The sequence below is a fragment of the Faecalibacillus sp. genome, assembly GCF_047023275.1.
GTDB lineage: Bacteria > Bacillota_I > Bacilli_A > Erysipelotrichales > Coprobacillaceae > Faecalibacillus.
The window spans coordinates 1-57,671 of the sequence record NZ_JBKYAR010000013.1; the positions used below are offsets into that span (position 1 = coordinate 1).

At 28.3% G+C, this 57,671-nt stretch carries 61 protein-coding genes, 3 tRNA genes and 1 other annotated feature; of the genes, 7 read left to right on the forward strand and 57 right to left on the reverse strand.

All coding sequences use genetic code 11. The features are described from left to right. The 7 genes from ACLVEP_RS05760 to pnp form a co-directional block, all read right to left on the reverse strand. On the reverse strand, positions 1-741 hold a 741-nt coding region (locus ACLVEP_RS05760; protein WP_412583471.1), incomplete at its 3' end, for an NTF2-like N-terminal transpeptidase domain-containing protein. Between the two features lie 2 nt (positions 742-743). Then, complete coding sequence (locus ACLVEP_RS05765; protein ID WP_412583472.1) at positions 744-2,765, reverse strand: helix-turn-helix domain-containing protein; 2,022 nt, start codon at positions 2,763-2,765, stop codon at positions 744-746. Positions 2,766-3,150: 385 nt separating this feature from the next. Continuing rightward, on the reverse strand, positions 3,151-4,797 hold the full coding sequence (locus ACLVEP_RS05770) for an AAA family ATPase (protein ID WP_412583473.1): 1,647 nt from the start codon (positions 4,795-4,797) through the stop codon (positions 3,151-3,153). Positions 4,798-4,861: 64 nt separating this feature from the next. After that, the gene (locus ACLVEP_RS05775) at positions 4,862-6,190 is read right to left on the reverse strand and encodes an ABC transporter ATP-binding protein (RefSeq protein ID WP_412583475.1); all 1,329 of its coding nucleotides are present in this window, start codon (positions 6,188-6,190) and stop codon (positions 4,862-4,864) included. Then, positions 6,162-7,463: a hypothetical protein gene (locus tag ACLVEP_RS05780; protein ID WP_412583477.1), complete on the reverse strand. Its 1,302-nt coding sequence runs from the start codon at positions 7,461-7,463 to the stop codon at positions 6,162-6,164. The genes ACLVEP_RS05775 and ACLVEP_RS05780 overlap by 29 nt, the downstream gene beginning before the upstream one ends. A 367-nt stretch (positions 7,464-7,830) precedes the next feature. Beyond that, positions 7,831-8,385, reverse strand: coding sequence for a Maf family protein (locus ACLVEP_RS05785; RefSeq protein ID WP_412583479.1), 555 nt, complete (start codon positions 8,383-8,385; stop codon positions 7,831-7,833). Further along, positions 8,375-10,516: a polyribonucleotide nucleotidyltransferase gene (gene pnp / locus ACLVEP_RS05790; protein ID WP_412583480.1), complete on the reverse strand. Its 2,142-nt coding sequence runs from the start codon at positions 10,514-10,516 to the stop codon at positions 8,375-8,377. Before pnp ends, ACLVEP_RS05785 begins: the two co-directional genes overlap by 11 nt. A 111-nt stretch (positions 10,517-10,627) precedes the next feature. Here pnp and ACLVEP_RS05795 point away from each other — a divergent pair, with 111 nt between their 5' ends. Together ACLVEP_RS05795 and ACLVEP_RS05800 are read left to right on the forward strand one after the other, a co-directional pair. After that, positions 10,628-11,881: a hypothetical protein gene (locus ACLVEP_RS05795; RefSeq protein WP_412583482.1), complete on the forward strand. Its 1,254-nt coding sequence runs from the start codon at positions 10,628-10,630 to the stop codon at positions 11,879-11,881. Between the two features lie 48 nt (positions 11,882-11,929). Continuing rightward, complete coding sequence (locus ACLVEP_RS05800) at positions 11,930-12,709, forward strand: ZIP family metal transporter (protein ID WP_412583484.1); 780 nt, start codon at positions 11,930-11,932, stop codon at positions 12,707-12,709. Here the strand turns inward: ACLVEP_RS05800 and ACLVEP_RS05805 are convergent, their stop codons facing one another. Further along, positions 12,710-13,336, reverse strand: a complete 627-nt coding sequence (locus ACLVEP_RS05805) for a DUF421 domain-containing protein (RefSeq protein ID WP_412583486.1) — start codon at positions 13,334-13,336, stop codon at positions 12,710-12,712. A 55-nt stretch (positions 13,337-13,391) separates the two neighbouring features. Between ACLVEP_RS05805 and ACLVEP_RS05810 the strand changes: the two genes are divergently transcribed. Beyond that, on the forward strand, positions 13,392-13,742 hold the full coding sequence (locus tag ACLVEP_RS05810) for a hypothetical protein (protein WP_412583488.1): 351 nt from the start codon (positions 13,392-13,394) through the stop codon (positions 13,740-13,742). A gap of 9 nt (positions 13,743-13,751) precedes the next feature. Here the strand turns inward: ACLVEP_RS05810 and greA are convergent, their stop codons facing one another. From greA to ACLVEP_RS05890, 16 genes are all read right to left on the reverse strand, one after another. Further along, entirely contained in the window at positions 13,752-14,237 is a 486-nt protein-coding gene (greA, locus tag ACLVEP_RS05815) for a transcription elongation factor GreA (RefSeq protein ID WP_412583490.1), read from the reverse strand. A gap of 59 nt (positions 14,238-14,296) precedes the next feature. Continuing rightward, complete coding sequence (locus tag ACLVEP_RS05820; protein ID WP_412583492.1) at positions 14,297-14,758, reverse strand: DUF4234 domain-containing protein; 462 nt, start codon at positions 14,756-14,758, stop codon at positions 14,297-14,299. A 3-nt stretch (positions 14,759-14,761) separates the two neighbouring features. Next, positions 14,762-15,391, reverse strand: a complete 630-nt coding sequence (gene udk, locus ACLVEP_RS05825) for a uridine kinase (RefSeq protein WP_318000221.1) — start codon at positions 15,389-15,391, stop codon at positions 14,762-14,764. Next, positions 15,381-16,634 (reverse strand): peptidase U32 family protein, encoded by a 1,254-nt coding sequence (locus tag ACLVEP_RS05830; RefSeq protein WP_412583494.1) that lies wholly within the window; start codon positions 16,632-16,634, stop codon positions 15,381-15,383. The genes udk and ACLVEP_RS05830 overlap by 11 nt, the downstream gene beginning before the upstream one ends. Beyond that, positions 16,621-17,553, reverse strand: a complete 933-nt coding sequence (locus ACLVEP_RS05835; protein WP_412583496.1) for a peptidase U32 family protein — start codon at positions 17,551-17,553, stop codon at positions 16,621-16,623. The genes ACLVEP_RS05830 and ACLVEP_RS05835 overlap by 14 nt, the downstream gene beginning before the upstream one ends. A 5-nt stretch (positions 17,554-17,558) precedes the next feature. Then, on the reverse strand, positions 17,559-18,149 hold the full coding sequence (locus ACLVEP_RS05840; RefSeq protein WP_412583498.1) for an O-methyltransferase: 591 nt from the start codon (positions 18,147-18,149) through the stop codon (positions 17,559-17,561). Position 18,150: 1 nt separating this feature from the next. Next, positions 18,151-19,224 (reverse strand): endolytic transglycosylase MltG, encoded by a 1,074-nt coding sequence (gene mltG, locus ACLVEP_RS05845; protein WP_412583500.1) that lies wholly within the window; start codon positions 19,222-19,224, stop codon positions 18,151-18,153. Between the two features lie 78 nt (positions 19,225-19,302). Beyond that, a complete protein-coding gene (locus ACLVEP_RS05850; RefSeq protein ID WP_412583502.1) occupies positions 19,303-20,406 on the reverse strand; it encodes a beta-propeller fold lactonase family protein in 1,104 nt (367 codons plus the stop codon). Between the two features lie 82 nt (positions 20,407-20,488). Further along, entirely contained in the window at positions 20,489-20,779 is a 291-nt protein-coding gene (locus ACLVEP_RS05855; protein ID WP_318000227.1) for a DUF1292 domain-containing protein, read from the reverse strand. Positions 20,780-20,782: 3 nt separating this feature from the next. Next, on the reverse strand, positions 20,783-21,202 hold the full coding sequence (gene ruvX, locus ACLVEP_RS05860; protein ID WP_412583504.1) for a Holliday junction resolvase RuvX: 420 nt from the start codon (positions 21,200-21,202) through the stop codon (positions 20,783-20,785). Next, positions 21,202-21,456 carry an IreB family regulatory phosphoprotein gene (locus tag ACLVEP_RS05865; protein ID WP_022001134.1) on the reverse strand — a complete coding sequence of 85 codons (255 nt, stop codon included), beginning with the start codon at positions 21,454-21,456 and terminating at the stop codon, positions 21,202-21,204. Before ACLVEP_RS05865 ends, ruvX begins: the two co-directional genes overlap by 1 nt. 53 nt (positions 21,457-21,509) lie before the next feature. Further along, on the reverse strand, positions 21,510-24,116 hold the full coding sequence (alaS, locus tag ACLVEP_RS05870; RefSeq protein WP_412583506.1) for an alanine--tRNA ligase: 2,607 nt from the start codon (positions 24,114-24,116) through the stop codon (positions 21,510-21,512). Positions 24,117-24,156: 40 nt separating this feature from the next. After that, positions 24,157-24,351 (reverse strand) — a binding site (T-box leader). A gap of 186 nt (positions 24,352-24,537) precedes the next feature. Further along, complete coding sequence (locus ACLVEP_RS05875) at positions 24,538-26,787, reverse strand: ATP-dependent RecD-like DNA helicase (protein WP_412583508.1); 2,250 nt, start codon at positions 26,785-26,787, stop codon at positions 24,538-24,540. Next, positions 26,787-27,920 (reverse strand): tRNA 2-thiouridine(34) synthase MnmA, encoded by a 1,134-nt coding sequence (gene mnmA, locus ACLVEP_RS05880; RefSeq protein WP_412583509.1) that lies wholly within the window; start codon positions 27,918-27,920, stop codon positions 26,787-26,789. The genes ACLVEP_RS05875 and mnmA overlap by 1 nt, the downstream gene beginning before the upstream one ends. Before the next feature lie 91 nt (positions 27,921-28,011). Then, positions 28,012-28,929 (reverse strand): ROK family protein, encoded by a 918-nt coding sequence (locus ACLVEP_RS05885; RefSeq protein WP_318001018.1) that lies wholly within the window; start codon positions 28,927-28,929, stop codon positions 28,012-28,014. 48 nt (positions 28,930-28,977) lie between these two features. Continuing rightward, positions 28,978-29,958, reverse strand: a complete 981-nt coding sequence (locus tag ACLVEP_RS05890) for an RluA family pseudouridine synthase (RefSeq protein WP_412583511.1) — start codon at positions 29,956-29,958, stop codon at positions 28,978-28,980. 253 nt (positions 29,959-30,211) lie between these two features. Between ACLVEP_RS05890 and ACLVEP_RS05895 the strand changes: the two genes are divergently transcribed. Next, complete coding sequence (locus ACLVEP_RS05895) at positions 30,212-30,745, forward strand: NUDIX hydrolase (protein WP_412583513.1); 534 nt, start codon at positions 30,212-30,214, stop codon at positions 30,743-30,745. 31 nt (positions 30,746-30,776) lie between these two features. On the opposite strand, the gene ACLVEP_RS05900 is transcribed toward ACLVEP_RS05895, so the two are convergent. The 5 genes from ACLVEP_RS05900 to ACLVEP_RS05920 all read right to left on the reverse strand — a co-directional run bounded on the left by ACLVEP_RS05900 (position 30,777) and on the right by ACLVEP_RS05920 (position 33,092). Further along, positions 30,777-30,853, reverse strand: a tRNA-Asp gene (locus tag ACLVEP_RS05900). Between the two features lie 8 nt (positions 30,854-30,861). Further along, positions 30,862-30,952 (reverse strand) — tRNA-Ser (locus ACLVEP_RS05905). Between the two features lie 76 nt (positions 30,953-31,028). Next, on the reverse strand, positions 31,029-32,501 hold the full coding sequence (locus tag ACLVEP_RS05910; RefSeq protein WP_412583515.1) for an HAD hydrolase-like protein: 1,473 nt from the start codon (positions 32,499-32,501) through the stop codon (positions 31,029-31,031). A 199-nt stretch (positions 32,502-32,700) separates the two neighbouring features. Then, positions 32,701-32,776 (reverse strand) — tRNA-Lys (locus tag ACLVEP_RS05915). 58 nt (positions 32,777-32,834) lie between these two features. After that, on the reverse strand, positions 32,835-33,092 hold the full coding sequence (locus ACLVEP_RS05920; RefSeq protein WP_412583517.1) for a hypothetical protein: 258 nt from the start codon (positions 33,090-33,092) through the stop codon (positions 32,835-32,837). 99 nt (positions 33,093-33,191) lie between these two features. On the opposite strand from ACLVEP_RS05920, the gene ACLVEP_RS05925 reads away from it, so the two are divergent. Together ACLVEP_RS05925 and ACLVEP_RS05930 are read left to right on the forward strand one after the other, a co-directional pair. Then, entirely contained in the window at positions 33,192-33,389 is a 198-nt protein-coding gene (locus ACLVEP_RS05925) for a helix-turn-helix domain-containing protein (RefSeq protein ID WP_318001058.1), read from the forward strand. A gap of 75 nt (positions 33,390-33,464) precedes the next feature. Further along, positions 33,465-34,181, forward strand: coding sequence for an N-acetylmuramoyl-L-alanine amidase (locus tag ACLVEP_RS05930; protein ID WP_412583519.1), 717 nt, complete (start codon positions 33,465-33,467; stop codon positions 34,179-34,181). A 20-nt stretch (positions 34,182-34,201) separates the two neighbouring features. Here the strand turns inward: ACLVEP_RS05930 and ACLVEP_RS05935 are convergent, their stop codons facing one another. Genes ACLVEP_RS05935 through ACLVEP_RS05945 form a run of 3 tightly spaced genes read right to left on the reverse strand, consistent with a single transcriptional unit; the run spans position 34,202 to position 36,217 of the window. Next, positions 34,202-34,933, reverse strand: a complete 732-nt coding sequence (locus ACLVEP_RS05935; RefSeq protein ID WP_412583521.1) for a CPBP family intramembrane glutamic endopeptidase — start codon at positions 34,931-34,933, stop codon at positions 34,202-34,204. Between the two features lie 17 nt (positions 34,934-34,950). Next, complete coding sequence (locus ACLVEP_RS05940) at positions 34,951-35,829, reverse strand: DUF975 family protein (protein ID WP_412583523.1); 879 nt, start codon at positions 35,827-35,829, stop codon at positions 34,951-34,953. Positions 35,830-35,881: 52 nt separating this feature from the next. Beyond that, positions 35,882-36,217, reverse strand: a complete 336-nt coding sequence (locus tag ACLVEP_RS05945) for a type II toxin-antitoxin system PemK/MazF family toxin (RefSeq protein ID WP_412583525.1) — start codon at positions 36,215-36,217, stop codon at positions 35,882-35,884. A gap of 115 nt (positions 36,218-36,332) precedes the next feature. On the opposite strand from ACLVEP_RS05945, the gene ACLVEP_RS05950 reads away from it, so the two are divergent. Beyond that, complete coding sequence (locus tag ACLVEP_RS05950) at positions 36,333-36,983, forward strand: HAD family hydrolase (protein WP_412583527.1); 651 nt, start codon at positions 36,333-36,335, stop codon at positions 36,981-36,983. On the opposite strand, the gene ACLVEP_RS05955 is transcribed toward ACLVEP_RS05950, so the two are convergent. From ACLVEP_RS05955 to ACLVEP_RS06075, 25 genes are all read right to left on the reverse strand, one after another. Beyond that, entirely contained in the window at positions 36,984-38,084 is a 1,101-nt protein-coding gene (locus ACLVEP_RS05955; protein WP_412583528.1) for a CDP-glycerol glycerophosphotransferase family protein, read from the reverse strand. It abuts the gene before it with no gap. Between the two features lie 8 nt (positions 38,085-38,092). Then, positions 38,093-39,271, reverse strand: a complete 1,179-nt coding sequence (locus ACLVEP_RS05960; protein WP_412583530.1) for a CDP-glycerol glycerophosphotransferase family protein — start codon at positions 39,269-39,271, stop codon at positions 38,093-38,095. Between the two features lie 38 nt (positions 39,272-39,309). Continuing rightward, entirely contained in the window at positions 39,310-41,541 is a 2,232-nt protein-coding gene (locus tag ACLVEP_RS05965) for a CDP-glycerol glycerophosphotransferase family protein (RefSeq protein ID WP_412583532.1), read from the reverse strand. Positions 41,542-41,555: 14 nt separating this feature from the next. Continuing rightward, the gene (gene tagD, locus ACLVEP_RS05970; RefSeq protein ID WP_022001153.1) at positions 41,556-41,948 is read right to left on the reverse strand and encodes a glycerol-3-phosphate cytidylyltransferase; all 393 of its coding nucleotides are present in this window, start codon (positions 41,946-41,948) and stop codon (positions 41,556-41,558) included. Between the two features lie 10 nt (positions 41,949-41,958). After that, on the reverse strand, positions 41,959-42,786 hold the full coding sequence (locus ACLVEP_RS05975; RefSeq protein ID WP_412583533.1) for an ABC transporter ATP-binding protein: 828 nt from the start codon (positions 42,784-42,786) through the stop codon (positions 41,959-41,961). Between the two features lie 9 nt (positions 42,787-42,795). After that, positions 42,796-43,614, reverse strand: coding sequence for an ABC transporter permease (locus ACLVEP_RS05980; RefSeq protein WP_318001330.1), 819 nt, complete (start codon positions 43,612-43,614; stop codon positions 42,796-42,798). 114 nt (positions 43,615-43,728) lie between these two features. After that, positions 43,729-44,361 carry an orotate phosphoribosyltransferase gene (gene pyrE, locus ACLVEP_RS05985; protein ID WP_412583535.1) on the reverse strand — a complete coding sequence of 211 codons (633 nt, stop codon included), beginning with the start codon at positions 44,359-44,361 and terminating at the stop codon, positions 43,729-43,731. A gap of 2 nt (positions 44,362-44,363) precedes the next feature. Next, entirely contained in the window at positions 44,364-45,074 is a 711-nt protein-coding gene (gene pyrF, locus ACLVEP_RS05990; RefSeq protein WP_412583537.1) for an orotidine-5'-phosphate decarboxylase, read from the reverse strand. Between the two features lie 61 nt (positions 45,075-45,135). After that, on the reverse strand, positions 45,136-45,486 hold the full coding sequence (locus tag ACLVEP_RS05995; RefSeq protein ID WP_412583539.1) for a DUF3783 domain-containing protein: 351 nt from the start codon (positions 45,484-45,486) through the stop codon (positions 45,136-45,138). A 49-nt stretch (positions 45,487-45,535) separates the two neighbouring features. Then, complete coding sequence (gene rpsD / locus ACLVEP_RS06000; RefSeq protein WP_412583540.1) at positions 45,536-46,141, reverse strand: 30S ribosomal protein S4; 606 nt, start codon at positions 46,139-46,141, stop codon at positions 45,536-45,538. A gap of 220 nt (positions 46,142-46,361) precedes the next feature. Next, positions 46,362-47,003: a GyrI-like domain-containing protein gene (locus ACLVEP_RS06005; RefSeq protein ID WP_412583542.1), complete on the reverse strand. Its 642-nt coding sequence runs from the start codon at positions 47,001-47,003 to the stop codon at positions 46,362-46,364. Between the two features lie 12 nt (positions 47,004-47,015). Beyond that, positions 47,016-47,807 (reverse strand): MerR family transcriptional regulator, encoded by a 792-nt coding sequence (locus ACLVEP_RS06010; RefSeq protein WP_412583544.1) that lies wholly within the window; start codon positions 47,805-47,807, stop codon positions 47,016-47,018. Positions 47,808-47,863: 56 nt separating this feature from the next. After that, entirely contained in the window at positions 47,864-48,427 is a 564-nt protein-coding gene (locus ACLVEP_RS06015; protein WP_412583546.1) for a cyclase family protein, read from the reverse strand. A gap of 94 nt (positions 48,428-48,521) precedes the next feature. Further along, positions 48,522-48,932 (reverse strand): GNAT family N-acetyltransferase, encoded by a 411-nt coding sequence (locus ACLVEP_RS06020; protein ID WP_412583548.1) that lies wholly within the window; start codon positions 48,930-48,932, stop codon positions 48,522-48,524. 8 nt (positions 48,933-48,940) lie between these two features. Then, complete coding sequence (locus ACLVEP_RS06025) at positions 48,941-49,324, reverse strand: winged helix-turn-helix transcriptional regulator (protein WP_412583550.1); 384 nt, start codon at positions 49,322-49,324, stop codon at positions 48,941-48,943. A gap of 88 nt (positions 49,325-49,412) precedes the next feature. Then, positions 49,413-49,808, reverse strand: coding sequence for a pyridoxamine 5'-phosphate oxidase family protein (locus tag ACLVEP_RS06030; protein ID WP_412583552.1), 396 nt, complete (start codon positions 49,806-49,808; stop codon positions 49,413-49,415). Positions 49,809-49,970: 162 nt separating this feature from the next. Further along, entirely contained in the window at positions 49,971-50,900 is a 930-nt protein-coding gene (locus ACLVEP_RS06035; RefSeq protein ID WP_412583554.1) for an acyl-CoA thioester hydrolase/BAAT C-terminal domain-containing protein, read from the reverse strand. Between the two features lie 20 nt (positions 50,901-50,920). Further along, positions 50,921-51,607, reverse strand: a complete 687-nt coding sequence (locus tag ACLVEP_RS06040; protein WP_412583556.1) for an L-2-amino-thiazoline-4-carboxylic acid hydrolase — start codon at positions 51,605-51,607, stop codon at positions 50,921-50,923. Positions 51,608-51,639: 32 nt separating this feature from the next. Next, complete coding sequence (locus ACLVEP_RS06045; protein WP_412583558.1) at positions 51,640-52,419, reverse strand: HAD-IIB family hydrolase; 780 nt, start codon at positions 52,417-52,419, stop codon at positions 51,640-51,642. A gap of 10 nt (positions 52,420-52,429) precedes the next feature. Next, the gene (locus ACLVEP_RS06050; protein ID WP_412583559.1) at positions 52,430-53,710 is read right to left on the reverse strand and encodes an amidohydrolase family protein; all 1,281 of its coding nucleotides are present in this window, start codon (positions 53,708-53,710) and stop codon (positions 52,430-52,432) included. 74 nt (positions 53,711-53,784) lie between these two features. Next, on the reverse strand, positions 53,785-54,585 hold the full coding sequence (locus ACLVEP_RS06055; RefSeq protein WP_032091392.1) for an SDR family NAD(P)-dependent oxidoreductase: 801 nt from the start codon (positions 54,583-54,585) through the stop codon (positions 53,785-53,787). A gap of 93 nt (positions 54,586-54,678) precedes the next feature. Beyond that, on the reverse strand, positions 54,679-54,993 hold the full coding sequence (locus tag ACLVEP_RS06060) for a branched-chain amino acid transporter permease (protein ID WP_412583561.1): 315 nt from the start codon (positions 54,991-54,993) through the stop codon (positions 54,679-54,681). Next, positions 54,986-55,660, reverse strand: a complete 675-nt coding sequence (locus ACLVEP_RS06065; RefSeq protein ID WP_412583562.1) for an AzlC family ABC transporter permease — start codon at positions 55,658-55,660, stop codon at positions 54,986-54,988. Before ACLVEP_RS06065 ends, ACLVEP_RS06060 begins: the two co-directional genes overlap by 8 nt. Next, complete coding sequence (locus ACLVEP_RS06070; protein WP_412583564.1) at positions 55,650-56,474, reverse strand: ATP-binding protein; 825 nt, start codon at positions 56,472-56,474, stop codon at positions 55,650-55,652. The genes ACLVEP_RS06065 and ACLVEP_RS06070 overlap by 11 nt, the downstream gene beginning before the upstream one ends. Continuing rightward, positions 56,461-57,594 (reverse strand): cysteine desulfurase family protein, encoded by a 1,134-nt coding sequence (locus ACLVEP_RS06075; protein ID WP_412583565.1) that lies wholly within the window; start codon positions 57,592-57,594, stop codon positions 56,461-56,463. The genes ACLVEP_RS06070 and ACLVEP_RS06075 overlap by 14 nt, the downstream gene beginning before the upstream one ends. Positions 57,595-57,671 lie beyond the last annotated feature (77 nt).

The window sequence follows — 57,671 nt, forward strand, 5'->3', positions numbered from 1 at the left end:
ATCATAAGGATAAGTTCGAATACTCACGGTTGAAATTTTAACACCATTGATACCTAAAATATTCTTATTGATTAGATCATTTTTAGTTGCTTCAGAAACCGTTTTAATAGGTACAAAAGAATCATCATTGATCCAAGAAGCACTCATTTTCTTTTGAATGGTTTCAACATCTGTTTCTAAATACTGTGCAATTTGTCCATAGTCATTTTCACCATTTAATTTTCCTTTTACAATTCCAACAGAATAACCTTTTCCATCTTCAGCGAGTACTTTTCCATTTCTATCTAAAATACGTCCTCTTTTTTCAGGATTATATGTTGTTATTTTTATTTTACAACCATCAGTGTAACCATCCATGATCAGTTCTTTATTAAACTGAATTTGTTCATCTTTGACACCCACCTTGTTTCGATAAGTAATTCTTCCTGCAAGAGTATCAATATAGATTAAATATTCAATGACATTATCTTGTTCATCTAAAATTTTTATTTGAATATTTTTGGCATCTATTCCTTCATAAAATTCTTTATATTTTTCAACAAAATACTTCTGTGTAGGTGTATAAACTGTTTTTTGATTCAACATTTGATACATTTGTTTATAATCTTTCTTTTTTAAAAGTTCAAAATACTCTGTAACAACTTGTTCATCACTTTTTCCCTGATTAAATATAAAAAACACAGAAACAATTATTAAAACACATGCACTTATTCCTATGATCCATTTCTTTTTATCTCTCATTTCTACTGTCCTCCTACAGAATATGCGTAATCTTGATTTGTCGAAACATCTTTTTCAATCACAGGATCACATTTTACAAGACCGATATCTCCTGGTACGCGATAACCAATAAAGGCTACTAAATAACAATCTTTTCCCTTTTTTATACGATAATGATATGTAATATCCATTGTTTCCGTTTCACCTAAATAAGTAATTGTAGATGTATAAGTCATTTCAGCATAGAAATCATTAATATCTCCCGCTAAAACTTTGATTTGTTTAATTTGTCCAGTTTCTTGTGCTCCATCTTGTTTAAATAATTTTAAAGAATGAAAATAAGCATCTCTTGTGACAACATAAAAATCATTAGAAGTAGATGGAACTTTAAAAAGAGATTCACTATCATCAAAATCAGGCAATGTTGAATCTTTTTTCAAATAGGCATCCATCTTATTGACAAGCTCTTTAGCTTGTTTTCGATCGTCCTTATCAATTTCTTCTTGTTCTTTTTTATCTTCTTTATAAGTCCCACAATAAAGTGTCACACTTGCATCTTTTTGAATATTATAAATTTGAATTGTACCATTTTTATCTAAAAGATTATCTTCATTTAAAATACAGTTTTCATCTAAAGCAATAATATATTGAGCTTCTTCATCCTTAGATAAAGTTAAAGCAATCGTCCCATTTTGTTTTGTTTCATCCGCGTCAAAATATTGGATTTTATTCTTTATTTTTAAAGTTAATTGTCCAGTACTTTCTTTAAGATATGTTTTTGTTTCACCATTATTTTTATTAAACCATTCCCCTTGTAATGTAGGAAAAATATTAAAATAAGAGATTCCATCACCACGGTCACCAAAAGTAGAGACATTCACTTTTCTTTGATTCTCTTCATTACTATAAGTAAAAACATAACAATCATTTGTGAGCCATTTCCCATGATAACCATTTATTTCTGTAGCAACTGTATCACTTTTTCTAGCAAAACATAAATAGGTATAATGATAAATATCTAAGCGATGGTCATTATCATCATATTTTAAAACAGCTCTATTTTTTAAATTCGGTGAGAAAGATGTCACTTCTTCTATCTTTTGAAAAGAATGAAGTCCAAGAATAGAAATAATAACAAACCCTAAACAACCTATTAAAACATATTGAATTTTTATCTCCTTTTTCTTGATTAAACAATAATTAATAATAAGACAACATAAAACAATGAGATTAAATATGATTTGATTCATCGAATGAATATATTCAAATCCATATCTTTTTAAAACTATAAAATAGCCAAGTTGTAAAATCAACAATGAACAACCTAAAACACTTGTAAATAAAGAAATTAAAAATGAACTCTTTAAAATTATTGTTTCTTTTACTTCATTTTCTAATTGATCTAAATCATTGATATCAATGAATAAAATCTTTCGATCTTTCTTTAAAAGTATGAAATCTTTATAATTGATTCTTTGAAATTGTAGAAAACTATAAAAGATTGATTCCCCATTTTCTTGATAGGTCATTCCATTATCCTTTAATGAATAAAAGACTTCATGTTCTTTAAAAAAACTTGTTTTAAAAAAGATTTGTATAAAAGGAAATAATATGAGAATTATTCCTAAAACAATCAAACTTTTACCAAGAATATCAACATAATGATGAATATATTGTTGAAGCGGTAAAAAAGCAAATCCCCCTAAAATAAACATAAGTCCTATCAAATTGAATAACCAATAAACTTTACTTTCAAAATAATGATTCTTTAAATATTGTCTATAATATTTCTTTTTTATTAAAAAAGATTTCTCATATGAAGTACTTTGAACTTCATTTTCTTTTCCTTTTAATAAATCATCTACACTTATATCAAGAACACTTGCGAGATCAACAAGAACTGAAATATCAGGTAACCCTGCCCCTGTTTCCCATTTAGAAATCGTCTTATTAGAAACAGATAATCTTTCTGCCAATTCTCCTTGGGTCATCCCTTTTTCTTTTCTTCTCTTTGCGATTAGTTTTCCAATTTTTTTACTATCCATATAAACAACTCCTTACATCTATCATACTAAAAACTTTCTTTAAAAGATACAACATTCCATCTAGAGAATATGTCTACGAAGCGTGGAATCCTTTGATATTACGTACTTTTTATAAAAAAATGGATCAAGAAAAGAATTTTATATCTTTTCATCTATCCATCCATTTTTAAAGACTTTCTTTTATCTTTTATATAAATTTTAGCATGTGCTACACATCATATAAAACTGTGAAAGTTATTTATTATCATAGTCTCCTTGAAGAATTATTATAAATTATACATGTGTAAATCTTGTGAAAAACGAACTATAAAGACTAATTATTTTTAATGTAATCTAAAAAATACTACAAGATATTAAAAGCTCGTATAAAACGAGCTTTATAAGACTATCTTTTATTTTCCCATTTAATACTTACATCTTTACCATGATGAGCAAGTCCTATATAAATGACTTTACCTTTTAATCCATAATCATATTTATTCTCTTTGATTTGTTGAATTGCTTTATTTGACAGGTCATCTAATGCTTTTTCAAGTTCTTTTTTATCTTCTCTTAGATATTTGAATTCTAAAACAAATGATGTTCTCTTTTCATCTTTTGCTTTTAAGATTAGATCATCTCTGCCTTTTCCTACTTCTCTATTAGAAATAATTTCATAATCTTTATCTAAACATAGACACATTCCTAGCATCATCATATGATAACTGTTTTCTTTTTCTAAATCATGATAACTTGGTATCATTAAAATATCTTTATACTCTTTTATAAACTTATCAGCTTGTTCATATCTTAAATAACGCATTAAGCGATTAAGTTGTCCATCTTCTAAAGAAAGATAATAGTCTGTAATATTCTTAAATTCTTTTTTTACTTCTTCATTTGGTATTCTAATTCGATAATAACTATCCATTAAATCAATGACTTGATCAACTGTAAGATAACCAGCATTGACAAATAATCCCCATAGTGTTGGTGTACTTTCGACTTCATAAAAACTTGTTTGTAAATTCACTTCTGTATCTAAATATCCATTTTCAATTAATTCCTTATATTGTTCCTTAAAATCACGAGATGATTTCTTAATACCATCTTTAATCATCGTATTGGCACTGGTATTGACCCAGTAAGATGTCAATTCTTTTGTATCAACATAATTTAATAATGACCATGGATTATAGATATCTCGATTGCTTATGTGATAGCCATCGTACATCTCTTTGACTTCATCATTTAACTGTAATCCATAGTATTCTAGTAATTTTTTTGTTTCATCACTGTCAAAACCAAAATAAGCAGCATAACGTTGATCAGTTACATCACAAACAACAAGATTATTTAAATCACTGAAGATATTTTCTTTAGCTACTCTTTGTATTCCTGTAATAAAGGCGTATTTTAAAGCTTCTGAATTTTTAAGTGAACTTCTAAGTAAGGTTGCTAGACTTCCCTTGAGCTCTTGATAAAAATTTCCAGTTTTTGCTTCTATAAAAGGTGTATCATATTCATCAATAAACAACATAACATCTTTTCCATAGTATCTCTTTAAACAACGCATTAAAAATATAATGGCGTTATCCACATCATTAAGAATACCATTATTCTTATTCTTTAATCCATCTAGAATATATAAATAATCATTTTGCTCTAATTCATTTAATTGATTAAATATAAAATGATAGCGTATATATTCATTTTGTAATTGTGTTTTTATATACATAACGATTGTTTCTTTATTTTCTTTTGCATCTGCAAAAGAGATAAAGATGGTTGGATATTGGTTTATTTTACTTGCATAAGGTGTGTCCATGATTTTCGTACCTTTAAAGATTTCTTTAGAATCTTTCGTAATATCAAAGAATTCTGACATCATCGACATATTGATTGTTTTACCAAATCTTCTAGGTCTTGTAACAAGTGTTACTTCTGATCCTCTTTCTAAAAAATCTTTAATCATTAATGTTTTATCAACAAAGTAGTAATTTTCTTCCCTAAGCTTACTAAAACTTTTTATTCCTGTTGGTATTTTCTTCATATCCATCACCCTTTCGCTACTATTATAAACTATTTAAGTATTCTTTACTATTTCAATATAAAATTTATTTAAAACCATACATTTTACAAAACTTCTTATAATTTCGTTGAATGTAACGATGTCTATCTAAATCCACTTTATGATTTGCATATATTCCTATGATATCTGCTGGATCATCTATATTAATATTTTCTTTTATAAACATATCAAATAATGGTGAAACATCATCAATATTTTCTAATCTAAGCTCATATTGATCATTTTCTAATATTATATCAATATTGACATAATACATATATTCACTAAAAAAACCTAATTGACGATATGTAGCACTTAAAAATAATTTTATATTTTTAATATCTTTATAATAAATTCTCACATTATGATGAGTTACACTTTCATATTCTAAATATTTATCTTCAAAATTTAATAATCTGCATTTTCTTTGTTCAAGAGTAAGTTTTTTATCTTTGAACACAACATACACATTTTCTCTTGTTTTATTTTTGGAATTATCTACGTTGATTACTTCAACATCATTATCTATTGATTCATTTGAAATTTGACTATCATCTCTTTTTATATCATCTTCTATATTACTTTTTCCTTCAATGTTTGAAAACATACTGAATAAAATATCTTTTTCTGTAATTCTATTAATTTCTTCATAAAAAGATTTTTGATCCGTTTTATTTTTTATAAGTTGTGTTTGCATTTGACCATCTCTTAAATATAAAAACTTATTGGCATAACTTGCTATTGCACTATCATGAGTTACTAAAACAATAGATGTTCCTTCATTATTTAATTCTTTAAATATTTTCAAAACTTCATGAGAATTTTTACTATCTAGATTTCCTGTTGGTTCATCACATATAAGAACTTGCGGTTGACTGACAATTGCTCGTGCAATGGCTGCTCTTTGTCTTTCACCACCAGAACATTCTAATGGCTTTTTCCCTAACAAATGTTCAATTCCTAACTTTTTAGAATACTCATGAACACGTTGATTAATCAAGTCATTATTTTCTTCATTTAGAATAAGTGGTGTCGCAATATTATCATATATCGTTAAGTTTTCAATAAGATTATGATTTTGAAAAACAAAACCAATCTCATGACTCCTTAAATAAGCAATTTCTTCATCATTTATTTCTGTTAAATTCTTTCCAAAGAGTAATACTTTTCCCGTTGTTGGTCTATCAAGTCCAGAAATACAATTTAAAAATGTCGATTTACCACTCCCGCTTGGCCCCATAATTGATACAAAGTCTCCTTTTTGAAGTAAAAAATCAATTTTGTTTAGCACATGATAATTTGTTCCTCTTCTAAAAAATATATCTTCATCATATACTTTTGTAATTTTATTCACTACGATTAAATTGTTGCTCATTTTCTATGATCTCCTTCATTTTATTATTAATCAAAAATCTATTAAAGACATATAAAAGTATTAGCGCTATCACATATATAAATAATAGAAATATTTTCATAGTATTTATATTAGATTTTAAAAACATAAATATAAAAAGAATTATTGGTAAAAAAATTAACATGATTACTAACAATAATAATTCTCTTTTTTGAATTTTATAAATATTTTTAAATGTATATCCTATCGAATTTAAAGTCATTATTTGTTTTTTCTTTCCACTAAAATAGACATAATATTTAAAATAACAACACATAGTAAGTGAAATTATTGTTATAAAGTAACAAAGTATATAAATCATATTTTGTTGACCTTTACTTATAACAATTAAATATACAAAAAGTGAACTAGAAATAATAAACATAGCTATTAAAGAAAACAAGTTTTGATATAAATTTATAAAATCATTATAAACAATCATATTTATTTTACTTTTTAACAAATATCTATGAAATAAATCAAATAATAATGATATTAAAATCTTTGATATTAAAATAAAAGAAAAAAGTATTCCCATTACTCCTATAAAAAAATTTATCTGGTCTATTGATGTTATATAGATTAAATGAAACGCTCCAAAAAATACCATCAATAATAAAATAAGAAGTATTATTTTTATATAAGGAAATCTTTTTGTTTCTTTTTCAACAATAAAAGAACTAAAATATCCCACTTTATTTTCTTTCCTTGATATTTTATTTAAATAATCAATTAATTTATAGCGAATATTTCTTAATTTTCCCATATTTAAAATAAATATATAAATTGATTTAATAATAAAAAATAAACCTACAAAATAAACCGATTTATAAAAATCACTATTATTTATATAAATACAATTTCCTATTTTTCTCTTAAAAAATAAATCAATCACTAAATATCCCATCATACTACCTGCACAAGTAATGATAAACAAAAGCATTAAATAATACTTCATAATTTGTTTTGTCATCGAAAAAGAACTTCTCCCATTAACCATTAAAATAGCAAATTGAAAGTGACTATCTTCAATAAGAAACATATTCATATACACTGCTAAAAATACAAACAAAAATAATGTAATTGCTACAATATATTTTGTTAAAGTAATTGATTCATTGTAAACAGTGTTCGATAAATTATTAAAGAGAATGCAAAGTACATACTCAAATAATGAAATGATAAACAATGTTACAATTAAAATTAAATTTTTTGACTTATCTCGAAATAACACTTTATTTTCTAATACTTTCATACAGCTTACCCTCCTGACATCTTTAATGTAGACTATAGAGCTACTCTATACTCAAGCGTTTTTTATTATTTAAATAAAAAAGATGAGATTTTATTTCTCATCTTCATGCTATTTACTCTTTTTACTAATTTATTAGAAACAACCACCATAAATACTGATTCAAAAAATAAACATCCAACTCCTAAATAATAAAATATTTCTTTAGAAAAGATTCTCTCTAAAATAAGACAAAAAGCAAAAATATTTTTTTTCAAAAAAATTACTCTTACAATCTCTGCAATATTATTCATAATATTTTTACTCTTTTTTAAACCTTTTCTATTTACTTAAATATAACATAATAAAGGAAAAACTTAACGATTTCTCGTTAAGCTTCTAAATATTTAATGACTTTACACATTGGCATTCCAATGACATTTTCTAAATCTCCATCAATTTTATCTACAAACTTTGAAGCAATTCCTTGGATAGCATAAGCACCCGCTTTACCCATCCATTCGTCAGTATCTAAATAGTCTTCTATTTCCTGATTAGATAATTCTTTAAATATAACTGTTGTGTCATCTGTAAATGTTATAATTTGATGATTCTTAATGATACATACTGCCGTAATCACAACTTGTTTATGATTTGATAACATCTTGAGCATTCTTCTTGCATCCTCACGATTTTTAGGTTTCCCTAACATTTTATCTTGGAAAGTTACCATGGTATCTGCTGAAACAATCGTATCATTTGGATATTTTATTTGTAGTGGTTTAGCTTTTTGTAAGGCAATGTTTTCTAATCTTTTAAAAAGTGTTAAACTTTCGTCTAACACTTCTTCTGTTTCTACAAAATCTACTGTGTAGTCTATTCCATATTTATCGAAAAGCTCTTTTCTTCTTGGAGAACTACTTGCAAGTATGATTTTATTTTTCATTTTTTTCAGTTTTTTCTTCTTTTTTTACTGGTTTTGGAAGTAAAGCTTTTCTTGAAACATTGACTTTACCTTTATCATCTACTTTAGTAACTTTTACTTTGATAACATCTCCAACTTTACATACATCTGACATTTTACTTGTTCTTTCATAAGACCAATCAGAAATATGTAAGAAACCATCAGTACCTTCAAATAAAGTAACAAATACATAATTATCATTTACTCTAGCAATTATTCCATCATAGATTTCACCAACTTCAGCTTTTTTAACAATTCTTTCAATTAAAGAAACAGCTGTATCAATTGCTTCTTGATCACTATGATAAATAACTACTGTACCATCTTGATCAATATCAATTTTAACATCATTTGATTTTTCAATAATTTCATTAATTGTTTCTCCACCACGACCAATAACATCTCTAATTTGTTCTGGATCAATATGCATAACATGCATTTTTGGAGCATATTTAGATAAATGATCACGTGGTGCAGGAATAGCTCCTAACATACAATCCATGATTTGAGCACGTCCTACTTTTGCTTGTGCTAAAGCTTCTTGTAAGATTTCTTTTGTAATACCATCAATTTTAATATCCATTTGTAAAGCACAGATACCATTTTTAGTACCAGCTACTTTGAAATCCATATCTCCTAAGTGGTCTTCCATACCTTGGATATCAGTTAAAATTGTATAATCATCACCTTTTTTAACAAGTCCCATAGCAACCCCAGAAACTGGATTTGAAATTGGTACACCAGCAGCCATTAAAGCCATTGATGATGCACAGATTGAAGCTTGTGAACTTGATCCATTTGATTCTAATACTTCAGAAACAACACGAATTGTATATGGGAAATCTTTTTCACTAGGAATTACTTGTGCTAAAGCTCTTTCTCCTAAAGCCCCATGTCCAATTTCACGACGACCAGGAGCACCCATTCTTCCTGTTTCACCAACTGAATATGGTGGGAAGTTATAGTGATGCATAAAACGTTTTTGATCTTCTAATCCTAAACCATCGATTTTTTGAACTTCTCCCATAGCTCCTAATGTACATATAGATAAAACTTGTGTTTCACCTCTAGTAAATAAAGCCGAACCATGTACTCTTGGTAATAAATCAACTTGTGCATTTAATGGACGTACTTCGTCAATTTTACGACCATCTGGTCTAATTTTTTCTTCTGTAATTAAACGTCTAACTTCATTTTTTTCTAAGTCATGTAAGATAATTCCTACTTGTTTCATTACAGAATCCTTTGTTTCTTCATCAGCATATTCTTTTTCATCATATTGTGCTGTTACACGATCCATGATTTCATCAATAGCAGCATATCTTTCAAGTTTTCCTGGAATAGATACTGCAGCTACCATTTCGTCATTACATAAATCTGTAATTTCTTGAACTAAAGCTTCATCTAATTCAAATAGTGGAATTTCAATTTTTTCTTTACCACATGCTTCAACAACTTTTTCTTCAAAAGCGATTAATTCCTTAATTGCTTCATGTCCAAACATTAAAGCATTTAACATTGTATCTTCATCAACTTCTTTAGCATCTGCTTCAACCATATTGATTGCATCTTTTGTACCAGCTACTTCTAAGTTGATTAAACTTCTTTCCATTTCTTCTGGACCAGCATTGATTGTAAATTCACCATCAATTAAACCAACATTAACACCAGCAATTGGTCCATTGAAAGGAATATCAGAAACACATAATGCAAGAGAAGCCCCTAACATTGCTGCCATTTCTGGAGAAGCTTGTTGATCTACTGATAAAACAGTATTGACAACTTGTACTTCATTTCTAAATCCATCTGCAAATAATGGACGAATTGGTCTATCAATCATTCTTGCAGTTAAAGTTCCATGTTCACTAGGACGTCCTTCTCTTTTTAAGAATCCTCCTGGAATTTTACCTACTGAATATAATTTTTCTTCATATGTAACTGTAAGTGGAAAGAAATCTACACTTTTTGGTTCTTTCCCTGCAACAGCTGTCGATAAGATGACTGTATCATCATATCTTACTAAAACACTACCATTAGCTTGTTTAGCTAATTCTCCTACTTCTACTGTCAGATTTTTCCCGTAAAAATCTGTACTAAACACTTGTTTACTCATTTTTTCACCTCTTAATTTTCTGCATTATTATAGCATATAAAAAATGTTTTTAAAAACATTTTATGTTATTCGTAACAAATAAATGATATAATAGTGTACGAGGTGATTTTTATGAACGAAAACGAATTAAAAAGTATTGAAAGATATTTTAATAAATTCAATGAAGATGCTAGTTCTTTTAATGAATTTGAAGCCAATGATTTTATTAAATTATTAAAAAACAACGGAAGAAATGATGATGCAATTGAAGTAGGAAATACATTTTTACAAATGGCTCCTTCTTTAAAAGGATATATTAATCAATATGGATATGCCTTATATAATAAGTTTATTAATATTGATGATGAAAAAATCAAAGAAAAAGAAAGTTTATTTTTTGATATTCTAGAAGATATTTTAAATATCTGTAAACAAGAAAAATATTCTCCTGTTGAACCAGCAATCAATAGAGCTATTAAGTATGCTTTAAATCAAAATCCAATCAACTATGATTTAATGATTAAAATGCTAAATAAACTAGATGTTAAATTATTATCTGATAAACCTTTTGTAAATAAAGAAGGTAGAGAATTTGAATCATTTAAAGAAAGATATTTTAGATTAAAAGTACGTGCTTTATTTGAAACTAAACAATATAAAGCATGCGTTGAATGTGCAAATCAAGCATTATCTACTCCTCTTAAATGGCATTACAATGCATTACAATGGATTAAATACTATAGAGGTTGTGCTTTATTAGAATTAAAAGAATATGATGAAGCTAACAGAGAATTCATTTCTTTACATAATCGTATTAAAGGTGTTAACTTCTATGAAGTTTTATATAAAACAAATGTTACTGTTGGTAATGTTAAAGAAGCAAATGCTTATTTATTATATGAATTCTTTGAAAATGGTTATGCTTTTGATCAACTTCCTTTATATCAAAGATTAAATGAAGCAATTGAAAACAGTAAAAATGAATTATTAATTAAAGTTGTTCATTCATTTATTAAAACATTATGTAATGAAAATCAAAAAGAATGTGATCTTGCAATTGATGAAAAATACCAAGGAAAAGATTCAAGTACACTTTATGATGAAATGTATGATTTAATTATGTCTCATCTAGACAGTTTAGTAACTAGAAAATCTGGTAAAGTTGTTTATTATAATGAACAAAATCAATTTGGTAATATTTCTGTTTATGATCATGATCCTATTTTCTTTAGACAAGCAGATTTTGCCTATGATGAAGAAGTAGAAAGAAATATTCGTGTTAATTATACTGTTTTACCTACTTATGATAGTAAAAAACAAAGATTAACTGAAAAAGCTATTTTAGTAACTATTGATGATAGTGACTACGATTTTATTAACAGATAAGCCTAGATAAAAAAAAGAGACCTTCATAATGTATTATGGAGGTCTTTTATGTTAACAAATTTACAACTTTTTTTGCTTGTACTCATACTTTCTATTTTTAATTGGCTCATGACTTTTTTTGGTTCAAGCCTTGTTTACTTCGTCAAAAACAAAAGTCAAAAGCTTGTCAGTATTGCTTTAGGTTTAGCTGCTGGGATTATGATTGCTGCAACATTTTTTTCACTTCTTTTACCAGCTATACAACAAGTTGAAGAACATTTTCTCTTACTTTTTTTCATTCCTATTACTTTTTTTATTGGTGGTTTATTTTTAAGATTATGTGATAAATATCTTCCTCATGAACATATTATTTCTCATCAAAAAGAAGGACCAGCTAATACACTTTCTAAAAATAAACTTTTATTACTAGCTATGACTTTACACAATATTCCTGAAGGACTAGCAGTAGGTATAGCTATCGCTAGTGCTAAAACAAATCTTCTTCCTGCACTGATTTTATCTATTGGCATTGGCATTCAAAATTTTCCTGAGGGAACTGCTATTTCTTTACCATTACATGAAAATGGTCTTTGTCGTTTTAAAGCTATGATGTATGGTCAATACTCCGCACTCGTAGAAATTCCCAGTGCTCTTTTAGGATTCATGTTTGCACAGCTTTTTAGTAGCATTTTGCCATTTGCTTTAAGTTTTGCTGCTGGAGCTATGATGTTTGTTTGTATTGAAGAACTTATTCCTGAAGCTAATGCCTTAAAAGAAATAGATGTTGGGACAATGAGTTTTATGGTTGGTTTTATGATTATGATGATGTTAGATATTTTACTGGGTTAATTATTTCTTTATCACGTAAAGCCCGTTTTTTTCTAGAACACAATAAAGCACATCTTCTATATGAGAAATGTGTTTTTTCTTTAATTCATTTTTTAACCACGATACATCTTTTTTTAACATTTGTAATGCCTCTTGATTAATTGTTCCATCACTAATTAAAGCATCTGGTAAAAGTGTTTGACTATCCTGTTTTGTAATTACAGATAAAGAACCATTTGTTTCTAGAATAGCGAAATCTACTTTAGAAACACTATCAATATCGCTTACTCTTAAATGATGACATAAATCATCAATACTATAGCGAAGTTTTTTCATTGTTTGATATTGTATTTTACCTTTATAAATAATATAACAAGGTCTTCCTTCAAAAAAATCTCTTAATTTTTTTGATCTCATTGTAACAAATGATTCTATCCTATCTAAAATAATCAATGTCAGTGTAGCAATCACACTATCTAAAACAGATAGATCTTGTGTTTCTAAAGACATTGTTGTAATTTCAGAAATAACTAGAAATACTACAAAATCAAAGACGTTTAATTGACTAAACTCCTTTTTTCCAAAAAATCTTAATAAAACTGTTAAATATATATACATAAAAACACTGATAATAAATATTTTAAACATATGTTCTCCGTTCTACTTACTCATTTTTTTCATATTCTCTATTAAGGAGGTTTATATGAAAAAAAAATTAATGCCCTATTTGTTATCTTATGCATTTTTAATTGTAAGTTATTTAGTTATTAGTTTTATTATGACTATTCTTTTTTCTTTTATACATGTTTCTTCTTTTGTTTATCAATTAGTTATTACATTTTTTAGTTATCTGACTTTAGTTATTTTTACATTTTTCTTTTATAAACTTATAAAAGAAAAGCCATTGATTCACGGTTTTATCCTTTCAATGACTTATTGTCTTATTCAACTTTTATTTCATCTAAAAGACATTCATTTTAGTCTTTTTATAAAACCATTATGTCTTTTAATCATTTACTATTTACTTTATTATATAAACAAAAAACAACAATAAATTGTTGTTTTATGCAGTAAATTCAATATCTACGATTTTTACATCATATGCTTCAGCAACCCCTACAGTCACAATTTCATTAATTCCATGACCAATAAGTGCTTTAGCAAGTGGTGATTCATTTGAAATCTTACCATTAACAGGATCAGTTTCGAAAGAACCTACAATTGTATATTTTTCTTCTTCAGGATTATCTAAAGATAAATCTAAAATTGTAACTGTTGTCCCTGGTTTAACAACATTTAAATCCATTTGTTCTTCAGAAATGATTTCTGCATTTTGAAGCATGTATTCAATTTCTTTAATTCTTTGTTCGATTTGAGCTTGTTTATCTCTAGCTGCATCATAATCAGCGTTTTCTGATAAGTCACCTTGAGAACGAGCTAATTGTAATTCTTCAATGACTCTAGGTCTTTCAACATTAATTAAATTATCTCTTTCTTCTTCAAGTTTTTCTACACCAGATTTCGTAAGTAATACTTTATCTTTATCCATTTTAAGTCACCTCGTAATCAATAATATAGCATATTCCACTTTAAATATCTAGTTTTATTTTATAAATCAGTTGCATATTTATTCAAATCATTTTGAATAAGCGCTCTTGCAACAATATTTAATCCAAATATTCCTAAAAGCAAATACACAAGAGCACGATAACTATCTACCATTTCTCCTTGATATGCTTGAAAATTACTTAATCTCACTCCAACTTTATAAAGCCAATAAAGTTCATATAAACCCAAAGTAATAATGCTTAAAGCAAGAACTTTAAAACCAGATGATTCTTCTTCTCCTGTAAGAGTATTAACATCATTAGCAAGGCAATAAAGCCAATAAATGCCATAAATTCCAAAAGTAATAATCGATAAAATAATACACACAGGAATACTTCGTCTAGGAATATTAAAATTAGCATTTTGTTGGTTGAACTCGTGTTCATCAAATGTTTTTGTTCCACAATAAGGACAATATCGTTCACCATTTTCAATTTTTCGACCACAATTTGTACAATACATTTTTTACTCCTTGGCATCAATGACGCTTGAAATTTTAGTAATTAAAAGGTCTATCGCTACTGTGTTATTTCCACCTTCAGGAATAATGATATGTGCATATTTTTTTGAAGGTTCAACAAATTGTTCATGCATTGGTCTTACTGTTTCTAAATATTGATTACATACTGAATCAATAGAACGTCCTCTTTCTTCAATATCTCTCTTTAAACGACGAATAAAACGAATATCAGCATCTGTATCTACAAAAACAAGAATATCACATAAATCTCTAATTTTTTCATCATATAAGACAAATAGTCCCTCTAGAATATAAACATCTCTTGGGGTAATTGTTTCTACAATATCACTTCTTGTATGTTGAGTATAATCATATGTAGGTTTAGAAATTGATTTTCCTTCTTTTAATTGCTTTAATTGTTCAACAAGTAAATCATTATCAAAAGCAAAAGGATGATCATAGTTTGTTTTCACTCTTTCTTCAAATGAAAGATGACTTTGATCTTTATAATAATCATCTTGTTTAATAATACATGTTGTATGACTTCCTTTAAAAAATTCATACACTTGTCTAGAAATAGAAGTTTTACCCGAAGCACTTCCTCCAGCAATTCCAATAATAATACTATTTTTCATTTAAAATAACCTTCCTTCCCATATCAAACTCAAACAATGGTTGATCACACTTTAAATAAAGAATTTCCATTGGATGATTTGCTACTTCAACTGATTCTCTATCTTCATTATATATTTCTTTAACTTCAATTAAAATATTTTCATGGTGTGGTGAGAAAAATTCAATCATATCTCCTACTTTAAAATAATTTCTTTGTTCAATCATAGCTTCTTTCTTACTTGCATCATAGCTTAAAACACGTGCACAAAAATCTTGTGTAGGATGTTCATCTCTTTGATTATAAAGCTGATACTCACTATTTGGAAAATCTTTAAAGAAACCAGTACATAAGGCTCTATTAGCCGCTTTTTCAATTTCTTTTCGATAACCATCAGCATCAAAATGATCAGGATCTTTACAATAAGTATCAATTAATTTACGATAAGTAGAAACAACAGTCGCAATATAATGTAAAGATTTCATACGTCCCTCTATTTTAAAAGAATCCACTCCTAATTCAATAAGTTTAGGTAATTCATCAACTAAAGACATATCTTTACTAGACATACTCAAAGGAACAATTCCATCATGATTTAATTGTTGTCCATCTTCAAAAATATCATAGTACCAACGACATGATTGTGAACATCCACCACGGTTAGCATCCCTTCTTGAAAAATAATTTGATAGCATGCATCTTCCAGAATAATGAATACACATTGCACCATGTATAAAATATTCAAGATCAATATCTACCTTTTCTCGTACTTCTTTTAAATCTTGATAGTCTACTTCTCTAGCAAAAACCACACGATCAACACCTAAATTTTCATAAAAACGAATTGCACTCGTATTCATAGTAGAGAGCTGTGTAGAAACATGGACTTCTAATTTTAAGTTTAATTTCTTCGCTAAAGACATAATATAAGGATCAGCTACAATAATTGCATCTACCCCAATTTCATCTAATTTTGAAAGATATTCTTCTAAACCTTCTAAATTATCTTCATGTAAAATAATATTACATGTCACATGAATTGCTGCTTGGTGTGCATGTGCAAATGATACAGCCTCTTTAATATCCTCTAAAGAAAAGTTAGAGGCACTTGAACGTAAAGAAAACTCTTTTCCACCAATAAAAACAGCATCTGCACCATATAAAATAGCCACTATTAATTTTTCTAAATTACCTGCTGGTGCAAGTAATTCAGGTTTTTTTACAATGACTCTTTTTCCATTAATAATTTGACTAACTTTTCTCATTTTCTTCTCTCTTTCTTACATCAGAAATTTTATAAACAGTAGAATCAAATAAAAAACTGTGATAATAATGTACACTTGGCGTTAAACGATAAAGCAACTGCATCAACTCTATTGATTCTTTATTATATGTTTGATTTTCAATAGCATTCTGTGCTTGTACATAAAGATGAACAATTTCTAACAAATCTGTTTCATTTATATATTGACCATCAATATATAAATAATCAAAATCAACAAATTGATTTAATACATCTAAAGCACACATTTGATTAGCTGAAGTTATATGTGTTCCATAAAAATCCTCATAAATATGACAATGATCATCTATACCATTTGCTTTAATTTCAATATGAGCATTTTTATCAACATTAAAATCAAGATGTGTATATTCTTTATAATTAGATAATAATTTTCTTTTCGAATAAGCCATATATTCAACACCATGAACTTGAACCATTGTTTTTAATTTACAATTTTGTCCAATCATTTGTTTTTCTTTTAATGGAATTTCTCTTGCTAAAAACGCTCCATCAATCCCTTGTTCTTTTAAAACAGATAAAGTTAAATGATTAGTATTTAAGGTTTCAGGATCATAAATTTTTTCAAATGAATAACCTCTTTCATTACATATTTGTAAGACTCCAAAATCTTGAAAAATAATACCATCGATTTGACATTCATGAAGTTTATCTAAATGATTTTTTAAATCATTTAGATATTTTTGTTCAACCAATGCATTTACTAAGACAAATAAATGTATTTGTGAATATTTTTCTTTTATATCTTTTAATTGAGCATAATCAAGCGTTAAAGCTTGTCTACAAGAAAATTTATCTGTTCCTACAATAAAATCACAGACACCTAAATCTAGATAATCATAAAGATAAGCTAAACTATTTAAATTAACGATAAATGACACTTATTTCACTTCCTTTTTATTACACATATTCCATCCCCTACACCATAGTAAGTGACTTGATATTCTTCATGATTGAAAATCCAATCTTTAAATCTTTTAATTTTTTTTACAAGTTGTTTTGTATTTCTATTTTTAATATGGTCAATATCAAAAATCATACCATGAAAATCTAAATTATCAACAATACAAATCCCATTTTCTTTAACTAAAGGCATATATTTTTCAAAAAAGTTTTGATATTGTGCTTTTGCAGCATCAATAAATAAACAATCAAATTCTGAATATTTTAAATCATTTATTTCAAATGATAATGCATCTTCATGATGAATTTCAATTTGATTTTCTAAATGTTGTTCATGTATATTTTTTATTGCTTCAAGATAACGTGAATTATCTAATTCTATCGTTTCAACAATAAAATCATCTAAATTAGATACCATCATCATTGCTGAATAGCCAATAGCACTTCCAATTTCAAGGCAACGATGACATTGATGTTCTTTAAAAGTTTGAATTAAAAATTCTAGCCCTTCTTTTTCCATTACAGGAATATTTCTTTCCCTTGCACTCTTTTCTATCTCATCAAAATACTTCATTTTAATACCATTTATTACTATTTACATTTGCTTGATGTTCTTGATATGTTTTAGCATATAAAACTTTTCCATCTTGTGTAGCAAAGAAATAATAATACTCACTTTCTTTATAATTTAAAACATTTTTAATAATTCCTGTTGAAATAGCACTAATAGGACCCACAGGTAATCCTTTATATTTATATGTATTATATTTTGTATCTTTGTTTAAATCAGTATGTTTAACATCAATTTTAACTTCTTGATTGCCATAGTTAACAGTTACATCACACTGTAATGGCATTTGCTTATTTAAACGATTAATTAAGACACCACAAACAAGTTGTCTATCTTGGTCATTAACAGGTGATTCCCTTTGTACAATAGATGATAACGTCATAAATTGATGAACCGTTAATGTTTGTGAATTTATTTTGAAATTTGTGATTTGATTTTTATATTTTTCTAAGTGTTTTTGTGTTTGATCTAACATCATTTTTGTAATACTTTCGATGTTATCTTCTTGTGTTAAAAAATAAGTTTCTGGTGCTAAATATCCTTCTAATGGATAATAGATTCCATCATTTAAAATATCATCTGTTAAGAACCAATATTTTTTAATTAACTTTTGAAGATATGTATGATCTGTCCATTTTTGAATGATTTCATTATAATCAATTCCTGTTTGTTTAGAAATGATACGAGCATATTCAGGGATTGTTTGTCCATCCAAAACAGTTATCTTTGTATTGGAAATATATTCTTTATCCTTTCCTTCTAAAATTGTCATAATTTCTTTTAAATCCATATTTTTATTTAAAATATAAACATTACTTTTAAAATCATAATTGTTTAATTTCAAATATATTTTGGCACACATTGGACTTTTTAATAAATCCTTTTTATTTAAGATTTGTAATATATTATTTCCACTGCTTCCTTTAGGAATTGAAACAATAACTTCTTTATCTTTAGAGGAAACCGCATTAATTCCATTATGATAAAATGCAAAACTTCCTAAAAATAAAACAATAAGAATAAATATACAACCAATGGCTATTTTTACCTTTATATTCAATTTCTTTAATTTTTCCATAATTGAGACCTCACCTTGTATCATTATATGTTATTTTTTGTCGATATTCAACCAAAGAAAAAAGGCAAATAAATTGCCTTAGAAATTATTAATAAATGGTGTCAAGCAAATTGGTTCATTAACCATACAGCTATATTCTGTTTCATAAACTTGACCACCTTTTTCTTTACCAAAACGATAAGATTCAACAATCCCACCTTTTTGACAAGCAACAACAATCCATTCATTACCTTCTTCATTATAAACAAGCATATCAACTGGATCATATGAAGTATCTTCAAAATCGATATATGTAAGTGTACCATCTTCATTAACATCAAATAAAACAAGTGAATCATGTCCTTTATTAATAGCGTATAAATGACTATCATCACTATTGAATTTAATATCACTTAAAGAACTTACTAGTTCAGGATCATCATCTTTAGGATAACTATCAATTGTTTGAATAAGTTCAAATTTTAAATGATCATATTTATAAACACAAATTGTACTATTTAACTCATTCATGATATAAGCACGATCACCTTTTTGATTGAAAATCATTTTTTTAGGGCCACATCCTGGTTCTAATTGTAATGTATGAACATTATCTAATGTTAATGTTCCATCTTCGCCAACATCAAAGAAGCATACTTGATCTAATCCTAAACATACTACATAAAGTTTATTTTCATCTGGTAAAAATCCCACATATGTAGGATATGGTTGAGCTTGTTTAACAGGATCTTTTCCACTTCCACTTAACTTATAATGTGAAATACATTTCACAAGTTTTTTCTTAACAACAGCCATTACAGAAATTTCACTATTAAAATAATCTACACAAAATATTTTATCAGCAGTTTCTACATCTCCATTAGCACAAGCATGGATATATGTTTTACCTTTATCTGTTACACGTGAAGCAAGTGCTAAAGTTTCTGCAGTTGCTGCATAAGAACAAATTCCTCCATCGTCTACAGAACCTGTTCTATTTCTATAAGTAATACATGAAAAACGTCCATAGTTAAATGCATACCATGGATCTGTTGGTGTAACAAAATATTTTTTAAATATTAATTCACCATTTTCTACATCAATTTGGAATGTATAAATTCCTCTTGTTTGTTTATTTCCTAAAGAATTAGCAAAAAAACCCTTTGTAATTCTTCTTTTTCCTCCAAATAAATTAAATGCCATTTCTTTCACCTCATTATGATTTTAATTATTTTTTATGAACTGTTGATGTCTAAAAAAGGAAAAAGCTAATTTTCATTAGCTTTTATGAGTTACACTCTTCATCTTCTCCTTCACAATATTCAGTTTCATCATCTTCTTCTGAAACAAAAGATTGGAATACTTCTTCAACTAATTCCCATTCCTCAGGAGTTTCAATTGGAAATAAACCACCTTCATCATCAAAGATTGCTGCTTGTGCTTCAGGTTCATCTTTTTCAGGATCAAAATAAACAACATATTTATGTCCATTTTCATCATTTTCAAATGTAAATAGAATTTCATATTCTACTTCATTTCCTAATTCATCTGTTACAACAATTGTATTTTCATCCATAATTTATCCTCTATCTAAGTAACCTTGTAAAATAGCAACAGCTGCCATTTTATCAATTACCTGTTTTCTTTTTTTTCTTGATACATCAGCAAAAAGTAGTTGATTTTCAGCAACAACAGTTGTTAATCGTTCATCAATTAAAATAACATTGATTCCTTCAATCATTTCTTCTAGTTGCATTTTAAATTCAATTGAAATTTGTCCTCTTTCACCAATATCACCATTCATATGTTTTGGTAAACCTAAAACAATTGTTTCAATATCATTTTCTTCAACGATTTCTTTAACGTGCTTAGCACAAGTTAAATAATCATCAGGTTTAAAACGAAATGTTTCAACGCCATGAGCAATCATACCTAAAATATCTGACATGGCAATACCACAAGTTCTAGACCCTAAATCAAGACCTAATACTTTTTTCATTATTCTTTCTCCAAATAAGATTTTACTAATTCTTCAATAATTTCATCTCTTTCAACTTGTTGAATAATGTTTCTTGCATTTTTATGTGAAGAGATATATGCAGGATCATTAGATATGAGATAACCCGCAATTTGATGTACAGCATTGTACCCTCTTTCATTTAAAGCATTAATAACCGTTTTAAGATTACTACGTATCATTTCTCTACGCATATCTTCTGAACTAAATACTCTTGTTTTTGTTAAATCTTCCATCTAACTCACCCTCTTTTCTATAATATATATTATACCTTATACCCCGTATTAAATTACAAAATATTTTTTAAAGCAGCTTTGATTTTAGAAATATTATCGTTGATTGCACATCCACCTTGAGCAAAGTCAGGTTTTCCACCACCACGACCATCTACAACTTCATTGATTGCTTTAATGATATTTCCTGCTTTATATTGACCAATTAAATCTTTTGATACAGAAACAAAGTATGAACATTTTTCTTCATATCTAGAAACTAAAACAACAATACCACTTTCTAATTGATCTCTAAAGTCAAATGTTAATTGTTTAGCCTTAGCATTTTCTAATTGTTCTTCAACATATAATACTTTAACACCATTGATTTCTTCAACATCATTTGCTTTTGATGCAGCTTGAATCGCATTTAATTTAGCTGATAATTGTTCAACTTCTGCTTTTGCTTCTTTTAAATCTTCTTTTAATGCTTCTACTTTGTTTACAACATCTTTTCTATTTTTAAGATTTAATGTTGCAGCAATTGTATCTACTGTTTCTTTTTCATGAACCATTGCATTATAAGCAGCTAAACCACTTTGTGCCACAATACGTCTAATTCCACTACCTACAGATTCTTCACTAACGATTTTAAATAAACCAATTTCAGAACTGTTTGAAACATGACAACCACCACATAATTCAATAGAGTAATCTCCAATGTTGACAACACGAACAACATCTCCGTATTTTTCATCAAATAAAGCCATTGCTCCTGATGCTAAAGCTTCTTCTTTTGTCATATTTTTAATAACAACTGGACGTCCTTCAAAAACAATTTGATTTACTTTTTCTTCAATTTCTTTTAATAATTCAACAGAAATTTTTTCAAAATGCGTAAAGTCAAATCTTAAAACTTTATCATCAACATAAGAACCTGCTTGGCTGATATGATCACCTAAAGTTTCTTGTAAAGCTTTTTGTAAAATATGTGTTGCACTATGGTTTGCTGTGATTTGACGACGTTTTTGTTGATCAACTGTTAAAGTAAAAGTATCTCCTAAATGAATAGATCCTTCTTGTACTTCCACAAAATGCATATGTTGTTTATTTGGCGCATTTAATGTATTAACAACATTTGCATGTGTTGTATCGTTATCTAATGAACCAGTATCACCACATTGTCCACCCATTTCTGCATAAAATGGAGTTGTATCAAAGATAACTTCTCCTTTATCAGTGATTTCATCAGTTTTAACACCATCTTTAAATAAACCAATAACTTTTCCTTGAATTGGTGTAGGATCATAAACAAATGTAGAAGGTTCAACAAAAGCCATTAAATCAGGTTTTTGACTTGCCATTGATTCATTGTTATCACGTGATGCACGAGATCTTTCTTGTTGAATTTTTAATTCTTCTTTAAATTCTTCTTCATTAACTGTTAAATTTGATTCTTCAGCAATTTCTAATGTTAATTCAAATGGGAAACCATATGTATCATAAAGTTTGAAAGCATCTTTTCCACTGATTTCTCCATTTTCATTTTTATCAATTAATGATTTTAATAATTTTTCACCATTTAATAATGTCTTATGGAAAGCTTCTTCTTCTTTTTTAACCATTGTTGAAATAAAATCTTGTTTTTCTGGTAAATAATCATAGAAGTCTTTCATCATATCACAAACTAATGGTACTAAGTCATACATAAATGCTTTTTCAATACCAATTTGTTTACCATAACGAATAGCACGTCTTAAAATACGTCTTAAAACATATCCTCTACCAGCATTATCGAACATTGCTCCATCAGCTAAGGCAAAAGTAACTGTACGAATGTGGTCAGCAATAACACGGTAAGCCATTTTGTTTTCTTCATAAGAAACATTTGCTAACTTTTCAGTAGCATGAATAATTGGTAAGAATAAATCAGTATCAAAGTTTGTTTCTCCACCTTGAATAATACTTACTAATCTTTCAAGTCCCATACCAGTATCAATATTTTTTTGTGGAAGTTCTTTATATTCTTTACGATCAATAGCTGGATTACAATCATATTGAGAGAAAACAACGTTCCATACTTCAATATAACGATCATTTTCCATTTCTTCGAAGAATAATTTTTCTCCTAAACCTTCAGGATCATATTTTTCTCCACGGTCATAGAAAATTTCTGAGTCAGGACCACCTGGACCTTCTCCAATTTCCCAGAAGTTTTCATATGTTTTTAAAATATGACTTGGATCTACATGACATACTTCTGTCCAAATACGGTAAGCATCTTCATCATCTGTATAAACAGTAACATATAATTTTTCTTTATCAAAACCAATCCATTCTGGACTTGTTAAAAATTCCCATGCAAATGGAATTGCTTCTTCTTTAAAATAATCTCCAATTGAGAAGTTACCTAGCATTTCAAAGAATGTATGATGTCTTGCTGTTTTACCAACATTTTCAATATCGTTTGTACGAATTGATTTTTGTGCATTCGCAATACGATTACATGCTGGTTTTTCACTACCATCAAAATATTTTTTTAGTGCAGCAACCCCTGCATTGATCCATAATAAAGTTGGATCGTTATGAGGAATAAGTGATGCACCTGGTTCGATCATATGTCCTTTAGATTTGAAATAATCCAAGAACATTTGTCTTACTTGATTTCCTGTTAATTGTTTCATTTCTTTTCTCCTTTTTTGACAATATAAAAAGTCGTCCTTATCTAGGAACGACTTTATCGCGGTACCATCCTAGTTCATGTAAAAATACATGCCCTTAATTAAACTTTAACGCAGTTATACGGTAATCATTAATTACTCTCCAAAGTAGCTTTCCTATATATCCTATAAACATTTTCACCCACCATGTTCTCTCTAAAATACTCTATATAGTACTGATCTTTTTCAACGATTTATTTGCATTATACACGAAATACAAAAGTATTTCAATATCTTACATTTTTTCTTTAATTGTTTCCATAACATGGCAACCACATTCAGTTTCACTAAATAGAAGTGCTAATGATGTAAGAGTTAATGCCATAATAATATTATTGCGTTTCATTTTATCACCTCTATTTGAGTATGTCTTTATTTTACAAAATTATACAGTTTCATCATCATTTAAAAAATCTGTAATATTTTGTTTAAGTTCTTGATCAAATGAAGATTCTTCATATGTTTCTACATCCTTATTTTGATTGATTTTACTTGCTAGCGTTGTTTTTCTTTTACTATCAGAAACATTTTTTATGCCATAAAGAAAAGCTTGCGGATTACCTAAAATAAATAATGCTTGTTTAGCTCTTGTAAGACCTGTATAAATCAAATTTCTTTTAAGCATGATATGATAATCATTTAAAATTGGCATAATAACAATTTTAAACTCATTTCCTTGTGCTTTATGAATAGACATACAATAAGCTAATGTAAAAGTTAAAAAATCTTTTGATGTATATTCAACTAAATTACCATCATAATCAACAATAAGTGTATCTTCTAAATATTCAAAACCATCTTTACGATTAATTTCAACTAAAACACCAATATCACCATTATAAATATCATCACCTGGTCTATTTTTTAATTGTAAGATCTTATCTCCTTCTCGATAAACTTTCTGTCCAATACGATATTCTTCTTGATGACTCTTAGGATTAAAAATTTCCTGTAAAGCCAAATTTAAAGCATTGATTCCTGCAACACCTTGATAAATTGGTGCTAAAACTTGTATATCATTTTGATCATAGCCATTTTCTATTGCTTTTTTTACAATTGTTGTCACATTTTTAATAATCTCAAAATTGGTACTATTATAAAAATGAATATCTTTATATTGTTCAAACAATGATAAATCATTCACTTCTTGATGAATCAATTGATGGGCCAATTGAACAATTCCTGAATCTTTTGATTGACGATAAATCTCATCCAATTCAATAACTTTTAACTGACTTTCAATAAAATCTTTTAAAACATTTCCTGGCGCTACTGAAGGAAGTTGATGATAATCACCAATAAATAACACTTTATGAACACGTCTGCTTGCATCAAATAATTTAGATAAAAGTAAACTATCAACCATCGAAAACTCATCAATAATTAAAACTTGACTACTTAAAGGATTATTTCGATTCATCGCAAATGAGTTTTTGTGTAAATCCCATTTAAGTTCTCGATGAATCGTACAAGCATCCAAACCTGTTAATTCACTTAATCTTTTCGCTGCTCTTCCTGTAGGTGCTACAAGAGAAATCGCATCTTCTGGATAAAGTGTTCGATAGATTTGAATCAGCGCTTTAACAACCGTTGTTTTCCCAGTTCCTGGTCCTCCTGTTAAAATCATCATTGGATATTTTAAAAAGTATTCTATCGCTTCTTTTTGTTTTGTTGAATAGATAATACCAAATTTATCCTGGTAGTTATTAAGCAATCTTTCCAACTCATTTTCATCATAAAATTCTTCTGGATAATCATTTATTTTTTGTAAAAAATGAGCAATGATTTCTTCACTTTCATAAAGCTCTTCATCATAATAATATTCTCCTTCTTTGATGACTCTTCCTTCTTCTACTAAAGTATTGAGATATTCATCAAAAACCTCATCATCAATATGATAAATAATTTTATGAAAAGCTCTTTTTATTTCATCATAAAGTACGTATGTACTTCCTGATGAAAAACAACTTTGTTTAATACTATAAATAACTCCTGCTTTTAAACGATCAGGATTATCTAAAGTTCCTCCTGTTTTTAAAGCAAGTTCATCTGCTGTTTTAAAACCAATCCCATCAATATCTTCTACTAATTGATATGGATGATTTTGTAAGATTTCTAATGTTTTTTCTTTATAAGTTTCTTGAATAATACCAATATGTCTTAAAGAAATACCATGTCCCATAAAAAATTGTGTGACTTCTTGATCATAATCATTAGAAGTCAATACTTCATAAATAAGTTCTCTTTTAGCAACAGTCATTCCTTTAACTAAATCTAAATGATGCTTATCCTCCTTAATTAAAGAAAGTGCATTTTCTCCTAAGGCATCAACTATATATTTAGCTTGTGTAGGACCAATTCCTTTAAATAATGGACTTGATAAATATTTAATGATTTCTTCTTCATCTGTACTCAATACAATTTCATAATGATCTAATTTAAATTGTTGACCATATTTAGGATGAATTTCAAAATCACCATAAAAAGCATATTTATCATAATCATTAAAATTTGACATATAGCCATTCATTGTCAAAAGTTCTTGGTCTTCTTCTACCTCTAATAACGCGACTATATAATGAGAAGATTCGCTATAATAGCGAATCTTTCTAATATATCCTGTATATTTTAACATTATAGATATTCAATCTCTTTTCCGTCTTTATAGACTTTTTCAATCGTTCCTCCACCTAAGCAAACATCTCCATCATAAAAAACAGCTGCTTGTCCAGGAGTCACTGATTTAACAGGTTGATCAAACTCTAATTTTACTGTATTTTCATCAATAAATGTTAAAGTTACTGGATTATCTTTTTGACGATATCTAAACTTTGTATTACATTTAATCGCTTCTTGTGGTTTAACACTTGGTATCCAGTTAACATCTGTAATTAAAGCTCCTGTAGACATCAACCAATCATTTTGATCTCCTTGGCAAATATATAAAATATTTTGATCATAGTTTTTACCAACGACAAACCAAGCATCACCTGAACCACCAATACCTAGCCCTTTTCTTTGACCAATGGTATAATACATGATTCCAATATGATCACCAATCACTTTACCAGTTTGAATATCAACCATCTTTCCAGGTTTTGCTGGAATATAATTTTGTAAGAATTGTTTAAAGTCTCTTTCTCCAATAAAACAAATTCCTGTACTATCTTTTTTATGAGCTACCGGTAAACCTAATTCTTCAGCAATTTTTCTAACTTCTTGTTTTGTAATATTTCCTAAAGGAAATAAAGAAGCTTGTAATTGTTTTTGATTAAGTTGACATAAAAAATATGTTTGATCTTTATTTTGATCAATTCCTTTTAACATCACTGAATCATTACCTTCATGATGTTCAACACGCGCATAATGTCCTGTTGCAATAAAATCTGCATTAAGTTCTTCAGCATATTCTAAAAATGCTTTAAATTTAATATGTTTGTTACATAAAATATCTGGATTTGGTGTTCTTCCTTTAGCATATTCATCAATAAAATACGTAAAAACCTTATCCCAATACTCTTTAATAAAATCGACTCTTCTAATTTCTATTCCAAGATGTTTAGCTACTGCTTTAGCATCGTTATAATCTTGTTCTTGAGGACAAATATCGTTATCATTTGTGGGATTACCTAAAATATCATTATTTAATTGGCTATCCCAGTTTCGCATAAATACGCCAATAACTTCATATCCTTGTTGTTTAAGCAAATAAGCTGCTACAGCAGAGTCAACACCTCCACTTAATCCTAAAACGACTCTTTTTTTCATAATCGTCCTCCTTCTCGTGTATTATATCAAAAACAAAATCAAAGTAAAACAATAAGACACAATAATAGCCCCTTAAAGGGGCTATTTCTTATTAACCTAATTGAGACATTGGCAACATTGCAGCACCGATTGCTCCACAATCATCAATTTCTTTAAATAATAGAGGGATATGATTTCTCATACCTACATGAATTTTACTGTTAAATCTTTTTTCAAGTTCATCCCAGAAATAAGCTTTAGATTTGAAAACTCCTCCACCTAATACGAAACAATGTGGGTCTACAGTATGAGCAACATTAGCAAGTAAAGTAGAGAAACCATCAATAAATTCTTCAGCAATTTTTTGACATGCTTCGTCTCCTTCAGCAGCTAATTTGAAAACATCACCTGCATGTTTTACTAAATCACCTTTAGCTTCTTTACCTTTTCTTGTAAGAGCTGTACCAGAAATTTCCCCTTCAACAGCACCTGGATTTAAAGCACCTTGTTTATAACCACCTGGTACAAGAATCATGTTTCCAATTTCTCCTGCATGTCCTCTACCACCTGATACTAATTTTTTATCAACAACAAAAGCTCCACCAACACCTGTTGAACAAGTAATAAAATAATTTGTTTTATAGTCTTTTCCTGCACCTAATACAGCTTCTGCTAAACCAGCAACATTGGCATCATTATCAATAAAAGTTGGTAATCCAAATTTTTCTTTTAGTTTGTGACAAATTGGATAATTTTCAAATCCTGGTAAGTTACTTGCCATAATCATAATACCAAGTTCTGTATCTACTGGTCCTGGAGCGCCAATTCCAATTCCTTCAACTCCTTGTAAACCACCGCATACAGATGTATCTAATGCTTCAATTTGTTTTATTATTTTGTCGCATACATAATCTGGTCCATTTTCACATTCTGTAGGTCCTTTAACTTCACTATAAGATTCACCATTTTCATCTACTAATAGGGTTCTTACATTTGTTCCACCTAAATCGATACCGATATAATATTTCATTCTATTTCCTCCTAAAATTATAATTAAATTATACAATAAAATATGTATTTAGAGAACGCCTTCAAATAAACTTTTTTCAATTTTTTGAAATTGCGCAGGTTTAGGACAAATAATCTCTTTTCCTCTTAAATAACTAAGTGAACCAAATGGATCAACAAAAGTAATTTTATAAGCATGTAAAAGTTGATTATTTAAACCAAATTGTTGTTTCATTTGTTTATTTAAAGCAAAATCACCATATTTACGATCACCTATAACAGGATGATCAATACTTGATAAATGTATTCTTATTTGATGCATCCTTCCTGTAATAATTTTAACTTCAACTAAGGAAAAATCATTTGTAGATCTTATTGGCTTTACAATCGTTTTCATCATTAGAGCATCTTTATCATCTTTTTTAACAAAGCGAACACGATCTTCATTATCTATCTTTTTAACATAACCTACGAGTTCTTGTTGTTTAGTAAGCTTTCCTTTACAAATCGTCATATAAGACTTTTCAATATGATGTCTTTTTTTCATCATCTCATTTAAATCTTGTAAAGCTGCCAATGTTTTACCAAAAATAACAATTCCACTTGTATTACGATCCAAACGATGTACTGGTCCTGGAGTAAATGTACTTTCTCTGCCTACATCTAATTCTCCTTTTTCTTTTAAATAACTTAAAACCTGATGAGAAAGTGTATTTACATTTTCTTTAGCATCCCCATGAACTAATAACCCTACTGGTTTATCAACAATTAAAATATTTTGATCTTCATATAATACTTTAAATTCTCTTTTTAAATCATAAATATCTTTTTCTTTTGTAAATTCATTAAATTTATCATCATAAAGAAACATTTCTAAAATATCATCTTTTTGTAGAATATATTTTTCATTTACTTTTTTTCCATTAATTTTAATATCTTTTTTTCTAAACATTTTATATATAAAATTACTAGGTGCATTACATAATAATTTTTTTAAATATTTATCGATTCTTTGATTTGCATCATTTTCTTTGATTACTATTTTTTTCATTTCTATCACCTATGTCATTATAACATAGTCTTAGCTAAAGTTAGCATTTATTTTTATGAAACCCTTTACATTTAAAATAAACATGTTATAATATACTTGTTAAGTGAAATGCATTCACTCTAACATACCCCCTATTATCATCCTTACGTAAATAATAGATGAAAAAAAGTATGCACCCCCGCATACTTTTTTTATTTTATTCATTTCAAAATAACGTATAATAGAATTATAAAATATAAAAGAGGTAAAAAAGATGGAAAAAAAAGTAAAAAGTGAAATAATCTACGATGGTAAAATCATCAAAGTCTATAAAGATCAAGTTGAATGCCCTAACAAAAGACTCGCAACAAGAGAAATCGTAAGACATCATGGCGGTGTAGGTATTTTAGCAGTCGTTGATGATTGTATCTTGCTTGTTAAACAATTTAGATATGCCTACAACAAAGATACTTTAGAAATCCCTGCCGGTAAATTAGAATTAGGTGAAGAAGCTGGACCTGCTGGTAAAAGAGAATTAGAAGAAGAAACAAGTTATAGCTGTAAATCTATGGAACTTATTAATGAAATTTATCCAACAACAGGTTATTGTGATGAAGTTATTCATTTATATCAAGCAAAAGATCTATTCAAAGTTGAAAATCCCCTTGAAGGAGACGAAGATGAATTTATTGACGTTATCTCTATGCCAATAGATGAAGCCTATAAAAAAATCATGAATAATGAAATCCATGATTCTAAAACTATCATTGCTATTATGAAAGCATATAATGATAAACATATAAAATAAAAACTGCTTATTCAGCAGTTTATTTTTTATTTGGCGGTCTGGACGGGACTCGAACCCGCGACCTCCGCCGTGACAGGGCGGCATTCTAACCAACTGAACTACCAGACCAAATAAAATGGCGGAGACAGAGGGATTTGAACCCTCGCGCCAGTTTCCCGACCTACACCCTTAGCAGGGGCGCCTCTTCAGCCTCTTGAGTATGTCTCCATCACATCAGTGCCCATTTATAATAACACCTAATTTCATATTTGTAAATAGTTTTTTGAAAAAAAAGACTAATTTTTTAGTCTTTTTTAAAAACATGAATTATTTTTCTTATAAAAGTAATGAGAATGAAATTTGAAATGATTGCCAGCAAAGCAATGACAGCCATTGATGAAAGCATATGATTTTGATAAACAAGCATTCTATATGATGGTATTATACTTATTAAAATATGTAAAACATTGAATAATACTCCAAATATAAAATTTATTATATCCACATATCCATTTATAATAATATTAATTGCTTTTCCAACTATAGAAGAATCTCCCGAAAAAAGTATTTGCAAAATCAAAGCTAAAAAGACAATAATAACCGCTATTAAAAGATTATATACAACATCAATAATTTTATTTAACCAATGATCTTGATCATCTTGAATTTCATCTTCCTCTTGGACTTGTTCTTGCTTTTCTTTATTTTCTTCATCAATTGCATTCCCATTGATAATATCCATAAGTTCGCTCATTCTTTGAGGATTTATTGAAGAGGTTTTTGAAAATAAAAATGTATCTTCTAAATCTGTTTTTGATTCTTGGTTTGTTTCTTTTACAATTTGATCATCAAATTTATCTTGCGTTTCTTGAACAAGTTCTTCATCTTCTTCATCATCAAATGAAAATCTTTTTTGTTTTTCTAATTCATCTATTAAAAACTTTTTAGATAAAATTTCATTAAAATAATCATAAGTTCTATTAACTAAAGCAATTAATTGCTCATCATCCTTATATTTATCCAATAATTCGTTTCTTGTACGTGATAATGTTTCCAAATCCATTTGCGCATTCATTCCTAATAAAGGTGAAAATAATTCTACAGAATCATATTTTGAAAACAAAAACATGTTCATAATATCTAATGGATTTTTCGTCACTTTAAATACGCTTGCTTTAATTTTATCACTAGCAGGTACTAAATCAGGCATATAAATAACATTTGCCAATAATTTGTTAGCAGCTTCAACCATTGATTCAAAATTAGCAACAACCATGACATGCTGAAAATCAACATTCATTTGTTGACAAGTCACTTCTAGAACTTCCTCATCAGGTAATGGTTTAAGATTTGAGTCTCCACCAATCAAAAAATCTATTTTTTCATAAATTTTAGCCAATTGCAAATATTGAATTGCTCTTTTTGTTTTATGAGTTGTATAAACTGCAATTTTGATATTTTTTTGCTTACAATACTGTATTAACTCATCAACACCTTCTCTTTTTATAGCAGGTTTCAACTTGACATATTCAAATAAGTCTTTTTCTACCATTCTATTAAAATCTTCAGAAGAAATATAATCAGACAATAATGAATGATCATACATGGTATTCATATTCCCTAACATCTTTGAAAAATCTTCACGAGTAGCAACTTTATGATATGTTTCACATGTACTTCGATAATAATTATATCTTAATCTGTTGAGGTCTAACAATCCACCATCTAATGTAAAAATAATCAATTTTATATTTTCACATGTTTGACTATAAAACATAAAATCACCCTCCCTTTTGTAATTATAGCATATATTTTAATAAATATATGCTAAAAAAATGTAGAACTTTCATGTAGAATTATATTTTTAACTATTACTTCACCCTATATAAAACATTATTCTAATAACTTTCCTAAAATAAGCTATAAAAAAAGCTTAAACTTCTAGTAAAATCTAGTGTTTAAGCTATTTTATTAATTGGTCTCCCCGCACGGTCTCGAACCGTGGACCCTCTGATTAAGAGTCAGATGCTCTACCAACTGAGCTACGGAGAGATAACAATGATATTTTAATACAATTTATTTTCAAAATCAAGAAAAAATAGATAATTTCTTAAAAATCTATTGAAATATAAAAACGATTATCTTCTTTATAAACTGTAATGACTTCTTGATCATAAAAGCATTTTATATTCATCAAATTACAAAACCAATCCTTATCTTTATTATACTGAAAAAGAATATTTTGTTTTGTATCAACAATAATAAAATCATAAAAGCTGAAATGTTGTAATAAATTTCTTAAAGTTATTTTTTCATCAAAAGCATCCGTTGATATTTCTCCGACCCCTTTTAAAGTATATAATGCCATCTTTATCACCTAGACATTATTATACGTTATTGTGTTTATATTCACAATATTTTTATAAAAATAAATCTATATAATTATAAATATAAGGAGGACATAACAATGATTGATTACTCACCGTTATGGCAAACAATGAAAGAAAAGAAGATTTCTCAATATGTTCTTCTACAAAATGGTATTGATCATAAAACTTTACACAGATTAAAAAATAATAGCAATATTACTGCTCTCACACTTGAGAAATTATGTTTGATTCTTGACTGCCAACCTAATGATGTTATTTCTTTTGTACAAAAATAGTTTTTTAGACTATTTTTTTATTTTACCCATATTTTCTACTATATGAACCATACAAATAATATGAGGGGGTGAATTATGCAAATCATTAAAAAAAATTATCATTGGGCTTCACCACTTTCCATTAGAAAAAAAACAAATAGAATTATCCTTCATCATGCACAAGCAAAAACATGTAGCGTAGAAGATATCCATCAATGGCATTTAAAAAGAGGATGGAGTGGTATTGGATATCATTTTTTCATAAAAAAAGATGGGACAATCTATCAAGGAAGGCCTGAAAACACCATTGGAGCTCACGCCAAAGGAGCAAATAGTGATTCTATTGGAATATGTGCCGAAGGGAATTTTATGCAAGAGAAAATGAATGCATTACAATTAAATGCTTTTATTGACTTAGTTTCATATCTTAAGAAAAAGTATTCTATCACTGATATAAAAAGGCATAAAGATGTAAATGCAACAAATTGTCCAGGCACTTATTTTCCTTTTTCAACGATTATTACTTCAAATCATATTGTTCAAGAAGACACATGGTTACAACGTCTAAATAAAGAAATAAAACGACAAGGCTTTAGTTTTTATCCAACAGTTAAGAAAAAAGCCCGCGGAGAAATTACAAAACTTATTCAAGAACGCCTTAATTTTGTAGGATTCAATTTAAAAATAGATGGTATATTTGGTTCTAATACTGAAAAAGCAGTTAAAAAATTTCAAAAAAATAGAAATTTAAAAAATGATGGTATTGTCGGTAAAAAAACATGGGCCTATCTTATAAAAGGTATAAAAGTATAAAAAAACTCCTATACGGAGTTTTACATAAAAACTAATAAAACAATCGCCACCAAATTATTGATCATATGCATTAAAATTGGTACACATATTGTTTTCTTTTTCTCATAGGCATAAGAGAATGCAAATCCCATTCCACCATATGAAAGCAAATAAATGAGTTGTGTCAAATCCCCAGCAAATAAAGCTGAATAAATGTGTAAAAAACCAAACAAAAATGAACTTGCAAAAATAGCTAACCATTTATTTCTATCTCTAAGGCTTCTAAAAACAAGACCTCTAAATAATAATTCTTCCAAAATAGGCGCCAATATAACAGATTGAAAAGCCATTAATAAAACACCATTATTTAAATAATTTTCAAATAAAAGTTGATTAGCAGAATCATTAGATCCTCCACCCAAAACAAAATTAATAATCAAATTAGCTGCAATTGAAATTCCATAAATCATTGCAACACCAATTGTAATAGAATAAACAAAATTATCCATTAAGTTTTCTTTAAATCTTTTTATATTATCAATTAAAAAATCTTTTAAAAGCCATACAACCAAAATAAAACTTGCTAGCGAACAAACTAAATTTAAATAAATTCCTAAAACTGTTGTATCTCTTGTAATATTTGTATATTTTAATAAAAGATAAATTCCAAAATTAGCAAACCTTGGTATGACATACAAATATAATGGAAACAAAAGAATAAACCCTATTGCTTTTTGCTTTCCATTAATTCTTCCAGCAAAACTTTCATTCATCATAAACATCCCTTCAACTATAGCTGTTCCACAATATTCTTATCTTCATAGTCTAATTCTTCATAGAAAACAGCTAAACATGTATTAAGTTTAACCCCATAAAAATAAGTACTAAAAAAAGTAGAAATAACACCCGTAAAAAATGTCGCTAAAAAATCAATTGGCAGAATCGTTTCTACAAACATCGCAATAACACCAGATGTTAATCCAGCTAAAATCATCCAACCAAAAAATGAAAATTCTAATTTAAATAAAGTCCATTTATTTCCATTCATTAATCGACTAGATTCTTTTAATGCCTTTAATCCTGTATAATTATATTTTTGTAAAACATAATTAAATAGTCCAAATCTTAATGATAAATAAACAGCTACAATTGCTATTACGATAACAAGTATAAATCCAAATGAAAACATATCAGATAATGAAGCTACAATATTTACTAAATCACCTTGAGCAATCGTTGATTTATCGACATACATTAAAATAAGTTGTGATAAACTTTTAAATTGAGCGTCTGTCATTGTTGTATACATCAAAACCATTCCAATAACAGCAATTATAATTCCTGCAAAAGCAATTATAACATTATATAAAAAATATGTTGGAAATAGATTTCCAAATTGTTTAATACCTACCAAAGTGTCTTCTTTTTCATCAACTGACTGACCATTGTTATTAACAACTTTCAAAGAAGCCACAACTACTCCATGTCCTAAAGTCATTGTAAGAATACTTAACATTAAACTTATAATAGTACCTAAAATTCCATTAAATATTCCTGATAAAGCCGAAAATAAAGCTTGGATAATCCCAATGTATAAAATCACCTTAAACAGTTGATTTGGTTGTCTTAAAACCTCATTTGCTTTATTTTTGATATCATATATATTCATATCTTTCACCATCCTATAAAGGCATTATAGCAAATATTATATTTGATGAAAACTATTTTAAACCCAAACTTGTTTTAATAGCTTCATTCACTTTCTTCATAAAGTAATCATTTAAAGAGCCTAATTTTTCATGAAATCTTATTTTATCAATCGTACGAATTTGTTCTAGCAAAATAACCGATTTCTTTTCTAATGAATCACAGCGAATAACAACATGTGTCGGAATAGGATTTTTTGTTAGTTTAGAAGATATTGGTGCAATAATAACCGTTGTAGAAAACTTATTACCCTTATTATTTTGTAACACTAAAACCGGTCTTATGCCTCCTTGTTCACTTCCGACAACTGGTGAAAGATCTGCATAATAAATATCTCCCCTATTAATCATAAAATAACCTCCTATTGCATTTTATGATTCGTTTTTCATAATATGATAATTGCTTTTTTAATATATTTATTTATGCTATGATATAACACGAATAATAAAAAGAGGAGATACTAAAATGATTAAAGCAATTATTTTTGATATGGATGGTTTAATGATTGATAGCGAAAGAGTGACTTTTGAATGTTATCAAGAAAGATTAAAAGATATGAATTTAACAATGGATGAAGAATTTTATAAAACATTATTAGGTAAACCTATTAAAGGAATTTATCAAAGATTTTATGATGTTTATGGAAATGATTTTCCTATTGAAACAGTAATTCAAGATGTTCATCAATTAATGGCTGAACGTTTCGAAAAAGAAGGTGTACCTGTTAAAAAAGGACTTGTTGAATTATTACATTATTTAAAAGAAAATAATTACAAAACAATCGTTGCCACTTCAAGTAACAGAGATCGTGTAGATAAAATCTTAGCACAAGCTAAAATCACTGAATTTTTTGATGATTCTATTTGTGGAGATGAAGTTTCTAAAGGAAAACCAAATCCTGAAGTTTTCTTAAAATCATGTCAAAAACTTGGTGTTAATGTGGACGAAGCTATTGTTTTAGAAGATAGTGAAGCCGGAATTCAAGCAAGCTATGATGCAAACATCAAAGTCATCTGCATTCCTGATATGAAATACCCAGAAAAGCAATATGAAGATAAAACATTTAAAATTCTAAAAGATTTAACTGAAGTTACAGCTTATTTAAAAAGTCTCTAATTAAAGAGACTTTTTTAGTATATCATAAATTAAATCAACAACACGTTTTGTATTTTTACCATCTTGATATTCAAAAAACATATTTTTAAAAGCTTCTAAATCTCCAACTTCCTTCTTTTGAATCCCTTGAATCAACTCGTTTATAGTTTTACAAATTTTTCCTGGAAATAAGTCAGTATTTACATAACATCCAACATCTTTTAAATAATCATTTAAATCTGGAACATAAAAATACATTGGTTTATTCAAAATAGAATAATCAAAAACAATTGACGAAAAGTCAGAAATCAACATATCACTTAAAGCAAACAATTCATGTGTATCTTCATTAAACATATCAATAATACGAGGATGCTGTGGAAGACAAACATTTTTTAATAATGGATGCAATTTATAAATAAGATACGTATTTTCATCAAAAGAATTTATTAACTTTTCACCATCAAATGGAAGCATTGTAAAACCTTGGTAAATATTTCCCCTAAAAGTAGGAGCGTATAAAATAATTTTTTTATTCTTCAACATTGGATACTTAGCTAACAATTTATTTTTAGATACTTTTAAATAATTATCATCAAATAAACAATCTACCCTTGGCATACCAGTAACAACAACGTTTTCTTCTTTAACAGAAAAGGCCTCACCATATGGCTTTTTCCAATAAGAACTATTTGCTATCACATAATCATAATTTTTAATTGGATATTTCCTAGCAAGTGCATTCCCAAATTTTTTTATTGCACCACAAGCATGCCATACTTGTATCACATTGACACCTTCTCTTTTAAAAGTAGAAACAACATAATTATTATCTCTTATAATAACCACTTTTGATGTATTAATTACAAAAAGCTGTTGAATACAATTAAGCATATATAAAAAGTTTTGTTTTATTCCTTGTTGATCATACTCAATAACAACTTTTTTGAGATTTAATTGTTTATCTTGTTTTAAAACATCATAAATCAATTTCATATCAGAATCTAAATATTTAGATTCCAAAGAAACAAAGGCAACTTGATTTTCTTTTATTTTAAATCTCTTAACAAAAATATTCAAAAATCCCAAAATAATATTTAATATTAATTTTTGTAATCCCATCTTAGCACCTACTTAAAAACAATATCAACTACTCGCTTAGACGCTTTACCATCTTCATGATTATTAAAACGTTGATTAAACTTATCTAAACGTTGATAATCGTAACCTTTTTTAATTTCTTCTAATAGTTGATTCTCATCTTCAATAATATCTCCAGGTAAATCATGATAAATATCTAAATAAAAACCTCTTAGTTCATCTCGATAATGAATCAAATCATACATATAAAAATAAATAGGTCTTTTTAAAATAGCATAATCAAAGAAAACACTTGAATAATCAGTAACTAAAGCATCCGCAATAATGTATAAATTAGAAATATCTTCATTTGCTTCTACAAAATAAACAAATCCTTGATATTGATCAATATCAAAATCATTAACAATTAAATAATGAGGCTTAAATACAATAACATATTCATCCCCTAATATTTTTTGCCATTTATCAAAGTGAACTTCTAATTTAAAAGTATAACCTTTGGTTATATAAGAATTATCTCGCCATGTTGGTGCGTAAAGAAGTACCTTTTTATCAAGAGGAATCCCTAATTTTTTCTTAATGTTTAAAACATCTTCTTCTTTATAGTTTGTTAAAAAATCATTTCGAGGATAGCCAGTTTCAATCAACCTTTCTCTATTAATTCTAAAAGCACTTTGGAAAACTTCAGTTGTAAAAGCACTTGGAGAAATCATATAGTTATACTTTTTAACATCTTGTGCGTATGTTTCATGCATCATTTCTTCATTCATGCCACTTCGATAAAAAGTTGTTCCTTCAGGAACTTCTATATCAAACGCTAATTTTTTAAGCGGTGTTCCATGCCATGTTTGTAAATATATTTGATTTTTCTTTTTTAAAACATACATTGGTAATTTGCAATTTGCAATCCAATATTGACTTCTTGCAAGATAAAAGAAATAAGGAATTGAAAAATATTCAATTACTTTAGCATTTTCAATAGAAATATTTTTCTTTTTATGATGCTTAATAGCCCATATAAAACGATAATCTTTAAACTTATCTTGTTGTCTCATATATTCATAAATAGCTCTAGGATTATCACTATATCCCTTACCATGAAAAGCAATAAACAATACTGTTTTTTTATGAGTTGGTATTAACTTATAAGTTATTCGATAAATAAACTTAATTGTTTTACCTAAGATATTTTTTATTAGTCTAAGCATTTTTAAACCTCCTTATAAAAATAAGGGGTAACCCCCCCTTATTTAAATACTGCTTCAACTGCTCTTTGTGAAGCATTTCCATCATCGATAGAACAGAATTTATCATAGAATACTTCATAACGTTGAGCATACTTTTGATTCATTTCATCAAGATGTTTAATTTGATCAATTACTTCTTTAGTCGAATAAACTAGTGGACCAGGAAGTTCTTTTTCCATATCAATATAGAAACCTCTTAAAACATCACGATATTTATCTATATCATAAGTATAGAATAACATTGGTCTTTTTAAGTTAGCATAATCAAAGAAAACACTTGAATAATCTGTAATACAAATATCAGAAATTAAATAAATTTCAGTAATATCATCATATTTAGATAAATTATAAGCAAAATCTTCAACTCCTGTAACATCTAAAGCATCCGCAATATAATGATGTGTTCTAAGCAAGATGACATATTCGTCTCCTAACTCTTTTTTCATCATTTCTAAATCTAATTTTAACTTAAATTTATATTGCCCTTTTCCATAGTATTCATCATCTCTCCATGTTGGTGCATATAAAATTGTTTTCTTATCTAATGGAATATGAAGTTTCTTTTTCAAATCTAATGCAATTTGATCTTTATTCGGCGCATACAATAAATCATTACGAGGATAACCAATTTCTAACATTGTTCCATTTGTATACATAAAACAGCTTTTAAAAATATCACTTGAAAATTTATTTGCTGCAATTAAATAATCCCATTCTTGTTTTTGACGATAAAATTGAGATTTATAAGTTGGAGAAGCTGCAGTCACTTCTTCTTGATCAAAGGCTAAACGTTTAAGTGGTGTTCCATGCCATGTTTCTAAGAAAACTTGACCTTCTCTTTTTCTAAACCATAACGGTTGTCTAATATTAAAAACAAAATATTTAGATTTAGCTAGATAATACGCATATTTCTTCGTAAATCTCTTAACAATGATTCCTTCATATGGAAGTTTTTCTTTAGGATCATTTAAAACCCAAATAAATTTATATTTTCCTGGATAATTTTTAGCTAAATATTCATATATATATTTTGGTGAATCAGCATAACTTTTACCCATAAAAGTTTCAAACATAATCCAATTTTCTTCAATAGGTTCATTGATATATTTATGACGATATAAATACTTATTAATTTCATTTTTATTTTTTAATATCTTTTTCATCTTATTTTTAGCAAGATGTTTAGCAATCACTTTTTGTGTTTGTTGTAAATCATGATTTCTAGCAAGTTTAACCATCTTTCTTTGATAATGAGACATATTTTTCAATAAATCATTCCTTACATCCTGCATTAAAATAGACATTTGATCAAATCTTTCATCTCTCCAAAAATCATCTTTAGATCTTCTAATTTTTTTAGCAAAGAAATTACTATAATATTTAATCATTTTAGAATCTAAATAATAACGAATTCTACTTTCTTTATCTACTAAAGAAATTGCATATTTATAAACATTAATAAATTCATCAAATTTAGTTTCATCTTTAATTTGTGACAAGGCTGGTGTATTAATTGGATCATTATGTTTTCTTTTAGCGTATAATGTATTTTCATTAAACCCTATCTTATGACCATACATAACAAGTCCTTCTACAAAAGGTAAATCACTATAATAAATAAAATCTTCATTAAAACGTAAATGATTATCTTCAATTAAACTACGTTTAATTAAAATATTTAAAACTGATATATTACGAATTCCTTTCTTCGCTCTAATTAATAAATCAATTCTTCTTTGTTCATCACTATTATCTATTTCAGAATAATCTTTTTCTAAAAATTTATGATTACGATCATCATCTTTATCTTTCAAATTTAATTCTTCATTTTTTTCATCCCCCATGGTTTCAAAAACTTGTTTTTTAAACCATGTAATCCATCTTCTACCAACAACTAAATCTAAATCTTGTTGCATGGCATCTTGAAGTAAATAAGATAATGTTTGAGGCATAATATAATCATCACTATCAATGAAATAAATATAATCTCCTGTTGCATTTTCTAAACCAAGATTTCTTTTTTTAGCAACACCTTCTTCAATTGAACAAGGAATGACTTTTAAAGATATTTTATCTTTATATGTGTCTACTAATTGTTGAAATTTTTGATCATCTTGACTTCCCACTAATAATGTTTCAATTTCAACATTTTCTTGTTCACTTAAACTTTCTAAACAATCTTTTAAATATTGATAATATCCTTCATAAGGGACAATCACACTGATTTTCATACAACTCTCCTTTATTATAATTTATCTTTTAAATCATCTTTGATTTTAGTTGTAGAAATACCTTCTGTACGAGGTAAATAAACTACTTCACAATAATCTTTTAAGAAATCAAATTGACCTTTCCAATCATCACCCATGACAAAAACATCAACATCATGTTCTTGAACATCTTTTATTTTTTGATCCCATGATTCTTCTAAAATAACTTCATCAACATATTTAATAGCTTTTAAAATAGCCATACGATCTTGATCACTATGATAAGCTTTCTTACCTTTTTGGGCATTAAAAGCATCACTGCTGACTGCTACAATCAAATAATCTCCTAATTCTTTAGCACGTCTTAAAATATTCAAATGCCCAACATGGAACAAATCAAAAGTTCCATATGTGATAACTTTCTTCATCCTATCTCTCCTATCTCTTCATTTTATCTAATAATTTTTCCCAAAAACCAATTTTAGGATTTTGAACAATTCGACTTGCAAATTTTTCATCATTTAATTTTTTCTTTTCTTTTTTCTTTAAACTATTATAAAAATCAACATATTCTGCATATTCATCGCATACTTCTTCAACATCACCATATTCTTTTAAACGGCCACCTTCAATCCACATAGCCTTTTGACAGAATCCTCTTACTTGCGGTAAAGAGTGAGAAATGAAAATAATGGTTTTCCCTTGATCTTTTAGTTCATTCATTTTATCTAAACATTTTTGAGCAAATCCTTTATCTCCAACCGACAAAGCTTCGTCTACAATAATAATATCAGGATTTAAATAAAGTGAAATTGAAAAACCTAATCTTGATTTCATCCCACTTGAATATTTCTTAACGGGTTGATATAAGAAATCACCAATTTCAGCAAATTCAATAACACCTTCAGTAATTTCTTGAATTCTTTTTCTAGAAAGTCCTAGTAATGCTCCTTTAACATTAATATTTTCAAGCCCTGTAAGTTGCATATCCAATCCTGTATTGATTGCAATTAATGCTTGTTCTCCATTAATATCCATTGATCCTTCATCAATTTGTGAAATACCTGCTAAAATCAATGACAATGTCGATTTACCAGAACCATTTGTTCCTAAAATTCCTACAACTTCTCCCTTAGGAATTGTAAAAGTAATATCATTTAAAGCATAAAATCTTTGCGTAACTGAACTTTTTGATTTACCATCATTTTTCTTTTTTAATTTATATATTTTTGAAACATGTTCAAATTTAATTGCATAATCTTCCATTATTACCACCTAAATCATATCAATAAATTTATGTTTAAATTTATACATCATCATACTACCAATTGTAAAAATTACAATAACAAACACCCAAAAGAAAAGCATTTGTTTCCAATAAAATAAAATACCATGATGATATAAGAAACAATCTCTATAGCCACATACAATATAATAAATTGGATTAGCTTTCATAATATATCTTACTGTCATTTGCCATCCATATTTATGCAAACGAGAAATTGGCCATAAAATCGGTGTTAAATAAAGCAATAGACGCATACATGCTAAAATAAGCTTTCTTGTATCACGTGCTAACATATTTAAAACTGATGTAATCATGGCAAGTGAAATCGTTAAACAAATTGCAGCAAAAAGATAATAAACAAGTTCAAGCCAATAAAGTGATGGCATGATCCCTTGTGTAAGCAAAAATACAATTAATATAGCCATCAAACAAAAATGATTAAATAATTCTTTACCTACAACTGTTGCAGGTAAAACTGATACTGGAAATTTCATTTTTGTAATGACATTACGTTTAGCATAAATGGCATTGGCACCATTAGTAATACATGGGCTAATAAAAAACCACACAACCATCCCACATAACATCCATTGAATAAAAGGAATCTTTCCTACAGCCTTTCTATTCATAATTAAACCAAATACAAAATAATACGTCATAATTTGAATTGCTGGATTAGCAAAATTCCAAAAGACACCTAATCTTGAATCTCGCATATCAGAAAGCAATTCATACTTTGAAATACAATATATACGATACAAATTTGTAAAGTTTTCTTTTAATACATATCGAATACTTTTAAACATAATTACCTCCAAAAAGTAAACCTATTATTACTTTTACATCATACCACTATTTTTTGCAAATAAAAACAAAAAAAAGGAACAATGGTCTAAATTACCATCATTCCTTAAAAATATTTATTTATTCATCCATGATTCATCACTTGGATCAACTTTCCAAGCTTTTAATTTTTCCATATCTTCATGTTTAATATAATCATGTTCTTTAGCAACTTCAATTAAAGTATCATAATTTGATAAAGTTACAAATGGACAATGTGCATTTTCAAAATTAACTGTTGCTTTATCTAAACCATATGTAAAGATAGCAATAAGTCCTAATACTTCACATCCAGCTTCTCTTAAGGCTTCTACACATTCTAAAGAAGAACCACCAGTTGAAATTAAATCTTCAACAACAACAACTTTCATTCCTTCTTTAACAACACCTTCAATACGATTATTACGTCCATGAGATTTAGCTCCTCCACGAACATAACCCATTGGTAAATCTAAAATATCAGCAGCTAAAGCAGCATGTGCAATACCTGCAGTTGCAGTTCCCATTAAACATTCTGCATCTGGGAAATTATCCTTTACAAGTTTAGCAAGCCCTTGTTCAACATCTTTTCTAACTTTAGGATAAGATAAAGTTAAACGGTTATCACAATAAATTGGTGATTTAATACCACTTGCCCAAGTGAATGGTTCATTTGGTCTTAAAAAGACAGCTTTAATATCTAATAAATCTTTAGCAATAATTTTTTTCATTTCTATTCTCCTTGAAAATCTTGATAAACTTTTTTATATGTAGCAAGAGGATCTTGACTTCCTGTAATTGTTCTACCAACAACAATATAACTTGAAGTTAATTCTTTTGCCATTGCTGGTGTTGTGACACGTTTTTGATCATTAACACTATCACTTGCAAGACGTATTCCTGGTGTAACTGTTAAGAATTCTTGTCCTAAATGATCATGAATGATTTTTGATTCTAATGGTGAACATACAACACCATCTAATCCTGCTGCTTTAGCATTTTCAGCCCATTTTAACACAACATTTTCTAATGGTTCATGAATTAATAATTGATTATCTAATACATCTTGATCTAAAGATGTTAAACATGTTACAGCAATACATAAAGGTCTTTTACCACCTGTTTTTCCTTCTTCTAGCCCTTCAATAGCAGCTTTCATCATGTCAATACCACCAGAAGCATGAACATTGACCATATCTACATCTAATTTAGCAAGTTGTCTCATTGCACTTTTTACAGTATTTGGAATATCATGTAATTTTAAATCCAAAAAGATCTTATGTCCCATTTCCTTAATCATCTTAATGATTTCAATTCCTTCTCCATAAAACAATTCCATCCCTACTTTTACATAAAGACTTTCTCCCTCAAATTGTTTTAAGAAGTTTTCAACATCACTTTTTGTCTTAAAATCAAGAGCAATACAAATTCTACTTTCGTTCATAAAAGCCTCCTTATTATTCTTTTTCTATTATATCAAAATTAATACTTCTATTCTATACGATTTATTTATTTTTTTGATATTCTTCTAATAAGTGTTCTCCTAGCATTTCAAATGTCCAATTAAAATTTGTTGCCGTAACAATAGCTTTTAAACAAAGCTTTTGATTATCTTTTAAAAGATACAATATTTGATCCATTTTTGATGATGAAACATTTGAAAAAAGAATAATTGCTGGCTCAATTTTCTTATTTTTAGATTTCTTTATTTTCTTATTTAAAATATCTTTTACTTTAGTTTGTATCATTTGAGCTGTTAATTGAATTACTTCTATATTCATCATCACACACATTTGTAATAATTGATCTTTATGATCTATTTTTTCAATATTATAAACAATCAGTTTTGAATTCATAAATTCTCCTTTATATACAAAAAAACAGCTATAAAAGCTGCTTTTCTTATTAACCAAGTCTGTTGTAGTATTCTACGATTAGTGCTTCGTTAATTTCTGAGTTTAATTCAGATCTTTCAGGTAAACGAGTTAATTTACCAGTTAATTTATTAGTATCAACTTCAACGAAAGCTGGAGTTGCAACTTTATTTTCTAAAGCTTCTTTAATAACTGCTAAATTTAATGATCTTTCTCTTACTTCGATAACATCACCAACATTTACTCTGTATGATGGGATATCAGTTTTAACACCATTTACTAAGAAATGACCATGGTTTACTAATTGTCTAGCTTGTCTTCTTGTAGAAGCAAAACCTAATCTATAAACAACATTGTCTAATCTTCTTTCTAATAAGCATAAGAAGTTATAACCATGAATACCTTCCATTTTACCTGCTTGATTGAATGTGTTGTGGAATTGTTTTTCATTAACTCCATACATATGTCTTACTTTTTGTTTTTCTGCTAATTGTAATCCATATTCAGTTTGTTTTTTTCTTTTTTGTCCATGTTGACCTGGAGCATAAGCTCTTCTGTTTAATTCTTTCCCGTTTTCTAAGATTGAGAATCCTAAACGACGAGAGATTTTCCATTGTGGTCCTGTATAACGTGCCATAAATTTTCCTCCGTATTGTTTTATTTGCATAAAGCAATAACATTGCATAGATCAATTGATAAGTGTTAATATTAAGCATTTCCCATTGCAGCTAGGTACTTTGCAATCATTTGATATTAACGCGTTTTTCAATACTCTATGTGCTGCTATTCATTTACTGCCTTGTCATCATACTATATATTTATAACAATGTCAAACATTATTTTTATTCATAGATTCACTATTTTTTATCAATTTTACATATTGGATGTCTAATCACTGTTTTCCATTTTTCCGGTGCTACTTTACGAGCATCTGATAAATAAATTTCATGATGTAGTCTTGATTTACTAAAATCATTTCGATAGCCTTTTTCTTGAAGATATTGATTCATTATTTCTACGGTTGTCACTTCTTTATCAAAAGGACCATGATGCATCATTTGTACGCATAGCCCTTCTTCAAAAGTAAAAAACTCTGCTTTTGAACAATCGATTTTCTTTTTTATCAAAGCCCTCTCTACCGCCCAAGCAAAATCTTTCTTTGAAACAAACTCAGGCAATCTAATAACTGAAATCCAATTAAATGTTTCTTTATGAAAAAGATCTATATCTTCTACATCCTCTTGCCACCAGAATCCTTCAAGCGGTGGAACAACATATTCATAAAAACCCTCTATTTTATATTCTGTTTTATAACTCATTTTTAATATATAGGCCACCGCATAGAGAATACTGATTGCTTGTTGGTACATTCCTTTTTCTTCATTAGGATTTCCTTTTCCCCTTACAGCAATAAAATTAAATGAAGGTATATTGATAATTTCTGGTTTATTTTTAGGTCTATAATATTCTTTATATTCTTTTTTAAAATCAAATGTCATTGTTCTACTCTCCTAAGCGATTGGAAGTTGAATTTCTGTGAGCCATTCATCAACCGATTCCTTATTCCAAATACCATCTATATAACATTCTCTAGCAAGACCATTTACATGATAATCATTTTCTTCTACATATTTCATAAGAAAACTATAAGCTTCACCAATTTCATCATAAGCTCCTTTATAAAAAAGACTCAATACTTTTGTTGCTGAGATTTTTTTAAATTTAATTTGTGTACTTTCTTTCCCCATACTTTCTACTGATTCATATCGACAAATCATAATATCTGTTTCCTTATGTTCTTTATCTAGGTATTCACAAAATTCATACGGTGGCTTTGTACATTTTATTTGGGGATTCAATTTCTTAAATTCTTTTTTTAGACTTGGAATAATTTTCATCATATCTGAATAATTATCCACTTTCACTTCACTATAATAAACGATTATTTCAGGTATTTCTTTTACTGTTACTTGATAGCTCATTTCATCATTTTCCAAAATATGATTAATGATAGAAAGACGTGTTTCAATGTCTTCTTTTTGACTTTTTAATAATTTTGCCTTAGCAATAAGTATTTTCTTTTTATCCATTCCTTTGTAAATTGATTTAATTTCTTCAATCGTTAATCCTAATTGTCTATAAGATTGAATCATTGCTGCTTTAGTAAGTTGACTTGTCTTATAAAAACGATAACCCGTTTGAGAATCTACCTCATCAGGAATGAGGAGTCCTTCTTTTTCATAAAAACGTAAAGCTTTGATTGTTAAATGCGATAGTTTTGAAAATTCACCTATTTTTAACACGGTTACACCCTTCTTTCTATTTCTTATTATGAATTCTCCCCTAAGGGGAGAGTCAACTATGATTTTATTTCTGCAATGACTCTACAAGGAAGGCCTGTTATATTCGTATAGTTCATTGGATAAGTATGTGCAATAAAATGATCATTGTTTTCTAATACCGCTTGTAAATGACAGAGATTTTCAATAATAAAAACATCATGATTTGCACAATGTTGATCCATAGGCGTATGTTCCTTCCCTCTTCTAACACCTGTAAAATCTATACCAATCATAGATATATTTCTTTTTAACAATTCTTCAAGTAATTCATTTGATAATTGAGGATGCTTTGAAAAGTATTCTTTTGTCCCATAACCAATAGTTTCAATAAAACCTGTATAAAAAGCAACAAACATCTCTTTTTCAACTTGATCAATAGCTATATCACTTATATCAATCTCTCTATCTTTAACATGACTTACATCAAATACAACTGCTTTTCTTTCAGTATAGTCTAGTGGAAATTCTTTATCCATCACATCAAAATGTGTTCCTAAATGTCCTACTAATGCTTTTTTCTCATTTCCTTGAGCATCTTTTACCATCTTTGGGGTAATTTTTAATGTAATATCTATCTTCATCTTTTTCTCGTCCTTAAAATTTTAAAAATTAAATACATCAAAATTGTAGCACATATTCTTTTATAAAAAAACGAAGGAAAATTCTAAAAAGAATCTATCCTTCATGATCATAATTACATATTTGCATTGCTATTCCATTTTCCATTAACGTAAAGCCATTTTTCTTATAAAACAACATATTATTTTTATCTTCTGGCATCACTTCAAGATACATAAAATCTTTATACTTTTCCTTAATATAGTCAATCATTTTACTTGCAATTCCCTTTCCTTGGTAGTCAGGATGAACAAGAACATAATGGATTTGCGCTAACATTTCCGTATCATCCAACACTCTTATAAGTCCCACAAGAAAATCATCATCCCATACAGTAAGTACCGTTGAAGAATTCATAAGCGCTTTGTATAAGCGTTTAGGATAATTTCCAGAAACCCAGTTAATTGATAAAAATAATTGTTGTACTTGTTCTTGTGTAAATATTTTTTCTTCTGTATATTTTAACATACTTTCTCCTATCCATGGTGGTCACATTTTTGACATTGAACCATTTCATTTTCATTATCTTCTTTATAAAAAATTCCTGACCACTTACAAATACTTTGTAGAATTGGAACAACAGATTGCCCCTTTTCTGTTAAAGAATACTCGACCCTTGGAGGAATTTCATCATAAGATTTTCGATCGATAAGACCATCTTCTATTAAATCTTTTAACGTTGAGGCCAGTACCGCATCTGTAATATTATACATTTCTTTGCGAATTTCACTATATCGTAATTTTTTATGAGCGAATAATACACAGATAATACGTGAACGCCATTTTCCACCAAATAAGGTAAGTCCATATTCAAGAGGACAACGTATATCATCATCTAATTTTTTCTTATATTTTGCCATCTAAAAATCACCTTCAATCTCTTTTTTCAAATTATAGATTAAAGGTGTTCTTTTTTAAAGTAACTATTAAATTTATGAGTATCTTTTTTTAGATTTCTTTTTTATTATCTGCACCTGGTGTTGTTACAATGACTTTTACAGGTGTCACAACAAGAGCTCCTTTTGCTGTTGCAGCACCATTGAACATTTTTTCAACCATCGCTTTAAATGTATCTACTATTTCACCTTCTGTCATGTATTCTGCAGTCCCTTTTATTTGATACCCTTCTAAACTTTGTCCATCATAAACTGAAATAGCAATTTTCCCATCATTTTCTTTAAGATTATTTAATGTTGTTTCTAAAAAAACATCACCAATAACAAGCTTTCCTTCATTAGTAACATCTTTAAAAGCAACAGGTACAACGTTTGGTTCATTATTTGTACATGTTGCAAGATCCCACATATTATTTTTTAATACTTTTACAACTGATTCATTTAACATTAATTTTACCTCCATTATTATTTTGTATTTGTCACTTTCGACATACTCATATTAATGGATTTACTTTTAGAATCATAGATATCAATAAATTTATAAGTTACTATTAAATTTCATAGTTTAAAAAATACGGAGCTATATACTCCGCATTCTCATCATTTAATTTTATTCTTTACACCATTTCTTTAAAGCATTGGAAAGCTTTTCATCGATATCTTTTCTTGTTGCTTCACATTCATTAGGATAATCTTTAGCAGCTTTAAAAATAAAACGTAAAACAAATTTAAGTCCTATTGGTAAAGCTTTACGAAGTAAAGATTCCGGTAAAACAAAATGTGTTCCATGTTCATAAACAAGAGCTGTATACTCACAACTGTGAGGATGTGTTTTTAAACGTTGATCCATACGTCGAATATATTTTCCTGTTTCCCAGAAAGAATCATCATCTGCTCCAACAAGAAATAAACTTCCTTTTATATTTTCAACTTTAATCATTTCTTCCTCTGTATGTTCTCTTGCTTTTTCAGAATCAATGAATAAACATGTGCTTCGTTCAATATCTCCAGAACCTTTTGTTTCTTCTTCAACCTTTTGCCAATAAATTGGATGTTCATACACAAATGGCATATACGCTAAAGGTTGCCCTTTCCAAGAAAGTGTTGATGCACCGGGAATTGGCCATTCTTTACAACCATCTTTATTTCCTTGTTCAAATCCTTGCCATATAAAATCACTTGGCGTAAGTGCAAAAGTCAAAGTAATATCCGAAAAAAATGAAGCAGCCACAAGTGCATCCATCCCCGTTGTACTCATTCCTACAATACCAATTTTTTTATTTCCGTTATTTTTTAACCATTGAATCGCTGTTTCTATTCTTTCTAACGGATAATTGACATGACTATAATCTTTCTTACCCGGTGACATACAAAGAACATTGACACCATTTTTATGAAGCCATTTAGCACCACACTTTGCCATATAATCATTAGGATCATCCCCAAACATTCCAATCATTGCACAATGAGATTCCTTGGGATTTATATAATAGGTCCCATAAAAACCATCTTTTTCTGTATCAAAAAATAATTTTTCCATGAATTTCCTCCAACATATCATTAAATCTTTCGACTCACTAAAAATCCGTTTTCATCTTTTACTATTTCATATTTCTTTGCCATTGGATTTTTACTACCAACAATACAGTAATCACACTTATCGCAGTTTCCACAAGTTCCTTGACGAATAAGTGTTCCATGAAGTTGGCTGATTCCCCAATAATCAGCATTACAAAATAGTGGAAGTACATGCATTAAATTATATTTCTTCGCAAACTCGGCATTAGGACATTGTAAAAAATGATATCTTGCCACGTGATTTTCTTTATCATAAGGCTTTGATACATTACAAAAAGTTGCTGGATATTGAAGGTATTGTTTTCGATCTTTATGACCAACAATATGAAAAACTTTATCAATAAGCCACATATCAAAACTTCTATTTAAATTAAACATCTTACCTAACTTTTCAAAAGGTCCCATAAATAAATGTGTTACAAGCTCTTGAAGTTCTTCAACTGGTGGATGATCTGGTAGAAGTGGATAAAGAGAAAAAATAATGATACTGCCATAAATAGCAAGCGCATGCGCATTTTTCTTTCCCCCATAATCAGGGATTTCTTTTAAATAATGATCATATTGTTTACAAGTAGCATTCCAAATTTTTTGACCTTCGTCACTGTCATATCGTTTGTTTAACCATTCTTGTACTTTTAAACACATTTCTTTCATCTCATTTAAATCCATCCACTTGCACCTTCTTTACTTTCTAGTTTTTATTATTCTTGAATCCACCCAAAATGTACACAGGCATTATAAATACCATCTTGATCACATGGTGTAGTTACATAAGTTGCTTTTCCTTTTAATTCATCAATAGCATTTCCCATCGCAATACTTGTCCATTCATCTCTAAACATACTTAAATCATTTTTTTCATCACCAAAAACAACGACATCTTTATAATCACCTTTAAAATGATCAACCATCATTTTAATACCAACCGATTTATCTCCTGGTTCTACAAATAAATATTCTTTATGGAAACGACACCAAGGTAATTCTTTTAGTGCTTCTAATTTTTGTTCCTCAGGTGCAAAACAAGCTACATAGACTTTAAAAATTTGATCATAATTTCTTGGATCAAGCCCATCTACAACTTCAGTATCCATATAGACATCATGTGTAAAATCATAAAAGCGAGAATCTGGGGCCAATCTTCTTGTTTTATTATCTGGTGAAATAGCCCAAATAAATCCTTTTTCTTTACATTCATCTATAAGATTTAAACATTTTTGATAATCTAAAGGTTTAATGGTAATAAGTTCATTGTTAATTGTAATTCCATTACCACCATCACTCACCATATTTTCAAAACCTAGACTTCTCATATGATCAACTGCCATTGCATAACTTCTTCCTGTCGCAATAGCCACAAAATGTCCTTGTTCTTTTAACATGCGAATTGCTTTTTTTGTCGATTCAGGAATGTATTGTCTTCCTGGTGTTCCTACTGCTAATGTTCCATCAATGTCAAAAAAGAAAAATTTTCTGTTCATAACTAACTCCTTATAAATACTTATCTAATTCTGTTTCTACTGTTTTATTGATTTTCACCTTTGGATGATCAATTAATTTACCTCGTGTAAATACTTTTTCAACATGTCTTAAAGCTTTTAAATCATCTAAAGGATTTTCACTTACAACAATCATATCTGCATCCTTACCAACATCTATGCTTCCTGTCATATTTTCAAGACCAGCGTATTTAGAAGCAAGTAAAGTTGCTGTATATAAAGCAAAACGATTAGAAACACCAATATATTTGTGGAAATAATAAAGTTCTCGCCAGAAGTCATATTGACTCACCCATGGACATCCTACGTCATTTCCTAAAACAACAGGTATATCATTTTCTAATGCTTGCTTTGCACAATCAATAATACCATTGAAAACTAATTCACCGTTGTATTTTTCTATTTCTGAAACATTTGAAATACTTGGATCAAACAACGCAAACGGAAGCGCTGGTGAAATCGTCGTACACAAAAAAGCATTCTTTTCTTTAAATAAAGCAATCATTTCATCATCTAATTTTGCTCCATGTTCAATCGAATCAACACCATTTTCTAAAGCCACGCGTACCCCTTCAGATGATTCAACATGAGCAGCTACTTTATAACCAAGTTGATGTGCTCTGTCACAAACAGCTTTTACCATTTCAGGAGGCATTTTTAATTCGCCAGGTACTCCTTTTTCTTTTGCATCCAAAACCCCACCAGTAATCATAAGTTTAATCAAATCAACATTTTGACTTTTTGCTTTATCCACTAAAGCTAGAGCTTCCTCATTATTATGGGCAACAATTGCAACTGATCCTGCCATATGACCATGAGGAACAGAAATCCCTTCATTGCTGGCAACAATTCTTGGACCAATAACTTTTCCCTTTAAAATTTCATCTCTTAATTTAGAATCATAATGAGCAATTCCTCCAACTGTACGAATCGTTGTTACCCCACTCATTAATTCAATCTTAGCAAAATTAGAAACCACTTTATACGTAATTTTTCGTGATAATGGATTAGACATCAACATTTTGACTGTCTTTTCATTATCTTTTTGTTTCTTTTGAGGTTTACCATTTCCTGCAAGATGAACATGCATATTGATGAGTCCTGGTAAAATATATTTTCCTTGTAAATCAATAATTTGATAAGATTTATCTAAATTACGATAAGGTTCAATAGCCACAATTTTTTCATTTTCAATAAAAATTGCTTTTCCTGTTTCCACTTCCATATCCTGATGACCATTTAAAATTTTTCCATTAATTAATGCATACTTCATAACCATTCCTTCTTTCCTATATATTTATTATAAAAGAATACATAAAAAAAATCACTCCTAAGAGTGATTAATTATTAAGGTCTTAAACCAAGTCCACCTTCTAATGTAAGTGTTTCTCCTGTCATATATTTAAAATCAGGATTAGCAAGTTGTACACAAACACGTCCAATTTCTAATTCATTATTTCCAAAGTGTCCCATTGGTGGTGTTTTAACGTTTGCTTTGAAAGCTTCTGGATAAGCTTTTTCAAATTGTTCTAATTGTGCTGTCCAAGCTAAAGGACATACAACATTGACATTGATTCCATCTTTTGCCCATTCATTAGCAGCTACACGTGTTAAGCCACGGATTCCTTCTTTGGCTGCAGCATATGAACATTGTCCATAGTTTCCAAATAATCCTGCTCCTGAAGCAAAGTTAACAACTGATCCTTTTGTTTCTTTTAAATATGGATAGCATGCTTTCATATAATAGAAGGCTGCATATAATCCTGAATACATTGCTAGATCAAATTGTTCTGTTGTATGATCAGCTAATGTTACACCTGATGCTGATGCTTGAGCATTATTGATCAAAACATCGATTCTTCCATAAGTATCCATTGCTTGTTTAACAACATTGTTGACTACAGCTTCATTATCAGCTCCTGCATTGACATCTGCTTGAACTGTTAAAACTTTGATACCATATAATCTTTCTAATTCTTCTTTAGCAGCTTCTAATTTTTTAACATTACGTCCTGTAATGACAAGGTTTGCTCCTTCTTTAGCATAAGCTGTCGCAATTCCATAACCAATAGAACCACAGCTTCCATCTTCTAAGACAGCACGTCCTGCTCCTGTAATAATTGCTGTTTTACCTGTTAAAAATCCCATTTATATTTCCTCCTTAAATACAATTTTTAAGCGTTAATGTAATTATAGCACTATCAAACTAAAAAATCTATAGCTTGTGATATTTTTAACAAACTATAGATGTATTAAAATCATATAAACAACTGTTGATAAAATAATACTTAAAAAAGTATTCTTTTTCCATTTATATGTAAAAACGACTGTTATACACGCTAAAAGATAAGGTAAAAACATGACCATAAATTGTGTTTTTAAATCTTTTAAACAATAAACAATAAGAACTGCCATAATAGTCATTGGTAAATTTTTTTCTAGTTTTTCTAACCATTTAGGAAGTTCTTTTTCTTTAAATAAAAGAAAAGGGAAAGCTCTTAATAAAAAAGTAATCAAAGCAGAAAGAATAATTGCTGAAAGTACATAACTATTCATAAGATGTTCCTCCTTGTTTAACAAGTAAAATCATTGAAGAAATAATCAATGAAGGTAACATAAAATTTTGGCCACCAAAAACAATTAAACAAATAATAGCAACCACAATTCCTACAATAGCAGGAAAATGATCTTTATTTTTCTCTAATTGATCCATAAAAATAATAATAAATAAAGCGGTCATACAAAAATCAATACCCGTTAAATCAAAAGGAATCATCTTTCCTAAAAAAGTCCCTAATAAAGTTCCTATAAGCCAATAACATCTTGAAAAAAATGCAACATAAAACATGATTTGTTCCTTATCTTGATCTTCTAAATTACAATTAACTGCATAAGTTTCATCTGTCATTGTAAAAATCATATACCATTTTTGCTTCATTTTATTAAAAGTATCTATAAAAGATAAACTATAAAACAATTGACGACTATTCATCAAAAGAGCTGTAACACCAATTGTAAGTAAAGAAGTTCCCCCACTTAATAACGTAATCAAAAGAAACTGAAAAGCCCCTGTATAAATCAAAAAACTAACAAGCAAAGAAATATACCAAGCAAAACCTGCTTCATTCATCATCATACCATAAGCTATTGAAACAAATAAATAGCTACACATAATAGGAATAGATTTTTTAAAAGCAATTTTTAATACTTCTTTATTTTTCATAATCCTCTAAAAAGCTATGATAAACTTTTTCCTTTTTAGTTCCTAAAATACAATCTAAATTGACATTATCTAAGGCTTTAAAAATATTTTGATCAACATTTGGGTTTACTTGTTTCATCGTTTTAATCAATTCTTTGACTTCTTTTCTTTTACTTGTTCCATCATTGATTAAAGAACATCCTTCTGTAAAACGACATGCACAATTGATAAAAGTTAAATCATTATGTTTACGCCAAGAAATAATACTTTCTTCTTTTACTAAATATAAAGGGCGAATAAGCTCTAATCCCTCAAAGTTTTCACTATGTAATTTAGGCATCATCGTTTTAATTTCAGAACCATAAAACATTGAAAGTAGCGTTGTTTCAATCACATCATCAAAGTGATGTCCTAAAGCAATTTTATTACATCCTAACTCTTGTGCTTTACTATAAAGATAACCTCTTCTCATCTTTGCACATAAATAACATGGACTTTTATCAACTGTTGAAACCACATCAAAAATATTACTTTCAAAGATTTCAATAGGTACATTCAATAAATCTGCATTATCTTCAATAAAATCACGATTATAGCTATTATAACCTGGGTCCATCACAACATAATGAGCCTCAAAAGGAACGCGCCCATGTCTTTGTAATTCTTGAATACACTTAGCCATTAAAAAAGAATCTTTTCCACCACTAATACAAACCATAATTTTATCATTTTCTTGGATAAGTTGATAATTTTTAACTGCTTTTATAAATTTAGACCAAATTTCTTTACGATATGTTTTAATGATACTTCTTTCTATTTCTTTATATTTTTCCATTTTCAAAGCACTCCTTGTAACATTGATCAAAGATTTTTAGAAAATCTTGAACTTCTTTTTCTGTTGTTAAATGTGATAAACTAATTCTAAAAGAAGACATCGCTCTTTGACGATCTTGATAAAGTGCATAAACCATTTTAGAAGGTGTTTCTACAGGACAACATGAGGTTTTAGTAGAAATGTATACGCCTTGTTGGTCGAGCATTTGTGCAAATTTTGTAGCTTTCATTCCTTTTAAAGAAATATTAATGACATGAGGTAACGAATATTTTGTATGATTTATTAATACTTGATCATATTGTTTTAATTGTTCAAGCATTTGACGATTGATTGATTTTACATAAATTTCTCGTTCTTGTTGTTTTGAAAGAGCAATCTCTAAAGCTTTTTCAATCGATACAATATGTGCCAGTTCAGGCGTTCCACTTCTAAATACAGTTGTTGACTTTCCTCCATCAATTTGTGTTTTTAAACCAACTTTTTTCTTTTTAATTAACATACCAGTTCCCAACATACCATAGAACTTATGAGGTGCAATAGTAATCAAATCAACATTTTGATAATCAATAGATACTTTACCAATTGCTTGAGAAGCATCACTATGAAAAAAACAATATTTATAATCTTTTAAAACTTCTCCAATTTCTTCAATCGGTTGTCTAATTCCAAGTTCACTATCTACACTACAAACACTTACTAAAATCGTATCTTCTTGAATCATTGATTTCATTTTTTTAACATTGACTTGTCCATCTTCTTTTAAAGGAATCATTTCAACAATAAAACCATTTTCTTGCATTTTTGTAAGACTTGATAAAATTGAATTATGTTCTAAAGGCGAAATTAAAACATGTTTACCTCGATGTTTATATCTTTCTAAAATACCTTTGATTGCAAGGTTATTGGCTTCGCTGGCTCCTGATGTATAAATGATTTCTTCAGGTAAGACATGTAATTGTTCAGCAATTTGCTTTGTTGTTTGATCAATAACTTCTTTTGCTTGTAATCCTAGTGTATGACTTGCATTAGGATTAGCAAAATATTTCATGGTTGCTTGATAATACGTATCAAGCACTTCTTTTTCTATTGGTGTATTGGCTGCATAGTCTAAATAAATCATAAGGTACCTCTCTTTTCCTACTAATATTATAGGAATTATAAAGAAGTGTCAATAACGAAAAGAACTCTAGCTGATTG

Bases quoted from the DNA above. Each gene is read 5' to 3' on its own strand.
- ruvX (WP_412583504.1), bottom strand. From the start codon at position 21,202: ATGAAAAAAGTATTAGGTCTTGATTTAGGGTCTAGAACTTGTGGTATT.
- ACLVEP_RS06030 (WP_412583552.1), bottom strand. From the start codon at position 49,808: ATGTTAAATGAATCAGTTGTAAAAGTATTAAAAAATAATATGTGGGAT.
- ACLVEP_RS05885 (WP_318001018.1), bottom strand. From the start codon at position 28,929: ATGAAATATTATATCGGTATCGATTTAGGTGGAACAAATGTAAGAACC.
- tagD (WP_022001153.1), bottom strand. From the start codon at position 41,948: ATGAAGAAAGTTATCACATATGGAACTTTTGATTTGTTCCATGTTGGG.
- ACLVEP_RS05895 (WP_412583513.1), top strand. From the start codon at position 30,212: ATGGAAAAAAAAGTAAAAAGTGAAATAATCTACGATGGTAAAATCATC.
- ACLVEP_RS05850 (WP_412583502.1), bottom strand. From the start codon at position 20,406: ATGGCATTTAATTTATTTGGAGGAAAAAGAAGAATTACAAAGGGTTTT.
- ACLVEP_RS05855 (WP_318000227.1), bottom strand. From the start codon at position 20,779: ATGGATGAAAATACAATTGTTGTAACAGATGAATTAGGAAATGAAGTA.
- pnp (WP_412583480.1), bottom strand. From the start codon at position 10,516: ATGAGTAAACAAGTGTTTAGTACAGATTTTTACGGGAAAAATCTGACA.
- ACLVEP_RS05940 (WP_412583523.1), bottom strand. From the start codon at position 35,829: ATGAATATATATGATATCAAAAATAAAGCAAATGAGGTTTTAAGACAA.
- ACLVEP_RS05890 (WP_412583511.1), bottom strand. From the start codon at position 29,958: ATGAAAAAAATAGTAATCAAAGAAAATGATGCAAATCAAAGAATCGAT.
- ACLVEP_RS05950 (WP_412583527.1), top strand. From the start codon at position 36,333: ATGATTAAAGCAATTATTTTTGATATGGATGGTTTAATGATTGATAGC.
- ACLVEP_RS06060 (WP_412583561.1), bottom strand. From the start codon at position 54,993: ATGAATAGTTATGTACTTTCAGCAATTATTCTTTCTGCTTTGATTACT.
- ACLVEP_RS05925 (WP_318001058.1), top strand. From the start codon at position 33,192: ATGATTGATTACTCACCGTTATGGCAAACAATGAAAGAAAAGAAGATT.
- ACLVEP_RS06035 (WP_412583554.1), bottom strand. From the start codon at position 50,900: ATGGAAAAATTATTTTTTGATACAGAAAAAGATGGTTTTTATGGGACC.
- ACLVEP_RS06015 (WP_412583546.1), bottom strand. From the start codon at position 48,427: ATGAAGATAGATATTACATTAAAAATTACCCCAAAGATGGTAAAAGAT.
- ACLVEP_RS05770 (WP_412583473.1), bottom strand. From the start codon at position 4,797: ATGAAGAAAATACCAACAGGAATAAAAAGTTTTAGTAAGCTTAGGGAA.
- ACLVEP_RS05840 (WP_412583498.1), bottom strand. From the start codon at position 18,149: ATGAAGTATTTTGATGAGATAGAAAAGAGTGCAAGGGAAAGAAATATT.
- ACLVEP_RS05960 (WP_412583530.1), bottom strand. From the start codon at position 39,271: ATGCTTAGACTAATAAAAAATATCTTAGGTAAAACAATTAAGTTTATT.
- ACLVEP_RS06075 (WP_412583565.1), bottom strand. From the start codon at position 57,594: ATGATTTATTTAGACTATGCAGCCAATACACCAATAGAAAAAGAAGTG.
- ACLVEP_RS05910 (WP_412583515.1), bottom strand. From the start codon at position 32,501: ATGTTTTATAGTCAAACATGTGAAAATATAAAATTGATTATTTTTACA.
- ACLVEP_RS06050 (WP_412583559.1), bottom strand. From the start codon at position 53,710: ATGAAGTATGCATTAATTAATGGAAAAATTTTAAATGGTCATCAGGAT.
- ACLVEP_RS05810 (WP_412583488.1), top strand. From the start codon at position 13,392: ATGAAAAAAAAATTAATGCCCTATTTGTTATCTTATGCATTTTTAATT.
- ACLVEP_RS06025 (WP_412583550.1), bottom strand. From the start codon at position 49,324: ATGGCAAAATATAAGAAAAAATTAGATGATGATATACGTTGTCCTCTT.
- greA (WP_412583490.1), bottom strand. From the start codon at position 14,237: ATGGATAAAGATAAAGTATTACTTACGAAATCTGGTGTAGAAAAACTT.
- ACLVEP_RS06055 (WP_032091392.1), bottom strand. From the start codon at position 54,585: ATGGGATTTTTAACAGGTAAAACAGCAATTATTACAGGAGCAGGACGT.
- ACLVEP_RS05945 (WP_412583525.1), bottom strand. From the start codon at position 36,217: ATGATTAATAGGGGAGATATTTATTATGCAGATCTTTCACCAGTTGTC.
- ACLVEP_RS06070 (WP_412583564.1), bottom strand. From the start codon at position 56,474: ATGGAAAAATATAAAGAAATAGAAAGAAGTATCATTAAAACATATCGT.
- ACLVEP_RS05795 (WP_412583482.1), top strand. From the start codon at position 10,628: ATGAACGAAAACGAATTAAAAAGTATTGAAAGATATTTTAATAAATTC.
- alaS (WP_412583506.1), bottom strand. From the start codon at position 24,116: ATGAAACAATTAACAGGAAATCAAGTAAGACAAATGTTCTTGGATTAT.
- ACLVEP_RS05805 (WP_412583486.1), bottom strand. From the start codon at position 13,336: ATGTTTAAAATATTTATTATCAGTGTTTTTATGTATATATATTTAACA.
- ACLVEP_RS06065 (WP_412583562.1), bottom strand. From the start codon at position 55,660: ATGAAAAATAAAGAAGTATTAAAAATTGCTTTTAAAAAATCTATTCCT.
- pyrF (WP_412583537.1), bottom strand. From the start codon at position 45,074: ATGAACGAAAGTAGAATTTGTATTGCTCTTGATTTTAAGACAAAAAGT.
- ACLVEP_RS05785 (WP_412583479.1), bottom strand. From the start codon at position 8,385: ATGAAAAATAAAATCATACTTGCAAGTAGTTCTCCAAGAAGAAAAGAG.
- ACLVEP_RS05775 (WP_412583475.1), bottom strand. From the start codon at position 6,190: ATGAGCAACAATTTAATCGTAGTGAATAAAATTACAAAAGTATATGAT.
- ACLVEP_RS05830 (WP_412583494.1), bottom strand. From the start codon at position 16,634: ATGAGAAAAGTTAGTCAAATTATTAATGGAAAAAGAGTCATTGTAAAA.
- ACLVEP_RS06020 (WP_412583548.1), bottom strand. From the start codon at position 48,932: ATGTTAAAATATACAGAAGAAAAAATATTTACACAAGAACAAGTACAA.
- rpsD (WP_412583540.1), bottom strand. From the start codon at position 46,141: ATGGCACGTTATACAGGACCACAATGGAAAATCTCTCGTCGTTTAGGA.
- ACLVEP_RS06005 (WP_412583542.1), bottom strand. From the start codon at position 47,003: ATGACATTTGATTTTAAAAAAGAATATAAAGAATATTATAGACCTAAA.
- ACLVEP_RS05935 (WP_412583521.1), bottom strand. From the start codon at position 34,933: ATGAATGAAAGTTTTGCTGGAAGAATTAATGGAAAGCAAAAAGCAATA.
- ACLVEP_RS05865 (WP_022001134.1), bottom strand. From the start codon at position 21,456: ATGGAAGATTTAACAAAAACAAGAGTATTTAGTTCAGAAGATATGCGT.
- ACLVEP_RS05875 (WP_412583508.1), bottom strand. From the start codon at position 26,787: ATGTTAAAATATACAGGATATATTAGAAAGATTCGCTATTATAGCGAA.
- ACLVEP_RS05800 (WP_412583484.1), top strand. From the start codon at position 11,930: ATGTTAACAAATTTACAACTTTTTTTGCTTGTACTCATACTTTCTATT.
- ACLVEP_RS05975 (WP_412583533.1), bottom strand. From the start codon at position 42,786: ATGGAAGATTATGCAATTAAATTTGAACATGTTTCAAAAATATATAAA.
- ACLVEP_RS05930 (WP_412583519.1), top strand. From the start codon at position 33,465: ATGCAAATCATTAAAAAAAATTATCATTGGGCTTCACCACTTTCCATT.
- ACLVEP_RS05780 (WP_412583477.1), bottom strand. From the start codon at position 7,463: ATGAAAGTATTAGAAAATAAAGTGTTATTTCGAGATAAGTCAAAAAAT.
- ACLVEP_RS05955 (WP_412583528.1), bottom strand. From the start codon at position 38,084: ATGGGATTACAAAAATTAATATTAAATATTATTTTGGGATTTTTGAAT.
- udk (WP_318000221.1), bottom strand. From the start codon at position 15,391: ATGAAAAATAGTATTATTATTGGAATTGCTGGAGGAAGTGCTTCGGGT.
- ACLVEP_RS05765 (WP_412583472.1), bottom strand. From the start codon at position 2,765: ATGGATAGTAAAAAAATTGGAAAACTAATCGCAAAGAGAAGAAAAGAA.
- mltG (WP_412583500.1), bottom strand. From the start codon at position 19,224: ATGGAAAAATTAAAGAAATTGAATATAAAGGTAAAAATAGCCATTGGT.
- ACLVEP_RS05965 (WP_412583532.1), bottom strand. From the start codon at position 41,541: ATGAAAATCAGTGTGATTGTCCCTTATGAAGGATATTATCAATATTTA.
- pyrE (WP_412583535.1), bottom strand. From the start codon at position 44,361: ATGAAAAAAATTATTGCTAAAGATTTATTAGATATTAAAGCTGTCTTT.
- mnmA (WP_412583509.1), bottom strand. From the start codon at position 27,920: ATGAAAAAAAGAGTCGTTTTAGGATTAAGTGGAGGTGTTGACTCTGCT.
- ACLVEP_RS05920 (WP_412583517.1), bottom strand. From the start codon at position 33,092: ATGGCATTATATACTTTAAAAGGGGTCGGAGAAATATCAACGGATGCT.
- ACLVEP_RS05995 (WP_412583539.1), bottom strand. From the start codon at position 45,486: ATGAATTCAAAACTGATTGTTTATAATATTGAAAAAATAGATCATAAA.
- ACLVEP_RS05980 (WP_318001330.1), bottom strand. From the start codon at position 43,614: ATGTTTAAAAGTATTCGATATGTATTAAAAGAAAACTTTACAAATTTG.
- ACLVEP_RS05820 (WP_412583492.1), bottom strand. From the start codon at position 14,758: ATGTATTGTACAAATTGTGGTCGAAAAATTGAAAATGGTGAACGATAT.
- ACLVEP_RS06040 (WP_412583556.1), bottom strand. From the start codon at position 51,607: ATGGATTTAAATGAGATGAAAGAAATGTGTTTAAAAGTACAAGAATGG.
- ACLVEP_RS06045 (WP_412583558.1), bottom strand. From the start codon at position 52,419: ATGAACAGAAAATTTTTCTTTTTTGACATTGATGGAACATTAGCAGTA.